This window comes from Sphingomonas sp. PP-CE-1A-559 (genome assembly GCF_004340965.1).
Classification (GTDB): Bacteria; Pseudomonadota; Alphaproteobacteria; order Sphingomonadales; family Sphingomonadaceae; genus Sphingomonas.
The window spans coordinates 111,788-168,578 of record NZ_SLYA01000003.1 but is presented as its reverse complement, the minus strand read 5'-3'; the positions used below and the strand labels follow the sequence as shown (position 1 = coordinate 168,578).

Annotated in this window: 55 protein-coding genes and 2 tRNA genes (2 of these 57 cut by a window edge); 37 read left to right on the top strand and 20 right to left on the bottom strand. The window is 66.4% G+C overall.

Annotation, left to right across the window (positions count from 1 at the left end):
• The 5 genes from C8J42_RS11055 to C8J42_RS11035 form a co-directional block, all read left to right on the top strand.
• Positions 1–959, top strand: the 3' portion of a protein-coding gene (locus C8J42_RS11055; RefSeq protein ID WP_133020105.1) for a sensor histidine kinase. 451 nt of this gene lie to the left of the window's left edge; the window shows 959 of its 1,410 coding nt (coding positions 452–1,410); the start codon falls outside the window, past its left edge; the stop codon is at positions 957–959.
• Between the two features lie 90 nt (positions 960–1,049).
• A complete protein-coding gene (locus tag C8J42_RS11050; RefSeq protein ID WP_133020104.1) occupies positions 1,050–3,467 on the top strand; it encodes an EAL domain-containing protein in 2,418 nt (805 codons plus the stop codon).
• 138 nt (positions 3,468–3,605) lie between these two features.
• Entirely contained in the window at positions 3,606–5,087 is a 1,482-nt protein-coding gene (locus C8J42_RS11045) for a PAS domain-containing protein (protein WP_243644318.1), read from the top strand.
• Positions 5,088–5,101: 14 nt separating this feature from the next.
• Positions 5,102–5,434, top strand: coding sequence for a hypothetical protein (locus C8J42_RS11040; protein WP_133020103.1), 333 nt, complete (start codon positions 5,102–5,104; stop codon positions 5,432–5,434).
• 92 nt (positions 5,435–5,526) lie between these two features.
• Positions 5,527–5,877: a response regulator gene (locus C8J42_RS11035; protein WP_133020102.1), complete on the top strand. Its 351-nt coding sequence runs from the start codon at positions 5,527–5,529 to the stop codon at positions 5,875–5,877.
• A 46-nt stretch (positions 5,878–5,923) separates the two neighbouring features.
• On the opposite strand, the gene C8J42_RS11030 is transcribed toward C8J42_RS11035, so the two are convergent.
• The 7 genes from C8J42_RS11030 to C8J42_RS11000 form a co-directional block, all read right to left on the bottom strand.
• Complete coding sequence (locus C8J42_RS11030; protein ID WP_133020101.1) at positions 5,924–6,229, bottom strand: hypothetical protein; 306 nt, start codon at positions 6,227–6,229, stop codon at positions 5,924–5,926.
• Positions 6,230–6,257: 28 nt separating this feature from the next.
• Positions 6,258–7,142, bottom strand: coding sequence for a type 1 glutamine amidotransferase (locus C8J42_RS11025; protein ID WP_133020100.1), 885 nt, complete (start codon positions 7,140–7,142; stop codon positions 6,258–6,260).
• Between the two features lie 83 nt (positions 7,143–7,225).
• The gene (locus tag C8J42_RS11020; protein ID WP_133020099.1) at positions 7,226–8,302 is read right to left on the bottom strand and encodes a carotenoid 1,2-hydratase; all 1,077 of its coding nucleotides are present in this window, start codon (positions 8,300–8,302) and stop codon (positions 7,226–7,228) included.
• Positions 8,302–10,848, bottom strand: coding sequence for an ABC transporter permease (locus tag C8J42_RS11015; protein WP_133020098.1), 2,547 nt, complete (start codon positions 10,846–10,848; stop codon positions 8,302–8,304). The genes C8J42_RS11020 and C8J42_RS11015 overlap by 1 nt, the downstream gene beginning before the upstream one ends.
• Positions 10,838–11,569, bottom strand: a complete 732-nt coding sequence (locus C8J42_RS11010) for an ABC transporter ATP-binding protein (protein WP_133020097.1) — start codon at positions 11,567–11,569, stop codon at positions 10,838–10,840. The genes C8J42_RS11015 and C8J42_RS11010 overlap by 11 nt, the downstream gene beginning before the upstream one ends.
• A gap of 18 nt (positions 11,570–11,587) precedes the next feature.
• Positions 11,588–13,795 (bottom strand): penicillin acylase family protein, encoded by a 2,208-nt coding sequence (locus tag C8J42_RS11005; RefSeq protein ID WP_133020096.1) that lies wholly within the window; start codon positions 13,793–13,795, stop codon positions 11,588–11,590.
• Between the two features lie 119 nt (positions 13,796–13,914).
• Positions 13,915–13,989, bottom strand: a tRNA-Gly gene (locus C8J42_RS11000).
• Between the two features lie 219 nt (positions 13,990–14,208).
• Between C8J42_RS11000 and C8J42_RS10995 the strand changes: the two genes are divergently transcribed.
• From C8J42_RS10995 to C8J42_RS10970, 6 genes are all read left to right on the top strand, one after another.
• Entirely contained in the window at positions 14,209–14,937 is a 729-nt protein-coding gene (locus C8J42_RS10995) for a hypothetical protein (RefSeq protein WP_243644316.1), read from the top strand.
• Positions 14,906–16,375 (top strand): DNA polymerase Y family protein, encoded by a 1,470-nt coding sequence (locus tag C8J42_RS10990; protein WP_243644395.1) that lies wholly within the window; start codon positions 14,906–14,908, stop codon positions 16,373–16,375. Before C8J42_RS10995 ends, C8J42_RS10990 begins: the two co-directional genes overlap by 32 nt.
• Before the next feature lie 13 nt (positions 16,376–16,388).
• Positions 16,389–19,721, top strand: coding sequence for an error-prone DNA polymerase (locus C8J42_RS10985; RefSeq protein WP_133020094.1), 3,333 nt, complete (start codon positions 16,389–16,391; stop codon positions 19,719–19,721).
• Positions 19,722–20,162: 441 nt separating this feature from the next.
• Positions 20,163–21,059, top strand: coding sequence for a tetratricopeptide repeat protein (locus C8J42_RS10980; RefSeq protein ID WP_133020446.1), 897 nt, complete (start codon positions 20,163–20,165; stop codon positions 21,057–21,059).
• Positions 21,056–21,697: an LON peptidase substrate-binding domain-containing protein gene (locus C8J42_RS10975; protein ID WP_056064511.1), complete on the top strand. Its 642-nt coding sequence runs from the start codon at positions 21,056–21,058 to the stop codon at positions 21,695–21,697. The genes C8J42_RS10980 and C8J42_RS10975 overlap by 4 nt, the downstream gene beginning before the upstream one ends.
• The gene (locus tag C8J42_RS10970) at positions 21,694–21,879 is read left to right on the top strand and encodes a Trm112 family protein (protein WP_279388735.1); all 186 of its coding nucleotides are present in this window, start codon (positions 21,694–21,696) and stop codon (positions 21,877–21,879) included. The genes C8J42_RS10975 and C8J42_RS10970 overlap by 4 nt, the downstream gene beginning before the upstream one ends.
• 10 nt (positions 21,880–21,889) lie before the next feature.
• On the opposite strand, the gene C8J42_RS10965 is transcribed toward C8J42_RS10970, so the two are convergent.
• Entirely contained in the window at positions 21,890–23,056 is a 1,167-nt protein-coding gene (locus C8J42_RS10965) for an alpha-hydroxy-acid oxidizing protein (protein ID WP_133020093.1), read from the bottom strand.
• A 26-nt stretch (positions 23,057–23,082) separates the two neighbouring features.
• The gene (locus C8J42_RS10960) at positions 23,083–23,880 is read right to left on the bottom strand and encodes a class II aldolase/adducin family protein (RefSeq protein WP_133020092.1); all 798 of its coding nucleotides are present in this window, start codon (positions 23,878–23,880) and stop codon (positions 23,083–23,085) included.
• A 95-nt stretch (positions 23,881–23,975) separates the two neighbouring features.
• On the opposite strand from C8J42_RS10960, the gene C8J42_RS10955 reads away from it, so the two are divergent.
• Entirely contained in the window at positions 23,976–24,641 is a 666-nt protein-coding gene (locus C8J42_RS10955; RefSeq protein WP_107954132.1) for a Crp/Fnr family transcriptional regulator, read from the top strand.
• A gap of 41 nt (positions 24,642–24,682) precedes the next feature.
• Positions 24,683–25,474 (top strand): DUF72 domain-containing protein, encoded by a 792-nt coding sequence (locus C8J42_RS10950; protein ID WP_133020091.1) that lies wholly within the window; start codon positions 24,683–24,685, stop codon positions 25,472–25,474.
• Between the two features lie 1,238 nt (positions 25,475–26,712).
• On the opposite strand, the gene C8J42_RS10945 is transcribed toward C8J42_RS10950, so the two are convergent.
• Positions 26,713–28,128, bottom strand: a complete 1,416-nt coding sequence (locus tag C8J42_RS10945; RefSeq protein ID WP_133020090.1) for a sigma-54 dependent transcriptional regulator — start codon at positions 28,126–28,128, stop codon at positions 26,713–26,715.
• 140 nt (positions 28,129–28,268) lie between these two features.
• On the opposite strand from C8J42_RS10945, the gene C8J42_RS10940 reads away from it, so the two are divergent.
• From C8J42_RS10940 to C8J42_RS10905, 8 genes are all read left to right on the top strand, one after another.
• Complete coding sequence (locus C8J42_RS10940) at positions 28,269–28,391, top strand: aa3-type cytochrome c oxidase subunit IV (RefSeq protein WP_082441508.1); 123 nt, start codon at positions 28,269–28,271, stop codon at positions 28,389–28,391.
• Positions 28,392–28,395: 4 nt separating this feature from the next.
• Positions 28,396–29,517, top strand: a complete 1,122-nt coding sequence (locus tag C8J42_RS10935) for an NAD(P) transhydrogenase subunit alpha (protein ID WP_133020089.1) — start codon at positions 28,396–28,398, stop codon at positions 29,515–29,517.
• Between the two features lie 10 nt (positions 29,518–29,527).
• Entirely contained in the window at positions 29,528–29,776 is a 249-nt protein-coding gene (locus C8J42_RS10930) for a type II toxin-antitoxin system HicA family toxin (protein WP_133020088.1), read from the top strand.
• Complete coding sequence (locus C8J42_RS10925) at positions 29,773–29,988, top strand: type II toxin-antitoxin system HicB family antitoxin (protein ID WP_133020087.1); 216 nt, start codon at positions 29,773–29,775, stop codon at positions 29,986–29,988. Before C8J42_RS10930 ends, C8J42_RS10925 begins: the two co-directional genes overlap by 4 nt.
• A 19-nt stretch (positions 29,989–30,007) precedes the next feature.
• Positions 30,008–30,325: an NAD(P) transhydrogenase subunit alpha gene (locus tag C8J42_RS10920; RefSeq protein WP_056064542.1), complete on the top strand. Its 318-nt coding sequence runs from the start codon at positions 30,008–30,010 to the stop codon at positions 30,323–30,325.
• Positions 30,326–30,352: 27 nt separating this feature from the next.
• Positions 30,353–31,840: an NAD(P)(+) transhydrogenase (Re/Si-specific) subunit beta gene (locus C8J42_RS10915; protein WP_133020086.1), complete on the top strand. Its 1,488-nt coding sequence runs from the start codon at positions 30,353–30,355 to the stop codon at positions 31,838–31,840.
• Between the two features lie 101 nt (positions 31,841–31,941).
• Positions 31,942–32,883: a hypothetical protein gene (locus tag C8J42_RS10910; RefSeq protein ID WP_133020085.1), complete on the top strand. Its 942-nt coding sequence runs from the start codon at positions 31,942–31,944 to the stop codon at positions 32,881–32,883.
• 51 nt (positions 32,884–32,934) lie between these two features.
• Positions 32,935–33,010: transfer RNA gene (locus C8J42_RS10905), tRNA-Val, on the top strand.
• A gap of 4 nt (positions 33,011–33,014) precedes the next feature.
• Here C8J42_RS10905 and C8J42_RS10900 read toward each other — a convergent pair.
• Complete coding sequence (locus tag C8J42_RS10900) at positions 33,015–33,575, bottom strand: helix-turn-helix transcriptional regulator (protein ID WP_133020084.1); 561 nt, start codon at positions 33,573–33,575, stop codon at positions 33,015–33,017.
• 99 nt (positions 33,576–33,674) lie between these two features.
• Between C8J42_RS10900 and C8J42_RS10895 the strand changes: the two genes are divergently transcribed.
• The 3 genes from C8J42_RS10895 (at position 33,675) to C8J42_RS10885 (ending at position 35,755) form a co-directional block, all read left to right on the top strand.
• Entirely contained in the window at positions 33,675–34,139 is a 465-nt protein-coding gene (locus C8J42_RS10895; protein ID WP_133020083.1) for a DUF6456 domain-containing protein, read from the top strand.
• A 39-nt stretch (positions 34,140–34,178) separates the two neighbouring features.
• Complete coding sequence (dapF, locus tag C8J42_RS10890) at positions 34,179–35,117, top strand: diaminopimelate epimerase (protein WP_133020082.1); 939 nt, start codon at positions 34,179–34,181, stop codon at positions 35,115–35,117.
• 83 nt (positions 35,118–35,200) lie between these two features.
• Positions 35,201–35,755 (top strand): fasciclin domain-containing protein, encoded by a 555-nt coding sequence (locus C8J42_RS10885; RefSeq protein ID WP_120301488.1) that lies wholly within the window; start codon positions 35,201–35,203, stop codon positions 35,753–35,755.
• 219 nt (positions 35,756–35,974) lie between these two features.
• Here C8J42_RS10885 and C8J42_RS10880 read toward each other — a convergent pair whose 3' ends face one another.
• Complete coding sequence (locus C8J42_RS10880; protein WP_056487457.1) at positions 35,975–37,240, bottom strand: nucleoside transporter C-terminal domain-containing protein; 1,266 nt, start codon at positions 37,238–37,240, stop codon at positions 35,975–35,977.
• A gap of 145 nt (positions 37,241–37,385) precedes the next feature.
• Here C8J42_RS10880 and C8J42_RS10875 point away from each other — a divergent pair, with 145 nt between their 5' ends.
• The 6 genes from C8J42_RS10875 (at position 37,386) to C8J42_RS10850 (ending at position 41,401) form a co-directional block, all read left to right on the top strand.
• The gene (locus C8J42_RS10875) at positions 37,386–38,033 is read left to right on the top strand and encodes a queuosine precursor transporter (RefSeq protein ID WP_120301489.1); all 648 of its coding nucleotides are present in this window, start codon (positions 37,386–37,388) and stop codon (positions 38,031–38,033) included.
• 126 nt (positions 38,034–38,159) lie between these two features.
• Positions 38,160–39,077, top strand: coding sequence for an acetylglutamate kinase (argB, locus tag C8J42_RS10870; RefSeq protein ID WP_056053472.1), 918 nt, complete (start codon positions 38,160–38,162; stop codon positions 39,075–39,077).
• A gap of 224 nt (positions 39,078–39,301) precedes the next feature.
• A complete protein-coding gene (locus C8J42_RS10865; protein WP_056066456.1) occupies positions 39,302–39,604 on the top strand; it encodes a YggT family protein in 303 nt (100 codons plus the stop codon).
• Between the two features lie 35 nt (positions 39,605–39,639).
• The gene (locus C8J42_RS10860) at positions 39,640–39,912 is read left to right on the top strand and encodes a DUF167 domain-containing protein (RefSeq protein WP_243644315.1); all 273 of its coding nucleotides are present in this window, start codon (positions 39,640–39,642) and stop codon (positions 39,910–39,912) included.
• Complete coding sequence (gene folD, locus C8J42_RS10855) at positions 39,909–40,784, top strand: bifunctional methylenetetrahydrofolate dehydrogenase/methenyltetrahydrofolate cyclohydrolase FolD (protein ID WP_120301490.1); 876 nt, start codon at positions 39,909–39,911, stop codon at positions 40,782–40,784. Before C8J42_RS10860 ends, folD begins: the two co-directional genes overlap by 4 nt.
• Positions 40,781–41,401: a MarC family protein gene (locus tag C8J42_RS10850; RefSeq protein WP_056487445.1), complete on the top strand. Its 621-nt coding sequence runs from the start codon at positions 40,781–40,783 to the stop codon at positions 41,399–41,401. Before folD ends, C8J42_RS10850 begins: the two co-directional genes overlap by 4 nt.
• A 94-nt stretch (positions 41,402–41,495) precedes the next feature.
• Here C8J42_RS10850 and C8J42_RS10845 read toward each other — a convergent pair whose 3' ends face one another.
• Positions 41,496–43,295, bottom strand: a complete 1,800-nt coding sequence (locus C8J42_RS10845; RefSeq protein WP_133020081.1) for an AcrB/AcrD/AcrF family protein — start codon at positions 43,293–43,295, stop codon at positions 41,496–41,498.
• Positions 43,296–43,385: 90 nt separating this feature from the next.
• Here C8J42_RS10845 and C8J42_RS10840 point away from each other — a divergent pair, with 90 nt between their 5' ends.
• Together C8J42_RS10840 and C8J42_RS10835 are read left to right on the top strand one after the other, a co-directional pair.
• Positions 43,386–43,811, top strand: coding sequence for a GtrA family protein (locus tag C8J42_RS10840; protein ID WP_175518124.1), 426 nt, complete (start codon positions 43,386–43,388; stop codon positions 43,809–43,811).
• Positions 43,812–43,841: 30 nt separating this feature from the next.
• Complete coding sequence (locus C8J42_RS10835; RefSeq protein WP_133020080.1) at positions 43,842–44,570, top strand: class I SAM-dependent methyltransferase; 729 nt, start codon at positions 43,842–43,844, stop codon at positions 44,568–44,570.
• A gap of 344 nt (positions 44,571–44,914) precedes the next feature.
• Here C8J42_RS10835 and C8J42_RS10830 read toward each other — a convergent pair whose 3' ends face one another.
• The 3 genes from C8J42_RS10830 to C8J42_RS10820 are packed head-to-tail and all read right to left on the bottom strand — an operon-like array spanning position 44,915 to position 48,471.
• Positions 44,915–45,937: a glycosyltransferase family 2 protein gene (locus C8J42_RS10830; RefSeq protein ID WP_133020079.1), complete on the bottom strand. Its 1,023-nt coding sequence runs from the start codon at positions 45,935–45,937 to the stop codon at positions 44,915–44,917.
• A 51-nt stretch (positions 45,938–45,988) separates the two neighbouring features.
• The gene (locus C8J42_RS10825) at positions 45,989–48,094 is read right to left on the bottom strand and encodes a bifunctional (p)ppGpp synthetase/guanosine-3',5'-bis(diphosphate) 3'-pyrophosphohydrolase (RefSeq protein ID WP_133020078.1); all 2,106 of its coding nucleotides are present in this window, start codon (positions 48,092–48,094) and stop codon (positions 45,989–45,991) included.
• 47 nt (positions 48,095–48,141) lie between these two features.
• Positions 48,142–48,471 carry a hypothetical protein gene (locus tag C8J42_RS10820; RefSeq protein ID WP_120301494.1) on the bottom strand — a complete coding sequence of 110 codons (330 nt, stop codon included), beginning with the start codon at positions 48,469–48,471 and terminating at the stop codon, positions 48,142–48,144.
• A 184-nt stretch (positions 48,472–48,655) separates the two neighbouring features.
• Here C8J42_RS10820 and C8J42_RS10815 point away from each other — a divergent pair, with 184 nt between their 5' ends.
• A complete protein-coding gene (locus C8J42_RS10815) occupies positions 48,656–49,078 on the top strand; it encodes a helix-turn-helix domain-containing protein (RefSeq protein ID WP_093399023.1) in 423 nt (140 codons plus the stop codon).
• 199 nt (positions 49,079–49,277) lie between these two features.
• Here the strand turns inward: C8J42_RS10815 and C8J42_RS10810 are convergent, their stop codons facing one another.
• From C8J42_RS10810 to C8J42_RS10800, 3 genes are read right to left on the bottom strand one after another with little or no spacing between them, the layout of a single operon-like run.
• Positions 49,278–49,703 (bottom strand): thioesterase family protein, encoded by a 426-nt coding sequence (locus C8J42_RS10810; RefSeq protein WP_120301495.1) that lies wholly within the window; start codon positions 49,701–49,703, stop codon positions 49,278–49,280.
• A gap of 1 nt (position 49,704) precedes the next feature.
• Positions 49,705–50,481, bottom strand: coding sequence for a sulfite exporter TauE/SafE family protein (locus C8J42_RS10805; RefSeq protein ID WP_120301496.1), 777 nt, complete (start codon positions 50,479–50,481; stop codon positions 49,705–49,707).
• A gap of 11 nt (positions 50,482–50,492) precedes the next feature.
• The gene (locus tag C8J42_RS10800) at positions 50,493–51,701 is read right to left on the bottom strand and encodes an LL-diaminopimelate aminotransferase (protein ID WP_120301497.1); all 1,209 of its coding nucleotides are present in this window, start codon (positions 51,699–51,701) and stop codon (positions 50,493–50,495) included.
• A gap of 316 nt (positions 51,702–52,017) precedes the next feature.
• Between C8J42_RS10800 and phaC the strand changes: the two genes are divergently transcribed.
• The 3 genes from phaC to clpS all read left to right on the top strand — a co-directional run bounded on the left by phaC (position 52,018) and on the right by clpS (position 55,062).
• Complete coding sequence (gene phaC / locus C8J42_RS10795; protein WP_133020077.1) at positions 52,018–53,736, top strand: class I poly(R)-hydroxyalkanoic acid synthase; 1,719 nt, start codon at positions 52,018–52,020, stop codon at positions 53,734–53,736.
• 105 nt (positions 53,737–53,841) lie between these two features.
• The gene (gene phaP, locus C8J42_RS10790) at positions 53,842–54,519 is read left to right on the top strand and encodes a phasin family protein (RefSeq protein ID WP_165895277.1); all 678 of its coding nucleotides are present in this window, start codon (positions 53,842–53,844) and stop codon (positions 54,517–54,519) included.
• Positions 54,520–54,711: 192 nt separating this feature from the next.
• On the top strand, positions 54,712–55,062 hold the full coding sequence (gene clpS, locus C8J42_RS10785) for an ATP-dependent Clp protease adapter ClpS (RefSeq protein ID WP_056066412.1): 351 nt from the start codon (positions 54,712–54,714) through the stop codon (positions 55,060–55,062).
• Between the two features lie 39 nt (positions 55,063–55,101).
• Here the strand turns inward: clpS and C8J42_RS10780 are convergent, their stop codons facing one another.
• Positions 55,102–55,785 carry a Crp/Fnr family transcriptional regulator gene (locus tag C8J42_RS10780; protein ID WP_056488277.1) on the bottom strand — a complete coding sequence of 228 codons (684 nt, stop codon included), beginning with the start codon at positions 55,783–55,785 and terminating at the stop codon, positions 55,102–55,104.
• A gap of 251 nt (positions 55,786–56,036) precedes the next feature.
• On the opposite strand from C8J42_RS10780, the gene murA reads away from it, so the two are divergent.
• Positions 56,037–56,791 carry the 5' portion of a UDP-N-acetylglucosamine 1-carboxyvinyltransferase gene (gene murA, locus C8J42_RS10775; RefSeq protein ID WP_133020076.1) on the top strand. The gene runs 529 nt beyond the window's last position, so only the first 755 of its 1,284 coding nucleotides appear in the window; its start codon is at positions 56,037–56,039; its stop codon lies beyond the right edge, outside the window.

The window sequence follows — 56,791 nt, the reverse complement described above, 5'->3', positions numbered from 1 at the left end:
TCATCCAGATCGCCGAGACGATCGACAACCGCGGCGCGCTCACCCGCCGCCTGATGCTCGCGCTGCTGATCGGCGAATGCGTCCTGGTCGGTGCCGCCGCGCTGCTGCTTCGTCCTGCGCTCGGCTGGAGTCTCCGCCCGCTCGCCCGCCTCCGCGGCGCCGTCGAGGCGCGCGACGAACGCGCGCGTCCTGATTTCTCGCCGCTCGACACCGGCCCGCTCCCGAGCGAACTCCACCCGCTGGCCGGTGCGTTCGACCGGCTCCTGGCGCAGCTCGACACCGCCACCGTCGGTGTCCGCCGCTTTACCGCCGACGCCTCGCACCAGATGCGCACCCCCCTGTCGGTGCTGAAGGTCCAGGTCGCGCTCGCCCGCCGTGGCTCGGGTCCTGAAGGCAGCGTCGCGCTCGACGAGATCGCCGACGCGGTGGTGCGCCTCGAACGCCTGGTGACGCAGCTGCTGGCGTTGGCGCGCGCCGAGGAGGCCGGCGTGTCCGCGCCCCTCGAGGCGGTCGACCTGCGCGAAGTGGCGGTGGCGGTCATCACGCGACAGATCAACCGCGCGATCGAAGCCGGCATCGACCTGACGATCGAGGGTGACCCGGAGGTCAGCCACGTCGTTCCCGGCCACCGCACGCTGATCTTCGAGATCGTGTCGAACCTGATCGACAACGGCATCCGCTATAACCGGCGCGGCGGCACGGTGTCGGTGAGGCTCCAGACGACACCGTCGGAGACGACGATCGCGGTGGTCGACGATGGGCCGGGGATACCGATCGACCAGCGCGAGATGGCGTTCGACCGGTTCGTCCGGCTCGGCGCGACTGGGAGTCCGGAGGGAAGCGGCCTCGGCCTGGCGATCGTGCGGTCGGCGGCGACTCGCCTCAACGCGACCGTGGCGTTCGGCGAGGTGGCCAGTGGCACGAGCGTGATCCTGCGGTTCTTTCACGCGAACGAGTAACCTGCATCAACGCGGCTCAACACGCGGGCAGCGGCGCGTGCCTTTTCGTTAAGGTGTTCGTGTCACTCGGGAAAAAACGACCGAGCGACCATGCTACCCACTCTCTTCAATCTCCATTTCCAGCATTCGGGCTATCTGGTCGTCGTCGCGATCGGCATCTGCCTGACCGCGAGCTGGTCCGTCTCTCTCCTCACGACCGACATGGCCAATGCGGCGCAGCGCGAGCCGTTCGGCTGGCGTCACGGCGCGCTGGCACTGGCCGCCGGACTGGGGGTGTGGGCGACGCACTTCATCGCCATCCTCGCATACCGGCCCGACCTGCTGCTGCGCTACGACCCGTTCGTGACGACGGTGTCGGCGCTGGTCGGGGTCCTGACCGTCGGCGTGCCGATCGTCGCGATCACGCGGTTGCGGTCGCACAACGGGCGGATCGTCGCCGCGGGTGCGGCGGGGGCGGGGATCTGGTGCATGCACGCCGTCGGCATCACCGGCATGACCGACTGTATCCACGTCTTTTCGTGGCCGACCAATGCCGCCGGGCTGATCATGGGGACGCTGCTGCTGTCCTCCTGGCAGATCAACCGTGGCTGGTCGCGCTCGCGGCCTATCGGGTGCCTGGTGTTCGCGCTGTCGATCTGCGTCACGCATTTCCTGTCGCTGTCGGGTGACCTCGTCCTCGGCAGCATCAACGACGTGCCCGGCAGCGTGGTGTCGCCGGGGCTGGTCGCGGCCTGCATGACGTTCGCAGTGTCGGTCACGTGCCTCGGCAGCCTGCTGACCTTCGCGCGGTTCAAGACGACGCGCGAGGAAGAGGCGCAGACGCTGAAGTCGGTGATGGAGAGCATGTCCGACGGGCTGGTGTTCATCGACCGCGAAGGCCGCCTGCGTCATTTCAACCGGCGCTTCCTCGATCTGTTCAACACGCCGGTCGACGCGATCGGCCCTGGGCTGACGATCGACCAGTTCCTCGACGTCATCGCGACATGCCGCGGCTGGGCGGCGGAGAAGCGTACGCTGGTCGGGGGTGCGATGAAGCAGTGGGTGCAGCTCGACGACGACTTCGACCGCGAGTGCGAGATGGAGGATGGCCGCACCTATCAGATGCAGTGCCGGTCGATTCCGCGACAGGGCATCGTGCTGACGTTCAACGACGTCAGCGCCGAACGCCGTGCGCTCGATAACCTCACGCATCTCGCCTATCACGACCCGCTGACCGGCCTGCGCAACCGCCGCGCGCTGCGCGAGGAGAAGGAGGCGCGGATCGGTCTGGGCAAGCCGTTCTCGCTGCTGTTGATCGACCTCGACGATTTCAAGCGGATCAACGATGCGTATGGCCATGCGGTCGGCGATACATTGTTGATCCATGTCGCGGCCGAGCTGACGAGCCTGCTGCCCGACGACAGCTTCGTCGCGCGGATGGGCGGCGACGAGATCGCGATCATCGCCACGCAGCTCGGCGATGCGGCGACCGCGCTGGCCGACACGATCGTCGTCCGGCTTAGCGCGCCGGTGATCATCGACGAACGCCGGCTGCTGCCCGGATGCAGCATCGGCATCGCCGGGTTTGCCAACGACCTGACCCCCGACGAACTGATGAAGCGCGCCGACATGGCGTTGTACGAGGCGAAGCGACGCGGGCGCCGGCGTGCGCAACCCTATGTCTCGGGCCTTGCCGAGCGCCTGGTCGAACGGCAGCACATCACCGACGACCTGTACGAGGCGGTGCAGAATGGCGGTTTCTCGCTGGCGTTCCAGCCGGTGGTGGCGCTGTCGTCGGGCATCACGACGGGATACGAGGCGCTGATCCGCTGGAACCACCCGACGCGCGGCTGGATCTCGCCCGATACCTTCATCCCGATCGCCGAGGATTGCGGCCTGATCGAGGAAATCGGCCGGTGGGTGATCATGGAAGCGTGCCGCCAGCTGGCGGGCTGGTCGTCGCACCTCCACGTCGCGATCAACGTGTCGGCGGGGCAGTTGAAGTCCGACGCGCTGCTGCACCACCTGACGCAGGCGATCCTGGTCCACGGTGTCGCGGCGGAGCGAGTCGAGGTCGAGATCACCGAGACAGCGCTGATCGACGATGCCGCGCGCACGGCGGCGATGCTGGCGCGGATCCGCCGGACCGGGATCAAGGTCGCGCTCGACGATTTCGGCACCGGCCAGTCGTCGCTCGCGCATCTTCGCGATTTCCAGTTCGACCGGATCAAGATCGACCGGAGCTTCGTGATCGAGGCGGGCTCCGACGCGCGGTGCATGGCGGTGCTGCGCGCGACCGTCGCGATCGGCCAGGAACTCGGCGTCCTGACGCATGCGGAGGGGGTGGAGACGCGCGAACAGCTCGAATTGCTGCGCTCGATCGGGTGCGACGCGGTGCAGGGCTATCTGGTCGGGCGACCGGTCGTGCCGTTCACCGATGCGGTCGAAAATCTCGTGCCAGCGGCGGTGGGCATGGGTTCGAGCCCGATCGGCGGAGAGTCGGCCGCCGTCGCACGGATCGCCGCCTGACGGCTTACCGGCAGATACGCGGCGCGATCGCGTCGCGTTCGCACGTTCTCTCGCCACGCACCCCGGCGGTCGAAATGCTTCGGCGCAATGACGGTATGCTATTGTCGACGCGCGAGACTTTAGGTAGCAAATACTTGCTTGGAACAGAGTAAGAACCAGACGTCCTTGCGGGACGAGGATGCCGATCATACGCTGATCCTGGCGGCATTCGGCCGTTCGCTCGACGCGGCGGACCCTTTCGTGGTCGGGTTCAACGAAGCGATCTTGCCTATGGCGATCAGCGATCCGACGCTTCCCGACAACCCGATCATTCACCTGAACGCCGCGTTCGAGCGTCTGACCGGCTATGCCCGCGACGAGGTGGTCGGCCGGAATTGCCGGTTCCTGCAAGGGCCGGAGACGCATCCCGAGGACGTGTCGCGGCTGCGGGATGCGATCGGGCGGTCCGAGCGGATCGAGATCGACCTGCTCAACCACCGCAAGGACGGGACGCCGTTCTGGAACCGGTTGCTGGTGGCGCCGGTGTTCGATCGCAGCCGGCATCTGCGCTATTACGTCGCGTCCCAGCACGACGTGACGCTCGAACGCGAAACGCTCGCGCTGCTGGAGGCCGAGCAGCGCGAACTCGAGGCGTCTGCAGCGGAGACGCAGGTTCGGCTCGCCGACAGCGCCGCGCGGCTGCAATTCGCGTTGAAGGCGGGGCGGCTGGGCGCGTGGACCTTCGATCCCGCAAGCCAGCATCTCGACGCGTCGGACGGCTGCAAGATCGTCTTCGGCTATGATCCGGGCGCGGCGTTCGGGTATCCCGAGTTCCTCGAAACGATCCATCCGGAGGATCGCGCGCGCGTCGTCGAGGCGATCCAGGAGACGATCGCGACGGGATGCGATTACGACATCGAATACCGCATCGTGACGCCGGCGGCCGAGGTTCGCTGGGTCGCGATCCGCGGTGAATTGCTGACGCGCGCGGATGGCACGGCGCTGTCGATGACCGGCTTCTCGACCGACATCACCGAGCGCAAGCGGACCGAGGAACATCGCGCCTTGCTGGCGGGCGAGCTGACGCACCGGGTCAAGAACACGCTCGCGACGGTCAGCGCGATCGTCAACCAGACGTTGCGCGATGCCGCGTCGATGTCCGAGGCGCGCGACACGATCGGTGCGCGGATCGGATCATTGGCGGTCGCGCACGACCTGTTGCTGCGCGACGAGGTCGAGGGCGCGACGATTGCCGATATCGTGACCGGGGTGATGGCGCCGTTCGACGATGGCGGCGGTCGCCTGTTCTCGGTCGAGGGGCCGCATGTCCGGCTCGAGCCGCGCGTGACGCTTGCCTTGTCGATGGCGCTTCACGAACTGGCGACCAACGCCGCCAAATATGGCGCGCTCCACGTCGCGGGCGGGCATGTCACGATCGCCTGGAGCGTCGGCATCGGTGAAGGCGGACGCCGGCTGGCCTTTATGTGGGAGGAGACCGGCGGCCCGGTGGTCACCACGCCGACGCGCACCGGCTTCGGATCGCGGATGATCGAACGCGTGCTCGCACAACATATGCGCGGCACCGCCCGGATCGAGTATCGCGACACCGGCGTCGTCTTCACGATCGACGCGCCGCTCTAGGCTCGCTTGCGTCGATGCCGAAACCGCCCCCGCTGACGACCCCCGACGGACGGTATATCGTGGTGCGCGGACGGCTTTGGCGGACCGCGAACCCCGGCCTGGACGAAGACGACCGCGTGCGACTGGTTGCGGCGTTGATGGACGGGCGGCGAGGCGTGGCCGCGGCGAAGCGGGAGGGCGATAGCGCAGCGGAGGCGGCTGCGCGGGCCGCGGTCGATGCGGCGAAGCACGGTCTGGGCGAGCGCGGGCCGGTCTGGTGGACCGATGGCGCGCCCGATCTCAACCGGCACATGGCGCGCACGACGCGCTATGCGGAGTGGTTTGCGACGGTGGATGACGCCGCGTAACCGAGTAACCTATTTTACCATAAAATATGTCCAAGCCGGACCCCGGGCCGGACCCAGCGCGTTGAGAGGCACTGGTTTTACGGGAAACGCAGATGTGCCACGTGCTTGTGATCGAAGACGACTGGCTGATCGCGGACCATATCATCAGCCTGATCGAGCAGGCTGGCGCCACCTCCTATGATCAGGCCGATTGCGAGACCGATGCGGTCTTCGCCGCGGGCGCGCGCATCCCGGACATGATCGTGTCAGACGTCCGGCTGCGCGAGGGTACTGGTCCATTGGCGGTGCAGCGGATCATCGCGGCACACGGCGACATCCCCGTCATGTTCATTACCGGAACGCCCGAGGCGTGCGTGCCGTGCGATCCGCCAGCCGCGGTGCCCGACAAGCCGATCATCGAATCCGCAGTTATCGAGACGTTTCGTAGACTTGCCCCGCACTGAGCGGCGACGAGGTACGGCGTGGTTAGCGCCGTACCTCGATCGGCTGTCAGCCCTCGATATCGCTCGCGTCGAATTCCTTGAACGCGGCCTTCACCTCGGCGGCGCGGGCATTGTCCGCGATGTCGACCGAGACGACGATCTTGCCTTCAAGGGCGGCATCGTCGCGTGATTCCGGCGTCGGGTCCTTGCCTTCGGTATCCGAACCGGCCTTCTCGTCGCCGACGCTGTTGTCTGCGCCGTCGGTGGTGATGAAGATGTCGGTCCGCTCGATGCCCTGCTCCTGGACCAGGCGCTCGACGGTCATCTCGGCTTCGCGGCGGGTATCGAACTTTGCCTTGAGAGTGGTGGACATTGGTCGCTCCTTGTTGCGGGTCAAAAGGTCAGGCGGGACACAGATCGGGCGATGCGGCGTGTGCGCGATCGCTGGCGTCGATGTCCGCGAGGTGATCGAGGAAGTTGGTCAGTTCGGTGCGGCGGCGCGCCTCGTCGGCGAACTCGCGGTCGACGCCGAGCGCCCATAGCAGCGAGCGGCGATCGGGGTCGTGGTGGAGCGCATCGAGCTGGTCCGCGCGGTGCTCGACGTCGCCGGTCGTCTCCGCGAGCCCGGCTTCGACGATGTCCTCGGCCTGACGGCGCAACGCGACTGCGATCTCGCCGAGCGCGAGTTCGGGGTGATATTGCACGCCCCAGAAAATCCCGCCGTCATGACGGATTTCGGCGGCCTGGATGGTCGTGACGGCGTTGCTCGCGAGCAGCGTTGCGTCATCGGGGAGCGTCTCGACCTCGTCGCCGTGGATCGCGGGGGCGTCCCAGCTGGCCGCGCGGCCGGCGAGCAGCGGGTGATCGCGGCCGGCGTGGGTTGGCGTGATGCGGCGAGCGATCCCGGCCTCCATCCGCTGCGGCATCTTGCGGACTTTCCCTCCGGCGGCGGCGACCGCGAGCTGCAGACCGGCGCAGGATCCGAACGACGGCGTGCCTGATGCGAACACCGATCGCATGAAGGTCAACTGGCGTCGGACCTCCGGGCTGTCGTCATAGACGTGGAGCGGCGATCCGGTGATGAACACCGCGTCGAACAGGCCCAGGGCGTCCGGCGCATAGACCTGCGCATCGTCGTCGGCGGGTGCGACGATCGTGATCTCGGCATCGGGACGGAGCTGACGAAGCGTCGACGCATAGGTTTCGCCCGAGCTTTTGCCGGCGTGGCGACGACGCGCCTCGCGCTCGTCCGCGGTCTCGCTTTCGGCAACCAGAAAATGCGGCAAACCCGGTCCTCTCCCGTTTCGGTTCGAGCGACCTCAACGCGCTGGCACGCGTTTCGTCCGCCGCCGTCGCAAATTTTGCGCGCCTACATTTCCAGCGCGCGCTCGTAGCCTGTGAGTTCGAGATAGCCGCGACCGCCGCGGGTGCGGACCGCGCCCTCCCAATAGACCGGCAGGCCGCTGCGGCGGGCGTCGAGTTCCTGTGCGGCGAACATCGGTACGAGGCGCCAGCGCTGGATGCCGCCGGCGATGCGCACGCTCAGTTCCTGCGAGACCGGGTAGAGCGCGCCGGTCGCCTTGCTGCGCCATGTCGCGAGCGGGCGGAAGGCGACGTCGTTCGGGCCGAACACCGTCATGCTGCCATCGGCGCGACGGAGCGAGCCGCCCGTCCAGACCGTACCGCCGCCCTTGCGCCGGATGCGGAACGCCATCAGCGCGGAGCCGTCGTCGAAATTGAGCCCGGTCCAGTCCCAGCCTTGCGCGGCTGGCGCGAGGTAGTTGGACGACCATTCGCGATCGAGCCATGCCTCGCCGGTCACCGCGATCGTTCCGCCACCCTTGCGGACGCGGCCCGTCACGCGGAGATGCGGCACCGAGTAGTAATAGCTGGCCTCCTCGGGGCGCGGCCCCTTGCGGCTATAGCCTCCGATGCCCTGCGGCAGGGGAGGCTGGGTCGCCTGGAAATCTAGCGCGAGGCCGAAGCCGTCCGCGTTTACGCGCGTCGTCCAGCGGCCATTCCCCGCGCGGCGCAACCGCCAGTCGCGGATCGCGACGTCGGCATCGCCCGTCCGCGCCTGCGCGAGACCGAAGCCTTGGCGTGCCGCCTGCTCGCCGTGGAGTAGCTTGCCGGTGGTCGGATCGGACAGCGCGGCGTGCGCGAACAGGACCTGGCGTGCGGCAAACCGGCTCGGGTTGCGGGGATCGACCGGCGGGCGGGTGCGGAAGAACGTCACTTGGAAGCCGAGATCCTTGCCATCTTCGGTCCGCAGCCAGCCGGTGACGTACCACCATTCGGTGCGAAACGCCGGGTGCGCGCCGTGATCCGCGGGGAAACGCAAGCTGATCCCCGGCCGCACGACCGGATAGGGGGCGGGCGGCGTGGCGGCGGGTGCGGCGACTCCGATCGCGGCGATCCAGCCGAGCAGGGCCCAAGGTCGCAGCATCACCAATCCTCCCGCACCGACTGTACCGCGCTTCTCGACGTCGCGCGCCGCCCCGCGAGCATCGCGGTCGCCGCCGCCGCACCCGTCAGCGCGGTCGCGACGCCGATCAGCGTGCCGAGCGGGATGCGGGTGGTCATCGTCCAGTTGAACGACTGCGGGTTGATGACGTGGATCAGCACTTGCGACAGGACCAGGCCGAGCCCGATCCCCGCGAGCGCGCCGGTGAAACCGACGATCGCGCCCTCGGTGGCGAGCATCCTGGTGAGCTGGCCGCGGGTGAGGCCGAGATGCCGCAACATCCCGAACTCGCGTTCGCGTGCGATCGTCTGCGCCGACATCGTTGCCGCCACGCCCGCCAGCCCGACCAGGATCGCCACCGCCTCTAGCAGATAGGTGACCGCGAAACTGCGATCGAACAGCGTCAGCGCGAGCTTGCGCAGCGTCGCCGGCTGGCCGACCTCGACCTGGGGGCGCAGGTCGGCGGGCAGGCGATCTGTCATCGCGCGCGCGACCTTGGCCGGATCCGCACCGGGCAGAATCGTCGCGGAAATCTCGTCGCGGCGATCGTCGCCGGTCAGGCGCTGGTAGTCGCCCTCGTCGATCAGCACCGCGCCCGCCTGGCGTCCGTAGTCGCGCCATATGCCGGCGACGGTGAACTGCGTGCGGCCGGCGATCGGCAGCGTGATGCGCTCGCCCGCATCCCAGCCGTACAGGCGGTGCGCGGGCTCCGAGACCCAGATCGGCAGCGCATCCTTCGGCACAGGCGGTCCGCGATCGATCAGCACCAGCAATGGATCGCGGCCTCCGCGCTCGGGTCGCGCGATCAGGCTGACGGGTGGGCGATCCGCGGTGATGGTCAGCGGGATCTGGCGGCTGAAGGCGAGGCGGGCGATACCCGGCGTGCCTGCGATACGCGTGCGGGTCGCCGGATCGAACGTCGCGCCGGCGGTGGTGCGCAGATACAGGTCCGCGCCGAGCACCTGGTTGAGCCACTCGTCGACCGCGCCGCGGAAGCTCGTCACCATCGTCGCCATCGCGATCATTAGCGCGGTCGACGCGACGATCCCGCACAATGCGGTCGCCGCCTCGCCGGGCGCGCCGTGAAGATGGCGGACCGCGAGCAAGCCGGGCACGCTGCCCCGCGTCCGCCTTGCCAGCGGGGTCAGCAGCGTGCGGGCGAACCACGGCACGCCCGCGACGCCGCCCGCGAGCATCAGCGCCATCCCTAGGAAACCGAACAGCGGGAGCCCGGCGATCGCAGGCAACAGCGACGCTGCGCCTCCGGCGACGAGTAGCGCGGCGGCGGGCCACCACGCGACCGGGCGCCGCGGATCAAGCACGTCGCCCGCGTTCTTAAGCGCTGCGGCCGGTGCAGCGCGTGCCGCGACGCGCGCCGGCAACGCGCTGCCGAGGATCGCCGCGAGCAGGCCGAGCGCGAAAAATCCGATCGCGGCACCGGGCTGGATCACGACGCGCGCGGTGCTACCGCCGAAATAGCCCGCACCCAGGTCGCCACCGAACCAGTGGAGTGCCGCCCATGCCAGGCCGTATCCTGCCGCCAATCCTGCCGCCGCGCCGACCAGTCCGATCGCGAGCCCCTCGATCACGACTGCGGCGATGATCCCGGCGCGCGGCATGCCGAGCGTCCGGAGCAGCGCGAACGCGCGTTGCCGCCGCACCACTGACAGCGACTGCGCCGAATAGACGAGGAAACCGCCGGTCAGCAGCGCGACCAGCGCCAGCATGTCGAGATTGACGCGGTACGCGCGCGACAAGGCATCGCCTTGCGCATTCTGTGTCTCGGCGGTCGACAATATCGCGTCTGCCGGCAGGATCTCGCGCAAAGCCGGCTCCGCGGTCGCGCGATCCGACAGCGCCAGGTCGAGCCGGTCGATCCGCCCGAGACGCCCGAACCGCCACTGTGCCGCGGCGATATCCATGACGCCGACCGCGGTCGATTCGTCCGTCGCCGGCAGCGTGCCCGCAACCCGCAGCGGCACCGACCGGCCATTGGCGACGACGACTAGCTGAGTTCCGATCTTCGCACCGACCTGGGTCAGCGCCGCGCGTGACAGGAACAGCGCGGACTCGTCGAACGCCGTATCGTTGCCGGTATCGGGACCACGCGGGCGGATGCCGATCAGCGACGGCGTGACCGTGGCGGCACGGATCACGTCGACGCCCAGCAGGGTCAGGCGAGCCTTGCCGATCCGCGCATCGATCCGCAGCACCGGGCTGGCATCGCCGACGCCATCGGCACGCGCGACGCGGGGATAGAGGCGTTCGTCGAAGCCGAGCGGGCTGGTCGCGCGGACCGACAGTTCGGCGGCACCGCTGACGCCGCGCATCGCGCCGTCGAACGACGCCAGCGCCGATCCGTTGACGAGATGCACCGCAAAGCCGAGCGCCACGCCGACCGCGATCGCGACCGCCGTCAACAGGAAGCGGGCAGGGTGGAACCGCCACTCGCCCGCGATCAGCCACCTAAGTCCCAGCCGTCCCGACCAGAGCCCGGACCCGGACGTCAGGCCGATCTCAGGCGCCACGCCGCTCCACCAGTCCCTCGGCGCCCAGCGTCAGCACGCGGTCGGCGATCGCCGCGCTCGCGTCCGAATGCGTCACCATCACGCCCGCCGCGCCATTGCCGCGCACCGCGTCGGCGAACAGCGACAGCACGCGCGCCGCAGTCTCCGGATCGAGGTTGCCGGTCGGCTCGTCCGCGAGGATCAGCGCGGGGCGGTGGACGAGCGCACGGGCGATCGCCACGCGCTGCAACTCGCCCCCCGACAGATCCCGCGCATAGCCGTTGCCGCGACCGTCCAGGCCGACCGCATCGAGCATCTCTTCGGCGCGCGTCGATGCCGCGGCATTATCCGGCGAGACGAGCGCCAGCGGCAGCGCAACGTTCTGGCGCAGCGTCAGATAGGGGAGGATGTGGAAGGCCTGGAACACGAAGCCGATCCGCTCGCGCCGCAACCGGGTCCGCGCGGTCTCGTCGAGCGTGCCGAGGTCGATGCCGTCGATCGCCACGCTGCCGTCGTCCGCCTCGTCCAGCCCGGCGAGGATGTTGAGCAGAGTCGATTTGCCGACCCCCGATTCGCCGATGATCGCGACCAGTTCGCCCGCGCCGACCTCCAGATCCAGATGCCGGAACAACCGCCGCGGCCCCGGTACCGACTTACCGAGCGCACGGACCGCGAGAAGGGGAGGGGCGTCAGGCATGTCCAGTCCGTGCAATAGCTTGGGTGGCGCCGCAAGCACCGACATCGCTGGATATGCGGTAGATCAGTTACCCGGCCGATAGGTTCGTTCGACGTGGCCCGTGAGTTCGTCGGTATGGAAATAGACCGGCCGCAACCGTCCCTCGGCATAGCGCGCTACCTGGTCGGCGAAATGCGGCGATCGGACGTCGCCGCTCTGGCCGCCGGCCATGACCGCCATCGCCTTCACCCGCGGGCCGAACTCGACCACCGCGACGAAGCTGTTGCCGCTGGTGCCGTAATAGCGCTTCGTCCCCGGCCACGGCTTCGCGCCGAACGACGCGAGGCTGCCCCACTGCGCCGAGGTGAACGGCACCGGGGTCGAGGCGCGGCTGTCGTCGAAATGCGGCGCGATCGAATCGTCGAGCCGCTGGAAACGATTGATGTCCTTCCACGGCGTCCGCCAGTCGCCAAAATCCTGCTTGAGGCGGGCGACCGCGGTGCTCAGCGCGGCGAGCTTCGCATCAGGGCCAACGCGCGTGGCGATATAGTCGGGCACGTTCAGCCTCTCCGCCTGCGCGAAGCTGCCGACCTCGCGCCACAATTGGTCGCCCCAGAAGACCGCGAGGCTGGTCGCGGTGGAATCATAGGCCCAGCGGTGGTCCCAGCGCTTGAGCAGCGCGATCGGTGCGGCGAGCGCAGCGCGACGCGGATCGCTGGCGGGAAGCGCGTCCCATGCCGCGACCAGTCCGGGCAGCAGCCGCGCAAAGGCGGGGAGATAGGGATCGAACGCCGCCGTCCGCAGCGTGTCCGGTGTCCAGCCGGTCTTCCCCGTCAGCAACAGGTCGGCATGAACGCCCCGCGCATTGCCGCCGACCTGATCCATATAGCGCGGATAGTCCGCTGCTTTGGGGCTGTCGGGGCCCGCCGCGCTCCACGGCCAGTCGTTGGTGTTGTGCGCCCACCCTATGCGCGGGTTGAGCACGCTCGGCAGGCTGGAGAGCGTATGCAGGCCATGCCAGTCGGTTGCGGGGTCACTGCCATCAACCGGGCGGGTATAGTCGAAGCGATCGTCGCGGACCGGCATGAACTGCGGCATCAGGAACGCGATTTCGCCCTTGCTGTCGGCGAACAGCGTGTCGTTCGACGAATTCGCCTTCAGCGCCGCGACCTTCATGTAGCCCGCGAGATCGGTCGCCTTGGTCCGCAGGTAGCTTTGCTCGAGCGCCGGCACCGGGCGCCACATCAGCGCGGTGGCGATCCATTTGCCGGCCTTGGTGGCGACGATCGGGCCGTGATGCGTGCGGTAGATGGTGAAGCGGCGCTCGGCCATCGTCCCGTCGGGCTGGCGGACTCGCAGCGTAACGATGCGTGCGATGACCGGCCGGCTGGCCGTTCCGTAGCGATAGGCATAGCCGCCGCCACGCCGCGTGATCCGCTCGGCGAACTCGTCGACGTTGTCGACCGTTGCCGAGGTGTGCATCCACCCGGCCTTCGGATTGAAGCCCTGGTAGACGAAGAACTGGCCCCAGGTGCTGGCGCCATACGCGTTCAGCCCCTCGTCGCTGGTCATCTGCGCCTCGGACCGGAAATAGAAGCTGGTGTGCGGATTGATGAGCAGCAGCGCGTGGCCGTTCGCGGTCAGCCGGGGCGCGATGGCGATGCCGTTGGAGCCCGACGGCTCGCGCGGGATCATCCCGAGTTCTTCTGGCGTGGGCGGAGTCGGCTGGCCGTAGAAGGTCTTCAGGTCGCTGAGCGAGATCCGCTCGATATCGCCGCCGATGCTGCCTTCGGTGAAGCTGAGCGCCATCCACGGCTCGAACCGGGTCAGCACGCGGGGCTTTGTCTGCGGGTGCGTCGCGAGATAATAGTTCAGCCCGTCCGCCCAGGCCTGCATCAGCGTGCGCAACCAGGCCGGGCTCGCGGCATAGTCTGCCTTCAGCGTGGTCGGGTCGACGAACAGGCGCTGGCGAAGGTCCGCCCACACCGCGTCCTCGCCCACGTCAGCGCCGGCCGCCTCGGCGGTCTGGCCGAGCGCGGTCAGGTAATTCGCCTCGATGCGCGGGAAATAGTCCTCCGCCTGCGCATAGATCATCCCGAACACCGCATCGGCATCCGACCGACCCTTGATATGCGGGATGCCCCAGTCGTCGCGGGTGATCGTCACGCGCTTGGCCTGCGCCTGCCATCGTTGCATGTCGGTGGGCGCAGTACCTGATGCCGCAGAGGACGGGGCGGCCAGCAGCAAAGCCGACAGGATCAACGGGTGACGCACATGCGGAAGTATTGCCATGCGCGAAGCGTAAGGCGAGCGCATAGGAAATACCATGCGTAGTGACGGTGATGAAGATGGTGGATCGGAAAGCTGAGGCTCTGTCGCCTCGCGCTGGACCGCTGTTTTCCTGAGAAAACTGGAGCGGGCGAAGGGATTCGAACCCTCGACCCCAACCTTGGCAAGGTTGTGCTCTACCCCTGAGCTACGCCCGCTCTGGCGCCTATGTCTCCGGTCTGAAGCGACACGGTGACTGGGTGAGGCGCGCTGTTAGCCCGGTGTTTCCGGGACGGCAAGCGCCTTTTCAACTTTCGCGTGAAATTTGCTGCAAACACGATTCCGCTTGGCGACTCCGGCACTAGAACATTACAAGAACAATTGTGAACGAGTCGCTTGCCTTGATAGCCCGCCTGAAGCGGATTGCCACGACAGGGATGCCGACTCAGGGTGATGGCCGTGCGGACGATGCGTGGCTGACGCAGGGGATGGCGAAGGCGCAACTCCACGAGATTTTCGCGACGGTCGACGATTCGGCGAGTGGCGCGGGGTTCGCGATCGCTTCGGTGTTGGCGGCAAAGGCGGCGCCGGTGATGTGGCTGCGGACCGAGGCGAGCGAGCGACAAGGCGGACGACTGCATGCGACCGGGTTGGTCGAGATGGGGCTCGACGTATCGTCGCTGGTGCTGGGGCTGGTCGAGGACGAGGCGAGCTTGTTGCGGGCCGCCGCCGATGCCGCGCGGTGCCACGGGCTCGGTACCTTGCTGATCGAGTCCTGGGGACGTGCGCCTAAAATCGATCTTACCGCGACGCGGCGGCTGATGCTGGCGGCCGAAGCCTCGGGCGTCACCATCCTGAGCCTGCGCATCGGTGCCGAACCGGTGCCGAGTGCGGCCGCATCGCGCTGGCAGGTCGCCGCGTGTCGATCGCGACCACTGGAGGCCGACGCGCCGGGCAAACCTGCCTTCGATATCGAATTGCTGCGTCGACGCGGAGGCCAGGCCGGGCTTCGCTGGCGCGTGGAGTGGGACCGTGACGCGCATATCTTCGACCAAACCGCCTTCGCCTCTGGTGATTCCGCGGCGCTACCTGGCGCTGGTGTTCCCGTGGCTGCCGATCGAGCGGCTGCGGACGATGCGGCCGCATTTGTTCGTCGGACGGGCTGAGACGCCGATCGCGTTCGTCGAAACGGTCTCTGGTGGGGTGCGACTGAAGGCGCTCGACCGCGAGGCGGTGCGGGCGGGACTCCAGCCGGGGCTAACCCTAGCGGATGCACGAGCGCGGGTGCCCGAACTGGAGGTGTACGAGCATGACGCGCATGCCGATCACGAATGGCTCGAGCGGCTCGCGGACGGGTGCCAGCGGTACACGCCCTCGGTTGCGCTCGACGAACCCGACGGGTTGATCCTGGATATTGCCGGGTGCGTGCACGAGTTCGAGGGCGAGCGCCGCCTTGCCGCCGATCTGGAGGAGCGCTTAGCGCGGCGCGGCCTGCTTGTGCGTCACGCGTTCGGCGACACGCCCGATACGGCGCGAGCGTTGGCGCGGTATGCGGGGGCGCCGGCTCCGGATGAAAAGCGTGCGGTGAAGCGGTTGCCGGTGGCGGCACTGGGACTCGACGAGGATGCGACGACCGCCTTGTCGCGTGCAGGGCTGAAGACGGTCGGCGACGTGATGGCGCGGCCTTTGGCAACGATTGCCGCCCGATTCGGCGAGGAGGCGGCGATGATGATCCGCCGGCTCGACGGGTCGGTGAAGGGGCCGATCGTCGCGCGACGCACTGTGGCCAAGATCGGTGTCGAACGCCGCTTCGCCGAACCGATCGCGCGAACCGAATATGCGCTGGAGATGCTGGCCGAACTCGCCACCGAAGCCGCGGCTCAGCTTGCCGACCGCCACGAAGGCGGCCGACGGTGGGAGGCGCGCCTGTTCCGTGCGGACGGCCTCGTCCAGCGGCTGCGGATCGAGACCGGCCAGCCGACGCGCGACGTGGCGCTGTTGATGCGGTTGTTCCGCGAACGGATCGACAGCCTCGCCGACCCGCTCGATCCGGGGTTCGGCTATGATCTCGTCCGCCTCGATGTTGCGTTAGCGGAGAAGCTCGATGCGTCGCAGTTGAAGCTCGAAGGCGGAGAGGCGCAGAAGGGCGAGGTCGCGCAACTCGTCGACCAGCTTGGCACGCGACTGGGGCGAGCGCGGGTACGCCGGTTCTCGGCACGCGATAGTCATATCCCCGAGCAGGCGGAGCTGATGCTGCCCGCCGCCGAGGCGCCCCCCCCGACGCCTTGGACTGCGCCGGAGACGGGCGAACCGCCGCTCCGCCCAATCTATCTGTTCGATCCGCCGCAACCGATCGAATCGATGATGGCCGAGGTCCCCGACGGCCCGCCGCACCGCTTCCGCTGGCGCCGCACCGTGCATGACGTGGCGCATAGCGAGGGGCCCGAGCGGATCGCCGGCGAATGGTGGCGGCGGCAGGACATCCCGACGCGCGATTACTACCGCATCGAAGACCGCCGCGGCCGCCGCTTCTGGATCTTCCGCCACGGCCTGTATTCCGAGATGGAGGCGCCGCGCTGGTACCTCCACGGCGTCTTCGCGTGAGCGGCGAGGCGCCATGACCGGGTTCGCGGAACTGGTCGCGGCGACCAATTATTCTTTTCTCGATGGCGCCAGCCACCCCAGCGACATCGTCGGTCGCGCGATCGAATTGAAACTGGCGGGTATCGGCATCGCCGATCGCAATACGGTTGCCGGCGTGGTCCGGGCCTATGATGCATTTGAACGCGCAAAACGGGGGCAGCTCGGCGCGAACCTGCCACCGTTCGATTTCAAGCTTGTGGTCGGCGCGCGTCTCGTATTCGCCGACGGTACGCCGGATATCGTCGCTTATCCCGCGACCCGGGCTGGATGGGGACGGCTGACGCGCCTGCTGACGCTAGGCAACCGGCGGGCCGAGAAAGGCGGCTGCATCCTCGGTTTCGACGATCTGATCGCGCATCTCGGCGAAATCCTGTTGATCGTCATGCCCGAGTGCACCGCCCGGCCGGTGGTCGCGCACAAGGATTTCGTGCTTCCCGTCCGCAACGATGCCAGTCTCGAGGCTACGCTTGTCGCGCTCCGTCCGCTGGCGCGGCGATCGGTGTGGCTTGGGGTTACGATGCCGCATGGCGGTCGCGATCGGCGACGCCAGACCCGGCTTGCCCGGATCGCCGTCAAGGCGCGCGTGCCGATCCTGGCGACCAATGACGTGCGTTATGCAGTCGCCGACGATCGCTCGCTTCACGACATCGTCACCTGCATTCGCGAGGGCACGACGATTCAGCGAGCCGGCAAACGGCTCGGTGCCAATGGCGAACGCCATTTGAAGGATGCGGACGAGATCGCACATCTTTACCGCGACCGGCCGCACGCGATCGGCGAGACGGCAAAGCTGCTCGCGCGGATCGACTTCACGCTCGACGAACTCAAATACGAATATCCGCATGAGCCCGTCCCCGTAGGCTGGGAACCTCAAGGATGGCTGGAGCATCTCGCCTGGCAATCCGCGATCGACCAATATGACGGCTATGTGCCGGACAAGCTGCTGGCATCGCTGCGCGACGAGTTCGCGCTGATTCGGCAACAGGAATACGCCTATTACTTCCTGACGGTCCACGACATCGTCCGGTTCGCTCGCAGCGCCGATCCGCCGATCCTGTGCCAAGGGCGCGGATCGGCCGCCAACTCGGTGGTATGCTACGTGCTCGGCGTCACGTCGGTGGATCCGATGAAGCACGACCTGCTGTTCTCGCGCTTCGTCTCGGCCGAACGGAGCGAGCCGCCCGATATCGACGTCGACTTCGAGCATGAGCGGCGCGAAGAAGTGATGCAGTATATCTATGGGCGCTACGGTCGGGAGCGCGCGGCGATCGCAGCGACTGTCATCCATTTTCGGTCGCGTAGTACGGTGCGTGAAGTCGGCAAGGCGCTCGGCTTTACAGAGGACGTCACGCAACGGCTGACCAGCACGGTGTGGGGCAGTTTCTCGAACCGATTCCCGGAACGGCGGTTTGCCGAAACGGGGTTCGACGTTGCCAATCCGGAAATCGCCCGGTTGCAGGACATGGTCGAACGGTTGCTCGAATTCCCGCGCCACTTGTCGCAGCATGTCGGTGGGTTCGTGCTGACGCAGGGCCGGCTCGACGAGATCGTGCCAATTCACAACGGCGCGATGGAAGACCGCACGTTCATCGAATGGGATAAGGACGATATCGATTGCCTTGGCCTGATGAAGGTCGACATCCTCGCGCTCGGGATGCTGACGTGCATCCGCAAGAGCTTCGATCTGATGCGACAGCACGGGCTCGGCGATCATGAACTGAAGACGATCGCCAACGACGAGAATTCCAAGGTTTATGACATGCTGTGCGATGGGGACAGCATCGGTGTGTTCCAGGTCGAGAGCCGCGCGCAGATCAACATGCTGCCCCGCCTGCGACCGCGGAAGCTGTACGATCTGGTGGTGCAGGTCGCGATCGTTCGACCCGGCCCGATCGAGGGCGACATGGTGCATCCGTACCTTCGGCGGCGCGCGAAGAAGGAGGTGGTGGTTTATCCATCGCCATCGCCCAAGCATGGCCGAAGCGACGAACTCGAAGTGCTGCTTGGCGAGACGTACGGCGTGCCGCTGTTCCAGGAACAGGCGATGAAGCTGGCAATCGTCGCGGCGAAGTTCACACCCGATGAGGCCAACGAACTTCGGAAATCCATGGCAACGTTTCGCAAGGTCGGAGGGATGAACAATTTCCAGGCCAAGCTGATCGGCGGCATGGTCGCTCGTGGGTATGAGGCAGAGTTCGCCGAACGCTGTTTCAAGCAGATCGAGGGGTTCGGGTCCTACGGGTTTCCAGAGAGTCATGCGCTGTCGTTCGCGCGGCTGGTGTATGTGTCGTCGTGGATCAAATGCTTTCACCCGGCGGTGTTCTGCTGCGCGTTGCTCAATTCGCAGCCGATGGGGTTTTATGCGCCGGCGCAGTTGGTGCGCGATGCGATCGAGCACGGGGTTACCGTGCTGCCGGTCGATGTGAATGCGAGCGCGTGGGATAACTCGCTTGAAGCCCGAGGTGTGGATTTGCGGCTTGGGTTTCGGCAGGTGGATGGGTTTCGGAAGGATTGGGCCGACGAGATCGTTCGCGTTCGGACTGCGCCGTTTGCTAGTATCGAGGACCTCGCACGGCGGGCGAACCTGCCGCAGCGGGCGATGAACCTGCTGGCCGATGCGGATGCGTTTCGATCGGTGGCTAAGGAGCGGCGCGAGGCTTTGTGGGATGTGCGTCGGACGCCGCCCAAGCAGCTTGCGCTGTTCGCGGCGGCAGAGGTGCCGGAGCTTGGCGCGGAGCCCGATGCGCATCTGCCGGCGATGCCGCTGTCCGAACAAGTCGCGGCGGATTACCAGACGACTCGGTTGTCGTTGAAGGCGCATCCGATGCAGTTCCTCCGCGCTCGCTTTGCCGCCGAGGGGATCCTGTCGAGCGCGCAGGCCAACGCTACCAAGGACGGTCGGCGCGCGAAGGTGGCGGGCGTCGTCCTGGTCCGCCAGCGGCCGGGCAAGGGCAATGCGATTTTCGTGACGATCGAGGATGAGACCGGGATCACCAACGGGCTGATGTGGGCGCGCGATTTCGAGGCGAACCGCCGCGCGGTGATGGCGTCGCGGCTGATGGTGCTGGAGGGCGTGATCCAGCGTAGCGAGGAAGGCGTGACGCACCTGATGACGTCGCGGGTGCAGGATCGCACCGAGATGCTGCGGCTGTTGTCGGAGGATCACGCGCTGGAGCCGCCGCTCGCGCGGGTGGACGAGGTGATCCGGCCGGTCCTGACGCGGAGTCCGGATGCGCGCGCGCATCATCCGCGGGCGACTCATCCTCGGGATGTGCGTGTTCTCCCCAAATCGCGTGACTTTCATTGAGGTTTATCGGCGCTTGTTGGTGTGGTGCCCAACATCGCCGAACGCTCTGTCACCCGGACCGGTTTGGCGCCTACCTCCCTCCGAATGAAGGCACCTCCCCGGCGGAAGCCGGGGTCCAGTTGGGAAACGCTGCTGATAAAGGCTGCGCTTCGTAACTGCGACCTTTCCAACTGGACCCCGGCCTTCGCCGGGGAGGTGGCTTGTCTGAAGATGGAAATGCTGGCCAATTCGGGGGCACCGTCTCGCAAGGTCGTATCTATGCCCATGCGCACCCATGGATGTCGGAACCGCAAGCAAGACAAATGACGCCTCGACGCGCGAGCCGAATACCAAGGCACGTTTGTCGTGCATGCCCATCCATCCTAAAGGTGGCATTCGCCGCGGGCGCGCCCCAGATAGCGCGTCTGGATTACACGGGAGTTGAACTTGGCCACGCTTGGAATGTCCCCCGCGGAGAAGGACGCCGTCGAGGCGTTCCGTCGCGATGTCGTCGAACCGTCGATGACGAGCCTCGTGATCATCGATTTCTGGGCGGAATGGTGCGGGCCGTGCAAGGCGCTGACGCCAACGCTGGAGAAGGTCGCGGCGGATTATGCCGACAAGGGCGTCGTGCTGGCGAAGGTCGATACCGACAAGAACCAGTTCATCGCCGCGCAATTCCAGATCAAGTCGATCCCGACCGTCTATGCGATGTTCCAGGGCCAGCTGGTCGCCGACATGACCAGTGCGCGCACCGAATCGCAGCTGCGGGTGATCCTCGACCAGTTGCTGAAGCAGCTGCCGATCGAAGCCGGCGCAACCGACGCTGCGCCCGACGTCGAGCCGTTGATCGCGATCGGTGAAGAGGCGCTCGCGGCCAATGACGGCGAGCGCGCACTGGGCATCTTCCGCGAGATCGCCGAGATCGCGCCCGAGCATCCGCAGGTCCATGCCGGCTTCGTCCGCGCGCTGGTCGCGACCGGGCAGCTCGACGAGGCGACGGACTGGCTGGCGAACCTCGATCCGGCGATCGCCAAGGATCCGGCGATTACGCGCGCGCAGGCGGCACTTGCACTCGCGCAGTCGGCGCCCCCGGTCGAGGATCTGTCGCCGCTGCTCGCAGCAGTCGAAGCGAACCCGGACGACCTGCAGGCCCGGTTCGCGCTCGCTAACGGCCAGATGGCGGCGAACGACCGTGATGCCGCAGCCGACACGTTTCTCGGTATCATCGCCACCGAGCGCGACTGGAACGAGGGCGCGGCACGGACGCAGTTGCTGAAATTGTTCGAGGTCGTCGGGCTCGAAGACCCGTGGGTGTCTGGACAGCGACGCCGCCTGTCTGCGATCCTGTTCGGATGACCACCGAGTCCGCTCCTCCGCGCGCCACCACGCGACTGTCGATCTTCCCGTTGCCGGGGGCGCTGCTGTTCCCCGGCATGCACCTGCCGCTGCACATGTTCGAGCCGCGCTATCGGGCGATGATCAGCGATGCGATGGCGCGCGATCGGCGGATCGGGATGATCCAGCCGCGGGGCGGACCGCATGACGATGCGGACGCGCTGTACGACATCGGCTGCGTCGGCAAGATCGCCGAAGTCGAGGCGCTCGACGACGGGCGTTATAACGTCGTGCTGGAAGGCATCGCGCTGTTCCGGATCGTCCGCGAGTTGGACGTGACGACCGCATTCCGTCAGGTCGAGGCGGAATTGCTGCCGTTGATCGAGGACGACGCGCTGTCGCTCGGGCGGCGCTCGTCGCTGGAACTGGAGTCGCGTCGTTTCGCCGACATGCAGGGCTATGCGGTGGATTGGGATGCGGTCGGACGGCTCGACGACGAGAGCCTGGTCAACGGCATCGCTCAGATCGCGCCGTTCGATGCGGCGGCGAAGCAGGCGTTGCTCGAGGCGCCGGACATCGAGCAGCGTGCCGAACTGATCATCCAGCTGATGCAGTTCTTCGGCCGCCACGACGGCGACGAATCGGTGACGCTGCAGTGAGCGGGCTCGACCCCTGGCTGCTCGAACGCCTCGTCTGTCCGATGACGCGCACGCCGCTTCGCTATGACGAGGCCGCGCAGGAACTGATTTCGGACGCTGCCGGGCTCGCTTACCCGATCCGCGATGGCGTGCCCGTGATGCTGGTCGAAGAAGCCCGCCGGCTCGACGAGACCGCCGCCTGATCGTCTTGCTTCAGTACCCCGTCCGCGTCGCGCCGGCCTCCCGGACGGCGGCGAGCGTCGGGTAGCCGTTCACCGCCATCAGCAGGTCGGCTTCGGCGAGGATGCATTTCAGCACATGCGCCGCGCCGTTCGCGCCGTCGAGCGCGAGGCCGTAGGTGTAGGGCCGACCGATCCCGACCGCGGTGGCGCCGAGTGCGAGCGCCTTGACGACGTCGCTGCCCGACCGGACGCCCGAATCGAACAGCACCGGCACCTTCCCGCTCGCCGCGACCACCGCTGGCAGCATGTCGATCGCAGCGATCCCGCCATTCGCCTGGCGTCCGCCGTGGTTCGAGCAGTAGATCGCGTCCGCCCCCAGATCGATCGCGCGCCGCGCGTCGTCGGGATGGCAGATCCCCTTCAGAACGATCGGCAGCTTGGTCATCGACCGCAGCCACGGCATGTCGTCCCACGTCAGCACCTTGCCGAACGTCCCGGCCCATTGCCGCACCGCCGCGGGCAAATCCTCGCGCGGGGGCTTGGCAAGCATCGCGCGGAAGACCGGGTCGCTGAAATAATTCTCCAGCACGTGGCCGCGCAGTTGCGGGAAGTTCGCGACGTTCAAGTCGCGCGGGCGCCAGCCGGTCACCCACGTGTCGAGCGTGACGACGATCGCCTTGTATCCGGCCGCTTCGGCGCGGTGGACGAGGCTCTCGGCGAGCGGCTTGTCCTTCGGAGTGTAGAGCTGGAAGAAGCCGGGCGTGTCGCCCATCGCCGCGGCGACGTCTTCGAGCGGATCGTTCGACAGCGTCGACTGGATCAGCGGGACGCCGGTCAGCGCGGCGGCCCGCGCGGCGGCGAGATCGCCGTGGCCGTCCTGCGTGCAGAGGCCGTTGATCCCGACCGGGCTCATGAAGATCGGGCTGGGCAGAGTCATCCCGAACAGGTCGATCGACAGGTCGCGGCGCGTGGCATCGACCATCATCCGCGGGGTCATGCCCCAGTGCCGGAACGCGTCGGCATTCTGGCGCTGCGTGAACTCGTCGCCGCACCCGCCCTGCAGATAGCCGAGCACCGACGGTGGCAAGGCCGCTGCCGCCCGAGCCTCCAGCGATGCGAAATCGACCGGGACCTTCGGGGCGACACCGGCGAGCCCGGCGAAATAGATCTCGTTCTGGTAATCGCCGTAATGCGGCATGCGTCGCCCTCCGAAGCTGGTTGCGATCAGTCCCGATAGCCCGGATTGACGCGGTCGAGCTTGCGCAACAGCGCGGGCCAAGCGAGCCCGTCGGCGAGCATGCGCATGCCTGTCGCGCTCGATTGGCCCTCGACCTTTTCGGCGACGCCCTGGTTCGGGTTGTTCAGATTCTCGCGACCCGCGCTCAGCATCAGGACCTGTGCCTCGCAGGCGCGTTCGAGGAAATACATTCGCAGGAACGCCTGGGGTACCGATTCACCCACCGTCAGCGTGCCGTGGTTGCGCAGGATCATCGCGTTCTTGGTACCGAGATCCTGCACCAGCCGCTCGCGCTCCTCCAGTTCCGTCGCGATGCCCTCGAAGTCGTGATAGGCGACGTCGTGCCCGGCGATCATCGCGGTCTGCGTATGCGGGAGCAGCCCCTCGGCCATCGCCGACACCGCCTGGCCGTGCGGGGTGTGGAGATGCAGCACCGCGACCGCGTCGTGGCGCGCGGCGTGGACCGCCGAGTGGATCACGAAGCCCGCGCGGTTGACCGGGGCAGGGGTGTCCATGACCTTGTTGCCGTCGACGTCGATCTTGACCAGCGACGACGCGGTGATCTCCTCGAACATGTGCGTGTACGGGTTGATCAGGAAATGATGCTCGGGACCGGGTACCCGCGCGGACAGATGCGTGAAGATCAGATCGTCCCAGCCGTACAGCGCGACCAGCCGGTAAGCGGCGGCGAGATCGACGCGCAGCGCCCATTCCTCGGCCGACACCTGGTCCTTGATCGTCGTTGCCGCTGCCGCCGGTTCCATCGCCTTCAATGCCGTTGCCATTATCCGCCTCCTTATGTTTGGCCCCTTGTACGACCGGCCTTCGACAAACTTTGTCTCGATGGTGACAATCTCGAAATTTCGCCTAGCCTTGCGCGATGCACGATCCGGATCACGCGATACTGGCCACCGACAGCTGGTTCGGCGCGATACCGGCGGGCCGTCGCGAGCGCCTGTTGCAGGAGGCGCGAGTCGAGGTGCTGGAGAACGGCGCGCGGATCTACGGCTCGGGCGATCCCCCGAACGGATTGTGGGCGGTGCTGGACGGGCAGGTCCGGTTGAAGGGCTTGTCCGCCAATGGTGCCGAACTGCTCGCGCTGATCGTGCGGCCGGGAACATGGTTCGGGGAATTGTCGACGCTCGACGGGCATCCGAGGCCGCACGACGCGACGGCGTTCGGCACGGCGCGACTGCTTCATGTGCCGGTGGCGGCGTTCGCGCGGGCGGCGGCGGCGGACCCGGAGCTTTACCGCGATCTCGGGCTGCTGGTGTGCGCACATCAGCGCACCGCCTTGCGGTTCATCGCGCAGAGCGTCGGGCAGTCGATCCGCGTGCGACTGGCGCAGGCGCTGATGCGCGCGTCGCAGGCGGGGGATGGTCGGATCACGATCCGTCAGGAGGAGCTCGCCGGCGTCGTCGGTATCGCGCGCCAGACGCTCAACCGGCATCTGAAGCGGTTCGAGCGCGATGGCCTGGTCGCGGTGGCCTATGCGCAGGTCCGTATTCTCGACCTGCCGGGGCTGCGTGGCGTCATCACCGAATAGGGCATCGCCAAGCGCTTCTCCCGCGCGCTACACTCCCGCCCATGACCATCAGAATCGGTATTGGCGGCTGGACCTACGAGCCGTGGCGCGGGACCTTCTATCCGGAGAAATGGCCGCAGAAGCGCGAGCTCGACTATGCCGCCGAGCACGTCACCGCGATCGAGATCAACGGCACCTATTATGGCAGCCAGAAGCCCGCGACGTTCGCATCCTGGGCGAAGGCGGTGCCCGACGGGTTCGTGTTTGCGCTCAAGGCGTCGCGCTATTGCACCAACCGGAAGGTGCTGGCCGAGGCGGGGGAGTCGATCGCCAAGTTCACCGGGCAGGGGATCGTCGAGCTCGGCGACCGGCTCGGGCCGATCCTGTGGCAGTTCATGGCGACCAAGAAATTCGACGCCGACGATTTCGCCGCATTCCTCAAGCTGTTGCCCGCCAAGCAGGACGGGCTCGCGCTGCGCCATGCGATACAGGTTCGTCACGAGAGTTTCGCGGTGCCGGAGTTCGTGGCGATGTGCCGCGACGCCGGCGTCGCGATCGTCTTCGCGCAGTCGGCCGAATATCCCGCGATCGCCGACGTGACCGGCGACTTCGTTTATACGCGACTGGAGGATGCCGAGGAGCGCTTCGTCGCCGGCTACGCGCCGACCGCGCTGGACGAATGGGCGGACAAGGCGAAGACCTGGGCAGCCGGCGGACGACCCGAGGGTTTGCCCTATGTCGAGGACACCGCGCCGGCGAAGACGCCGCGAGAGACGTTCGTGTTCTTCATCAACGGCGCGAAGGTTCGTGCCCCCCATGCGGCGATGGCGCTGATCGATCGGGTGCGGGGTTAAATAACGCGGTCATTCGGATGCTGCTTCGTAGTTGCCCGATCAGCGTCGTTCGACTTCGCTTGCGTCAAAGTTGTCGTTTGATCAGGTTGCGGCGATGAAGATGGCGCGCCCGTGGTGCTTCGCGATTTTGAGCTTGGCCGGGTGTGGGGCGGAGCCGCTCTGTTCCTCCGATGTGACACACGTCGCGCGTGATATCGGGAGCGATCGTTATGCTGTTACGGCGACGCGGAATTGTGGTGCCACGACCGACTATGCGACCATCGTGCGGATCGGTCGCGCGAGCGAGCCACAATCGGCCGCATCGGAGGTTTTTGTCGCAGACAGCAACCATGGGGCGACCGCGGAGGGTTCAGGAGGCGCGATTTGGGTGAAGGTCGTCTGGACGGCACCCGGTCAATTGTCCGTCGCATACGATTCAAGAGCTCGTGTATTCAAGCACGTGTTCGACGCGAAGGGGGCTTCGGTCCGCTACAAAGCAAGTGATCCGTACTTACGGCTCTAAGTGCTGTGGTTGGAAGGTCTTGTAGCTGCTCCAGAGTCAAACCGACCGTTTTCGCCCATTTGCCGACATCAGGCTTCCTCATGCTTGGCTAACAACCTGCCGTTCGCTTTTGCTCACGATACGGAGAGTGTCCGTACGGGGCCCTCTCGCTGCCATCCTCTCGACGTTCGAACATAGCGAGCGTCGAACTCACCGCCGCAAAGTCCCGTGCAACGGTAAGCGAAGTGAACGATAGCAGATTGTCGGTCAGCGCTGATCTCCGGAATTTGGATCGTGTAGATGCTAGCCGGACGCGTGGTTGTTCCCACCAAGGGGACATGGACTGCCGCACGCTTTCGCGCATCGCTGTCTGCCAGCAGATAACCCGTAGGCAATATATCCTTTAGCTTAGGACACATCCCCAACAGATCATGGTGGTTCGAGTTGGGCCCTTCATAGTAGACGTCGGAACTACCGCCCAAGTCGGCTGGGGGCAAATCGCGAAGTGCGGCACGCGCAACTTCGCAAATCTGCTGCGTCCTCGCCGTGTTTGGCACCTCCGCTACGATCATAGAAACTACCATCAAGGCCAGCATGGTCACCCTCTAGAATATAGAACCTATGCTCGTTCGGTCACGTTTCTCACGCAAGCTCAAATCGTGCGCAAACGCTATCGCCTAGCTTTCGCGCAACCCTTGACGGCTGCAAACACGCTGGGAACCACCAGTTCGCTAACCTCTCCAATCCAGCCGCTACATCACGCCGCGTTGTCGATCCCGAGTTCGCCGAGCTTGCGGTAGAGCGTCGAGCGGCCGATGCCGAGGCGGCGGGCGACTTCGGTCATGCGGCCGCGGTAGTGGCCGATCGCGAGGCGGATGACGTCGGCTTCGATCTCCTCGAGCGCGCGGAGGTTGCCGTCGGGGCGGAACAGCGTGACGCCGCCGCCGCCGACCGCCGCCGGCGCGGATGGCCGCTCGCGCGTGCCGAGCGCGGCGATCTCCGGGAAATCCTCTTCGGTCAGCGCGGTGTCCTCGCACAGCACGGCGGCGCGGAAGAGCGCGTTCTGCAACTGGCGGACGTTGCCGGGCCAGTCGTACTGGACCAGCAGGGCGAGCGCGGAATCGGTGATGCCGAGCGGTCGCAACCCCGGCTGCTCGGCGATCCGCGCGAGCAGGTGGCGGGCGAGCGCGGGAATGTCGCCGGTGCGTTCGCGCAACGGCGGGATCGTCACCTGGACGGCGTTGAGACGGTAATACAGGTCTTCGCGGAAGCGCCCGGCCTCGACCTCGTCCAGCAGTTTGGTATTGGTCGCAGCGATCACGCGGACGTCGACTTCGCGCGGGTGGCGGGCACCGATCGGGAGGACTTCGCCGGTTTGCAGGACGTGCAACAGCTTCGCCTGCGCTTCGAGCGGCATCTCGCCGACCTCGTCGAGGAACAGCGTGCCGCCGTCGGCCTCGTGGAACCGGCCGATCTTGCGCTCGAACGCGCCGGTGAACGCGCCCTTCTCGTGCCCGAACACTTCCGATTCGATCAGGTTCGCGGGGATCGCACCGCAATTGACGCTGATCATCGGTTTCTTCGCGCGCGGGGAGGCGGCATGGATCGCCTCGGCGATGACGTCCTTGCCGACGCCGATCTCACCTTCGAGCAGGATCGCGACGCGGGCGCGGGCAGCCTTCGCGGCGATCGCGAGGGCGGCGCGGAAATCGGGGGAAGAGCCGACGATCTCGTCGAAGGCGAGCAGGGCGGGGATTTTCTCGGTCAGCGGGCGGAGCTCGCCTGACGATTTGCCGACCACGGCCGAGTCCAGCGCTGCGAGCAGGCGATCGGGGGCGAGCGGCTTGACCAGGAAATCGGTGGCGCCGGCGCGCATCGCGCTGACCGCGTGCGCGACCGATCCGTTCGCCGTGATGACCAGGATCGGCAGCGCCGGACGCCGCTCGCGCAGGGTCGCGATCAGGGTGGTCGCATCCTCGTCGGGCGCCCAGTGATCGATCACGATCGCATCGAGCTGCATGCCGTCCTGCGTGCCGAGCGTGGCGATCGCGGTCTCGTCGTCCGCCGCGAAGACCGCGCGCCAGCCGCCTCGCGCGGCGAGGGCAGCCACCAGCCGCCGCTGCGTGGGCTCGTCGTCGATCAGCAATAATAGGCGCTGGCCATTGCGCGTCATGGCGAATCCTGTCCCGTTCCGGCACGTGCAATAGCTAGCGCAAGTAAAGAGCGACTTAAATGTCCTGCTTGGCGATCCTGGATACGCGCGATAAGGTCTCGGCCATAGAGGATGGCACTGACAGGATTGGGGCACGAACCATGGCCGGCAACGGGGACATGAAGGCGCACGTCGCGACCTATTCGAGCGTGACGGGAATGATGAAGTGGGGCGCGGTCGGGTGTGCGCTGGTCGTCGCGCTCGTGATCTGGCTGATCTCGTAACGCCATGAAGATCGCCGTCCTGAAAGAGCAAGCGGACGGCGAGCGGCGGGTTTCCGCGACGCCGGAAACGGTCAAGAAATTCATTGCGCTGGGGGCTACGCTGGCCGTGGAAGTTGGCGCGGGTGAGGCCGCCTCGATCGCCGATGCCGCGTATTCGGATGCGGGCGCGTCGATAGGCGACCGTGCGGCGACGCTGGCGGGGGCGGATATCGTGCTCGGCGTGCAGGGGCCTGATCCTATTTCGCTAGACGGCGTGACGCCGGGGGCGTGGATCGTCGCCAGCCTCAATCCCTTTGCGGAGCGTGCGCGGGTCGAGGCCTATGCCGCGGCGGGCTACGAAGCGCTGGCGATGGAGTTCATGCCGCGCATCACGCGCGCGCAGTCGATGGACATCCTGTCGTCGCAGTCCAACCTGTCGGGCTACAAGGCGGTGCTCGACGCGGCGGCCGAATATGGGCGCGCGTTTCCGATGATGATGACCGCGGCGGGGACGATCTCGGCGGCCAAGGCGTTCGTGATGGGCGTCGGTGTGGCGGGGCTCCAGGCGATCGCGACCGCGCGGCGGCTCGGGGCGCAGGTGTCGGCGACCGACGTGCGCGCCGCGACTCGCGAGCAGATCCAGTCTCTGGGCGCGAAGCCGATCTTCGTCGAGAACGTGGCGGGGATCGAAGGCGAGGGGACGGGTGGGTATGCCGGCGAGATGTCGCCCGAATACCAGGCGGCGCAGGCGGAGCTCGTGTCGGGGCATATCGCCAAGCAGGATATCGTGATCACGACTGCGCTGATCCCGGGACGTGCCGCACCGCGGCTGATTTCGGCGGCGCAGGTCGCGAGCATGAAGCCTGGCTCTGTGATCGTCGATCTTGCGGTCGAGCAGGGCGGCAACGTCGAGGGCTCGGTCGCGGGTGAAGTCGTCGTGGTGAACGGCGTGAAGATCGTCGGCCATCGCAACGTGCCGTCGCGGTTGGCGGCGGACGCGAGCGCGCTGTTCTCGCGCAACCTCTACAACTTCCTCAACGCCTTCTGGGACAAGGAGGCGGGGCGACCCGTGCTCGATGCCGAGATCGGCGATGCGATCCGGCTGACGCAGGGCGGCAAGATCGTGAACCCAAGGCTGCTGACATGATCCGGGGAGCGTGACCCGTGGCGATCGGCTTCTTGAATCGATGCGGGCCAATCCGCGGGACTGGCGGATCCAGGATGTCGCCGCCGCGTGTTCGGAAGTGGGGATATCTTGCAGCCCGCCTCGCAACGGCTCACACTACAAGGTGAAGCATGCAAGCCAGATCGAAATCCTGACGATCCCAGCGCACCGGCCGATCAAGCCGGTCTATATTCGCGATCTCGTCAGGTTCATCGATGCGGTGCGGAGAACGGAACGATGAACCCGCAAGATTATGAGGTCGTGATTCGGCCGCTGTCGCCTTCAGATGGCGGGGGATATTTTGCGGTTGTCCCGGCACTCCCTGGGTGCAAGTCCGACGGCGATACGCCGCAGGACGCTCTGGCCAATGCCTATGATGCGATCGCCTGCTGGATCGAAGCCGCCGAAGACATGGGACGCGCCATCCCCGCAGCCGCGCGCGCGGCAGCCTGAGAGAATCGGAGACCGAACAATGGACTTTATCGCAATCCTGTCGATCTTCGTGCTGGCGTGTTTCGTCGGGTATTTTGTCGTCTGGGCGGTCACGCCCGCGCTGCACACGCCGTTAATGGCGGTGACCAATGCGATCTCCTCGGTGATCATCGTTGGCGCGCTGATTGCTGCGGCTGCGGCAGGCATCGGCGCCGGATCGGGCGTGGCCAAGGCGCTCGGGTTGCTGGCGGTGGTGCTGGCGAGCATTAACATCTTCGGCGGCTTCGCGGTCACCGCGCGGATGCTGGCGATGTACAAGAAAAAGGAACGGCCGGTCGCGCCTGCTGCGAGCAAGTGAGCGATACGGACGTGATGGGGACGCGCGATGCATGAACTGACGGTCAGCCCTTGGGCATCGCTCGCCTATCTGGTCGCGGGGGTGTGCTTCATCCTCGCGCTGCGTGGGCTGTCGAGCCCGGCGTCAAGCCAGCGCGGCAATCGGTTCGGCATCATCGGCATGACGATCGCGGTCGTGACCACGCTGGTGACACATGTGCCGTTGCGTTCGGAAGCATGGCCTCCTGGCAATCCGCACGATTGGATGATCGACTGGACCACCGTCGTCGAAATCCTTGCCGCGATCGGCGTCGGTGCTGCAATCGGTCTCGTGACAGCACGCCGGATCGCGATGACCGCGATGCCGCAGCTCGTTGCCGCGTTCCACAGCCTCGTCGGCCTCGCCGCGGTGTTGGTCGGCGTCGCCGCGTACCTCAACCCGCAGGCGTTCGGCATTTCCGACCTCGTCATCCCGCTGATCGGCCAACCCTTCGCGGTCATCCACCCCGTCAGCCGAATCGAACTCGGCCTCGGCGTGGCGATCGGTGCGATCACCTTCTCGGGCTCGGTCATCGCGTTCCTGAAGCTCAACGGTAACATGGGCGGCAAGCCGATCATGCTGCCTGGGCGCCACGTCATCAACCTTGCGCTGCTCGCCGCCATCCTAGGGCTGATCGCGTATTTCGTCACCGACCAGTCGGCGTGGATCTTCTGGACCGTCGTGATCCTGAGCTTCGTCATCGGCTTCCTGCTGATCATCCCGATCGGCGGCGCGGACATGCCGGTGGTGGTCAGCATGCTCAATTCCTACTCGGGCTGGGCGGCCGCCGCGATGGGCTTCACGCTGCACAACAGCGCGATGATCATCACCGGCGCGCTGGTCGGCAGCTCGGGCGCGATCCTCAGCTATATCATGTGCCGCGCGATGAACCGCAGCTTCATCAGCGTCATCGCCGGCGGCTTCGGCCAGTCCTCGGACGCGGGCGGTCCCGCGGCGGTCAGCGATCGACCGTGGAAGCGCGGCTCGGCGGAGGACGCCGCGTTCCTGATGAGCCAGGCCGAGCAAGTCATCATCGTTCCCGGCTACGGCATGGCGGTCGCGCAGGCGCAGCACGTCCTTCGCGAAATGGGCGACAAGCTGAAGGCGGAGGGGGTGCGCGTGAAATACGCGATCCACCCTGTCGCGGGACGCATGCCGGGGCACATGAACGTGCTGCTGGCAGAGGCGAACGTGCCGTATGATGATGTGTTCGAGCTGGAGGACATCAACAGCGAGTTCGCGCAGACGGACGTCGCGTTCGTGATCGGCGCGAACGACGTGACCAATCCCGCCGCGAAGACCGACAAGACGTCGCCGATCTACGGCATGCCCGTGCTCGACGTCGAGAAGGCCAAGACCGTGCTGTTCATCAAGCGATCGATGGGCGGCGTCGGCTATGCTGGTGTCGATAACGAGCTGTTCTACCGCGACAATACGATGATGCTGCTGGCCGACGCGAAGAAAATGGTCGAGGATATCGTCAAGGCGCTCGACTGAGTTGTTCGCGTGGGGTTCCCAACTGCAACGGAACTCGATCCAGTTCGGGTGTAACTCCTCGCATAACGCAGGTTAGTCTCCGCAATACAGCGGAGACCTTGATGACCCGACCGGACGGCCTGCCCGACGCGGCGAATTACGACACGGGGATCGACGCGGTCCTCATCGGCGGGCCCGGCGCGCCGGACCGGCTGACCGTTGCCCTCGCCGCGCTGAACGGTCGGATCGTTGCCCGACTCGATTGGCCGGCAGGCTTTGGTGATCATGCGACGCCGCAGGTGATCGTCGTCGAGACGGCCGGCGTCGACCCCGCGATACTAGCCGAACGCCTGCCAGGAATCGTCCATCAGGCGGCCTCGATGCAGGCGGGACTGGTGGTCGCCCTGGGCGTCGACGAGATCGACGTCGTCGCGGCGGCGACGCTGGGTGGCGGCACACGGTTGCTGGTCGATCCCACCGTCGGCGATTGCGCGGCTGCGATCGTGGTCGCTGCCGAGGCGGCGCGTATCCCGGCGGGTGTGTTCGATTTCCACCGCGAGACCGACGGCACCCGGCTCGAGCGACTGAACACGGAGGTCGCGCGGATCGCCGAGGCGCTCGCCAAACTGACGCGAGCCGAGATCGAGGGCGACGCACCCGCCGCGCCGATCGTCGGCGACCGCACCAATCGCTACGGCGCGCCGCCCGCCTTGGTCGAGCCGAGCGCGGCTGACGTCCGTCGGGCGATCCGCGCGCGCCGATTGCGCGACCAGTTCTTCGGCGCGACATTGTTCGAGGATCCCGGCTGGGACATGCTGCTCGATCTCTACGCCGCCGAGTTGGAGCGGGGCCGCGTCTCGGTGTCGAGCCTGTGCATCGCCGCCGCGGTCGCACCGACGACTGCGCTGCGCTGGATCGCGCGCATGACCGACACCGGATTGTTCGAACGCCGCCCCGACCTGCTCGACCGACGCCGCGCCTTCATGGTGCTCTCCGATCGCGCGAGCGAGGCGATGCGCGGGTATATCGTGGCCACCAGGGGCGCCGACCTCCGCATTCCGTGATTTTAGCTTGCCCCGGCCGCCTGGCTTTGGCATCGGACGTCCACCCGAGAGGGGCGATTAGCTCAGTTGGTAGAGCGTCTCGTTTACACCGAGAATGTCGGCGGTTCGAGCCCGTCATCGCCCACCACCTTCTATAGCTCGCGGACTAGTCGCACCGCGACTGCGATCCAGGCGGGGTCGGCGATGGTCAGCGACTGGGTGCCGGTGTCCGGCGGAAGGACGGTAACGCCGCCGTCGCATCCGGTGAGCCGGCCGAACGCGAACCTTCCTGCCGGTTGCGGGACGAGGACGTCGCGGTTTAGGGCGGTTGCGAAATCTTCGGGTTTCAACATCGACGTCCAGATCACGTCGCCCGCGCGGTAATCGCCGGTGCCGTTCGCGACGGTGATTGCGATTTGGCCGGGTGCGACCTGAGGCGGTGGTACGGTCGTGGTTCGGCGGGGGGCGTGGGCCCCGCGGCCGTCGAGTATTGCGACGACTGGGAGGTCGGTGCGGTCCGGCAATGTCACGAGATCGCTCGCCTCTACGCCCAGTGCCGCGGCTATCCGGTTGAGCCAGCCGATCGAGACGGTGCGCGTGCCGGTCTCCAGCCGACCGATCGTCTGCGCGGTGGTGGGTGGATCGCAACGCCTGGCGACGTCCTCCAGCGTCAGCCCCTTGGCTCGCCGGACTTCGCGAATGGCGGTGATCATTGAAATGCGATCATCGAACGGCTCCAAACCAGATGGGTTAATTCTCTGTCCTGCAACGGTGAAGCTATGGCAACCGCCAAGCGCAACGGGAGATGGCGGATGCGCGAACTGGTAGAGCGGACGGTCGATTCGGAGGGTGTTCCACAACCGGTCGGCGTGCGTCGCGGCCGTACCGTGACCGTGAACCTGGCGGAGTCGCCGCTCGGGTGGTTGCGATCGCGCGCGTTGATCGACGTGAGACAGTTCGAGGCGGGTGAGCGGTTGCGCGCGGATTACGAACGCGCGTCGATCGCGCCGAGCGTGACGATGCGCTGGGTCGAGCGGGTCGATGGCGGTGGTGGTGACGGACTCGACCCGACGTCGGCGCAGATCGCGGCGAAGCGTCGGTTCGACGCGGCGCTGGCGGCGGCGGGGCCGGGGCTAGCGGATATCCTTTGGCGCGTGGTCTGTGCAGGGGATGGGCTCCCGGCGGCCGAGAAGGCGTTGCAATGGCCGGCGCGGGCGGGGCGAGTCGTGCTGACGCTCGCGCTCGATCGTTTGGCCACGCATTACGGGATTGGTTAGGCGCTCGCATTGGTGCGCGGGCGTGACTAAGTGGCGGGCATGCGCTTCGACCTCATCAAATGCCACGGCTCCGGTAACGACTTTCCGCTGATCGACGCACGTGCGTCGATGCTCGGCGATGCGGCTTGGGCAGCCGTCGCGCGGGCGCTGGCGGATCGCGATGGACCTGTGGGTGGCGACGGACTCCTGCTGCTGACGACCGGCGACGCGACCCACGCGTTCGGGATGCGGATGTTCAATTCGGACGGCAGCGAGTCTGAGACGTGCCTGAACGGCCTGCGTTGCGTCGCGCGCGCCGGGTTCGCGGCTACGGGCTCCGAATCCGCGTCCGCGCTGCTGAAGACGAGCGACGCGGCCGTCGAGCGCGATGCCGATATTGCCGAGGGCGTCTTCACCATTCGCGAGATCGCGGGCCCTGCGTCTCTGGATGCCGCGGCGTGGCCGATCCATGTCGGGACCGATCGCATCGTCGATGCGCCGATCGCGCGCTTGCCGACGGACCGCGCCTTCACGGCGGTGGCGATGCCCAACCCCCATCTCGTGACGTTCGTGGATGCCGTCGACGAAGCCGAACTCGTCCGCGTTGGCGAGGCGTGCGAGGCGGCACCTGACTGGCTGCCGAATCGCGCGAACGTCAGTTTCGTAGAGGTGCGTGGCCATGACCTGTTCGTGCGGACGTTCGAGCGCGGCGTCGGGCTGACCGACAGCTGCGGCAGTGCGATGGCGGCGTCGACCTATGCCGCCTGTCTGACCGGGCGGATCGCGTACGACACGCAGACCACCGTCTTCAACAAGGGCGGTCTGGTCCGTGCCGGGGCGAGCGAGGCGGCGATGGTGACGCTGTCGGGCAATGCGACGTTCGAGTGGACGGGCACGGTCGAGGTCGATCTCGACACGGCGACCGCAAGCGAGCTGGCCGTCACGCGGCGGCATGACGACGAGATCGCGGCCTGGGCGGGGCTTCTCGCGGCGATCTGAACGCCGGCTGCGTCCTTATCCCGGCGGGCGCGTATCTCCCCGCAGTGGCGCCGCACACCGGCTCCGCACGCAGGAGAGAAGCCATGAACCACTTCATTCGTACCGCGATCGTCGCGGCCGCCGTTGCCGTCAGCGGCAGCGCCATCGTTGCCGCGCAAACCAACCCGATGGTCGGCGGCGCCGCGATGTATCCGACCAAGACGATCGTCGAGAACGCCGTCAATTCGAAGGATCACACGACGCTGGTCGCCGCGGTCAAGGCCGCCGGCCTGGTCGAGACGCTGTCGGGCCCGGGTCCGTTCACCGTGTTCGCGCCGACCAACGCCGCGTTCAAGAAGCTGCCGGCCGGCACCGTCGACACGCTGCTCAAGCCCGAGAACAAGGCGCAGCTCGCCAGCGTCCTGACCTATCACGTCGTCCCCGGCACGATCACCGCCGCCGACATCGCCGCCAAGGCGAAGGCGAACGGCGGCACCGCGACCTACACGACCGTGCAGGGCGAGCCGCTGATGTTCAAGAAGGTCGGCACCGGCTGGGGCATCATGGACGGCAAGGGCCACAAGGGTAAGATCACGATCGCGAACGTCATGCAGTCGAACGGCGTGATCCACGTCGTCGACACGGTGATGCTGCCGTAATCGGCGTTTCCGCGAGATAGCTTCCGCGTTCCACAACGCGGCAGTGGCGTCGGGCCCGTTGCCGAGCGGTGACGGGCCCGATTGCGTTTCGGGGCCTTGTAGTTTCGGCCCGTCATCTCGACCCGCGTCATCCTGACGAACGTCAGGACCCAGGGTAACAAGCGCTGCCCCTCGTGGCTCTGGGTCCTGACTTTCGTCAGGATGGCGGATGGGCGGGATTCAGCCGATCAGCAGGCCCGCGAGCGCGGCCGACATTAAGTTCGCAAGACTCCCCGCCGCCAGCGCGCGCAGGCCAAGCTTGGCGATCATCGGCCGCTGGTTCGGCGCGAGGCTGCCCGTCACCGCCATCTGGATCGCGATCGACGAGAAGTTCGCGAACCCACACAGCGAGAAGGTGATGACCGCGATCGTCCGCGGGCTCAGCCCCTGCTGCGTACCGAGCGAGATGTAGGCGACGAATTCGTTCAGCACGATCTTCTGCCCGAACAGCCCACCGGCGATTCCCGCCTCGCTCCACGGCACGTTCAGCAGGAACATGATCGGCGCGAAGACATAGCCGAGCAGCCCCTGGAAGCTCAGCCCCGGCAGCCCGATCATGTTGCCAAGCCCGCCGAGTAATCCGTTCGCCAGCGCCACCAGCGCGACGAACGCCAGCACCATCGCGCCGACCGCGACGGCCAAGCGCACGCCGGTCTGCGCACCCTGGGCGGCGGCCATGATCAGATTGGCGGGCTTTTCCTCGTCATGCGTGGCTTGCGGCATCGGTTCGCCCGCCGACGATTCGCCGGGCAGATCGCCGAGCGCGAGTTCGCCTTCTGGTGGCGTGACGCGGTCGGGCATGATGATCTTCGCCATCAGGATGCCGCCCGGCGCCGCCATGAAGCTCGCGGCGAGCAGGTAATCGATGCGGATGCCCATCGACGCATACGCCGCGAGGATCGTACCCGCGACGCCCGCCATGCCGCTGGTCATCACGGTAAAGAGCTGCGCCGGGGTGAGCCCCGCCAGATAGGGGCGGATGACGAGCGGCGATTCGCTCTGGCCGACGAAGATGTTCGCTGCGGCGCACAGCGATTCGACCTTCGAGACGCCGATGACCTTCTCGATCCCGCCGCCGACCCAGCGCACCACGAACTGCATGATGCCGAGATAATAGAGGATCGAGACGAGACTGGCGAAGAAGATGATCACCGGCAACGCGGCGATCGCGAAGCTCTGGCCGCCGATCTCGGGCGTCGCCATCTTGCCGAACAGGAACTCGGTGCCCTTCTGCGAATAGCCGAGCAAATTGGCGACGCCGCCGGACATCTCGCCGAGCACGACCTTGCCGAAGCTAGAGTACAGTACGAGGACCGCGATCCCGGCCTGCAACGCGAACGCGGCGCCGACGATGCGCAGGCGGATCGCACGGCGGTCGCTCGACAACAGCACGGCAATGCCCAGGATGACGGCGATGCCCGCCAAACCGATGAAGAGTCTTTCCATGGACGCCCTGCGTTTTCTTGCGATGACACGCGCCGCCCCCCGGCTGCGCAAGCGACCGACATGACACGCGAGCGCCGCGCTCGCCAGTTATTTGAAGCGCGCTAGTCATTTGACGGCGCGCGCGTTTTCGCTAGCGTCCCGCGCGATGGATAAGTTGCCCCCCGCGTTCCCGCGTTCGCTCTTCGTTTTCTCGGTCCTGTACGGCGGCATGGTGTGCATCGCCGGCGTGTTGGGGGTGAAGCAGGTCGCGCTCGGCCCGCTCGCGGTCGAGGCGGGGATCTTCGGCTTCCTGCTGCTGGTGGTGCTGAGCAGCGCAATCGCCGAGCTGCACGGCCAGAAGACCGCGACGTTCCTGGTGCGCCTCGGGTTCATCCCTTTGCTCGTGTCGGCGGCGCTGATCCACCTGGTGCTGGCGCTGCCGCACGATCCGGGGATGTACCCGCCCGCGGTCGACGCGTTCCCGGTCGTGGTCGGCCAGAGCTCGCGGATGATGATCGCGGGGCTGATCTCGTACGGGATTTCGCAGACGCTCAACGTGCTGATCTTCTCCAAGTTGTCGGGTCAGGTCGGCAGCGGTGACGGCAAGCTGGTGTGGCTGCGCGGGATGATCGCGAGCATCATCTCGCAGATCATCGACACGATTTTGTTCATCACCATCTCGTTCCTCGGCGAGCGGCCGATCGTCGCGTTGATGGAAGGGCAGATGCTGACCAAGGTCGTGCTGTCGATCGTGCTGGTACCGTTCATGATCACGTTCTTCGTGAAACTGGGACGGCGGTTGGACCGGGCATAATGTTAGATTTTTCCGTTCGTGCCGAGTAGAGACCGAGCCTGTCGAGGGCTCGTATCGAGGTACAGGTCTCTCGATACGCCATCTCGACAAGTGCTCGATGGCTACTCGAGACGAACGGAAGTTTAGTTGACCGATCACACGCCCGATCCCGCCCTGCTCGCCAAGGCGGAAACGCTCACCGAGGCGCTGCCGTACCTGCAGCGCTATGCCGGCAAGACGTTCGTCGTGAAATACGGCGGCCACGCGATGGGCGACCCCGAGTTGCAGCGTGATTTTGCCGAGGACATGGTGCTACTCAAGGCAGTCGGCATCAACCCGGTCGTCGTCCACGGCGGCGGGCCACAGATCGGCGCAATGTTGAAGCGCCTCGGCGTCGAATCGCGCTTCGTCGACGGCCTGCGCGTCACCGATGCCGAGACCGCGCAGATCGCCGAGATGGTCCTCGCCGGCTCGATCAACAAGGAAATCGTCGGCTGGATCGGCCAGGCGGGCGGTCGCGCGGTCGGCATCTCGGGCAAGGACGCCGGCCTCGTCCTCGCGCAGAAAGTCGGCCACGGCCGCGAGCCCGACAAGCTCCAGGGGATCGAGCGGCATGTCGACCTGGGCTTCGTCGGCGAGCCGATCGCGGTCGACCGGACGATCCTCGACACGCTGATCGCCGCCGACATCATCCCGGTGATCGCGCCGATCGGTATCGGTGCGGACGGCCACACCTACAACATCAACGCCGACACGATGGCGGGCGCGATCGCCGCCGCGATGGGCGCGGCGCGCTTCTTTCTGCTCACGGATATCGTCGGCGTGCTCGACAAGGAGGGCGAGCTGCTCACCGATCTCGATCCTGCGCGGATCGCCGAACTGCGCGCGGACGGCACGGTGACCGGTGGCATGATCCCGAAGCTCGACACCTGCGTCGCGGCGGTCGAATCGGGCGTCGATGCCGCGGTCATCATCGACGGCCGCGTGCCGCACGCGATGCTGCTGGAGATCTTCACCAAGCAGGGCGCGGGCACGCTGGTCAGCGCCAACGGGCGCTCGCGGTAACGGGCGCCAAGGTCCCCCCACTCCCGTCATCCTGACGAAAGTCAGGATCCAGAGCCACACAGGGTAGCCTTCGTGGCTCTGGATCCTTGGTCAAGCCCAGGATGACGGAGACTTGAGGGCAAGGGTGCTGCTCAAATCGTCGCGCGCAGGCCAGCGACACCACGGGGCTTCTCGTTCTCCCCCCGCCACCTTATATCGGCAACACACCAGCGGAGACCTACGCCTTGATCGCCCTTCTTCAGATCGTCCAGTTGCTGCTCACCGTCATCTGGTGGATCATCGTCGTGCAGGCGATTCTGTCGTGGCTGATCGCGTTCAACGTCATCAATACGCACAGCGATTTCGTCCGCACCGTGTGGACCGCGCTGCAGCGGATGACCGAGCCGATGTATCGTCCGATCCGCCGCGTGCTGCCGGACTTCGGCGCGCTGGACTTGTCGCCGCTGGTCGTGCTGCTGATCCTCTACATTCTCAGCAACATCGTCATCCCGAACATCGCGCAGAACTATCTCGTCGCGACCTATTGACTGAGAAGGCGGCTTGGCGTGCGCTGGCTGATGGCTTGGCGATCGCCGTCCGGGTAACACCGCGTGGTGGCCGGGATGCGCTGACCGCCGGGACCGAAGAGCATTTCGTCGCGAGGTTGGCGGCGGCGCCGGTAGATGGTGCCGCAAATGCTGGGTTGGTGACGCTTGTTGCCAAGACCTTCGGCGTACCCAAGCGCGCCGTGACGATCGTCGCCGGCGAAACCGCCCGCCTGAAGCGTCTGCACATTGCCGGCGACGCCACTACGCTGGCGGAAATCGCGTCCGCGCTCTATGGGCCGCGGGCATGAGCGCGACCATCATCGACGGCAAGGCCTTCGCCGCCGGCCTCCGGGCCCGTATCGCAGACGGCGTCACCGCCTTTCGCGCCGAGGCAGGCCGTGCGCCTGGCCTTGCGGTGGTGCTGGTCGGTGAGGATCCTGCCTCGAACGTCTATGTCCGATCAAAGGGCAGGGCCACGCGCGAAGCCGGGATGGAGAGCATCGAGCACCGGCTCCCTGTCGACGTGGCGGAAGAAGAGCTGCTCGCGTTGGTCGCGACGCTCAACGCCGACCCGACGATCGACGGCATCCTCGTCCAATTGCCCCTGCCGAAGCATATCGACGAGCAGGCGGTCATCTCAGCGATCGACCCGGACAAGGACGTCGATGGGTTCCATCCGATCAACGCGGGGCGGCTCGCGACTGGCCTGCCCGGCTTCGTCCCCTGCACGCCGCTCGGGTGCGTCATGCTATTGAAGAGCGTAATGCCGAGCTTGAGCGGGCTCGAAGCCGTCGTTGTTGGTCGCTCCAACATCGTCGGCAAGCCGATGGCGCAATTACTCCTCCGCGAAAGCTGCACCGTCACCGTCGTCCATAGCCGCACGCAGGACGTCCCCGCGCATATCCGCCGCGCGGACATCGTCGTCGCCGCGGTCGGCATCCCACAGATGATCAAGGGCGACTGGCTCAAGCCCGGTGCGACCGTCATCGACGTCGGTATCAACCGGACCGATGCCGGCCTCGTCGGCGACGTCGATTTCGCGAGCGCGGTCGAGGTTGCCGGTGCGATCACGCCGGTGCCGGGGGGCGTCGGGCCGATGACCATCGCCTGCCTACTGCGCAACACCTTGGTCTCCGCTGGCCGACGCGAAGGCGTTGCAATCGATGAGGCAAGCCTGTGATCGAACTCTACATCTCGTCGCTGATCACGTTCTTCGTCGTCATCGATCCGCCCGGCTGCGCGCCGATCTATGCCGGGCTGTCGGCGGGCGCGTCGACGCTGCAGAAGCGTGCGATGGCGATGCGCGCTGTTGGCGTCGCGGCGGCGATTTTGTTCGTGTTCGCGCTGTTCGGCGAGGCGTTGTTGAAGGGCCTCGGCATCAGTCTCGCCAGCTTCCGCATTGCCGGCGGCATCATGCTGTTCTTGATCGCGCTCGAAATGGTGTTCGAAAAGCGCACCGAACGCCGCGAGGACCGTGCCGCCAAGGTGGCGAGCGATCCCGAGGTGGAGGACGTCTCGATCTTCCCGATGGCGATGCCTATGATCGCGGGGCCCGGCTCGATCGCGTCGGTGATGCTGTTGATGAGCCGCAACAGCGGGATCGAGCGCTCGCTGGTCGTGCTGGGTGCGATGGTGACGATCCTACTGCTGACGCTGGTTGCGTTGCTCGCGGCGGGGCCGATCATGCGGATCCTCGGCGCGAAGATCGAGGCGGTGATCACGCGCCTGCTCGGCGTGCTGCTCGCCGCGCTCGCGGTGCAGTTCGTGCTCGACGGCCTGTCGGTAGTGCTGCGCTAATCCGTTCTCCTGCGAACGCAGGAGCCCAGGATTACAGACGTTGCCTTTCGTTACCCTGGGCTCCTGCGTTCGCAGGAGAACCGGGGGGTGGTGGTCAGTCGACCTTGAACAACCGCAGCGGCGACTTCGCCGGCAGCGGCAGAGGGGTCAGCCAGGTCGGCACCTCGTTCTTCGCCAGTTCGGCATAGAACCCCTTCGGACTGCGCGCCTTATAGTTAGTCGATTCCGCCGCGTTCGGACACAGCAGCAGCATCGTCGCGCCGTGGCGCTTGATGATCGCGTGCGCCTCTTCGGCAGACCGCCCGAACGCGCGCTGCACGTCGAGGATCGCGTCGCCGTTGCGATGATAAGGCCCTGCAATCGCGTCGTGATGCGTGATCGTGATCAGCCGCGGCCCCATGTCGACGAAGGTGAAGATCGTTTGCGCGGGGTATTTGTTCAGCGCGAGCAGCACGGTCGTGCGCAGGCAGTCGCCGGTCGCCATGTTGACGCGCTTTTCATACGGCTTCGGCCGGTCGATCGGCAGGTATTTCAGCACCATCCCGGCGAACATGCCCGAGACGATCAGGAACGCCGCTGCGGTCCCCAGCACGCGCACCGCGATCGATCGGTTGCCGAGCAATCGGGGGATGATCAGCCAGGCTAGCGCGGTCGCTCCCGGGATCGCCAGCATCTGCGCGGCGGGTCCGGCGCGGACCTGCCACAACAGCATCGCGCAGGCGAACGCGGTGAACAGCGCGACCGCTGCCCAGCCGACTGCGCTTGGATCGCGACGCGCGCGCCACGCTGCGATCACCGCCCCGATCAAACCGATGATCGGTAGCGTAGCGAGCGCGAACCCGACGCGAAAACTATGCTTGTAGATCGGCTTGGCCTCGCGGACATTGTCCAACCAGTTGCGCTGCAGCTCGGGCGAAATCCCCTCGGGCCGCCCTAGGCACTGCGGAAACACCAGCGCGAAACCTGCGACGATCGCCGCACCTGCGACCACCGCCAGTGCCAGCCGAGCGCCCCGCGACGCCGGACCGAACCGCGCGAGCAGGAACAGCAGCATTCCCGCCGCGATCATCACGCTCAGCCACACGGGCGTCAACGCATCGCACCGCATCGCCTGGTTGGCGTTCGACGCGAACAGCGCGAAGCCGAGCGTGCTACCGCCACCCAATGTCAGCGCATAGATCGACAGCCGCTCGGCCTCCGACCGGTCCCACACCCAGCGCAGGGCGATGATCGCCCCCGCCATCGCCGCATAGGGCAAGAGTTCGAGCCCGATCGACAGCGACACCGCGCTCGCGATCCCGACCATCGCGCCACCACGTCGGCCGTTGGTATCGCACAGGCCCGCTACCGTGAGGCTCAACATCGCCAGTTGCCAGCCGTGGTGATCGATCCGCTCGGGCATGAACATCAGCATCGTGGCCGTAGCACCGACCATGAACACGACCGCCAGCGGCCACGCATACGGGCTGATAAGCCGGCGCACGGTCGCGCCGATGCCCAGCATCGCGATCGACAGCGGCAGCAACGGCGCGATCCCGCACGCCAGCCGCTCCGCCCAGCTGTTGCCCATGAACAGCCGGAAGAACAGGATCAGCCCGGCGATCGGCAGGTCGACGATGCGGCTCCAGTGGATGTCGAACCCGACCGGCGGGTTCATCCGGTAGTTGCGCAGATCGTACCAGCCCTGGCCGTCGAGCAGCGCGCGGACCTGCATCAGCCGCATGTTGTCGTCGGTATCGCCGAGCGACAGCCAGCGGATCTGGCCCCAGCGATCGAAGATCGACCACGCCGCCACCGCCACCCAGGCAAGCAGCGTCAACGCGATCCAATGCCGGTCGAGTTCGTCCAGCAACGTCCGTTCTTCGGACGGCTTCGGCGAGGGCCCCTGATCCAAAACGCTTTCCTCCTGCCCGCACGCACACTAGATGCGCGGGCTTGTCTTCGAGGCCGCTCTATCGCGGTCAGGGTAAAGAACAAGGCGGGCATGCAGGCGATTTGGCGACAGATGGAGCAGATGCGGGCGAGCGGCGTGCTCGGCCAGCTCGTGCGCTTCGGCATCGCCGGCGGGATTTCCAGCGTCGTCTATTCGCTCGTCTACCTGCCGCTGACTGCGTACGTCTTTCCGCCGCGCCAGGCGGTGGCCGCGGTGCCGTTCGCCTTCGCCGTCGCCGTCGTGGTCGGATTCTTCCTGCACAGCCGCTGGAGCTTCAAGGGGCACGCGAAGGAACCGGGGGCGGGGCGGCATGTGAAGTTCGTGATCGTCCAGGGCTCGGGGCTCGCGCTCAATGCGGTCATCACCTGGATCGGTACCGCGCTGCTCCATCTGCATCCTTGGATCCCGCTGATCCCCGCCGTCTTTCTTGCCGCGATCGTGACGTTCGTGCTCAACCGTTTCTGGGTTTTCAACTGACATGAACTTCAACCGCAGGGCCGACATTTAATGGACCGCATCGTCTACGACCGGATGGCCGCCCACGATTCCACCCACTGGTGGTACCGCGCCCGCCGCGACATTCTGGCCGATTACCTGACCCGCTACGGCGCATTGCCGAAGGATGCGAAGATCCTCGAGATCGGCTGCGGCACCGGGCACAACCTGCCGATGCTCGCCGCGTTCGGCAGCATCGACGCGATCGAGATCGACCCGGCCGCGCGTGAGATCGCCAGTGAGCGGCTCGGCAAACCGGTCGGCGCGGCACCGTTGCCCGAACTGCCCGGCGTGCCGCGCGGTCATTACGACTTGATCGCGGTGCTCGACGTGGTCGAGCATATCGAGGACGACGTCGCCGCGCTGAAGGCGATGGCGGATTGCCTCGCACCCGGCGGCAAGATCCTGATCGCGGTGCCGGCGCACCAGTGGATGTGGAGCGCGCACGACACCGTGAACCACCATCACCGCCGCTATTCGAAGGCCACGCTCAAGGCAGCGATCGAGACGGCGGGCCTGAAGCCGGAAAAGCTCGGCTATTTCAACTCGCTGCTCTTCCCGCTGGCGGCGGCGGCCAGGATCGCCGGCCGCCTCTCCGGCCGCGACGACAGCGACGACTCCCCGCCCCCCAAGCTGGTGAACGCGCTGTTCGAGAAGATCTTCCGCTTGGAGCGGCACATGGTCGGTCGCCTGCCGATGACCCCGGGGGTTTCGATCGTGACGCTGGCGGTGCCGCGGTAACGAACAAGGGACCTGCGCGTCCTACTTCCGTTCGTCCCGAGTAGCCGTCGAGTAGTGGCGAAGCCACGTATCGAGATGGCGTATCGAGGGATAAGTTGGCGCGCGGGCCCCATACCTCGATACGAGCCCTCGATACGCTCCTTACGGAGCTACTCGGTCTCTACTCGGCACGAACGGGGTAGGGGCGCGGCGCACGTCCTGAACTTGTAAGCAACCTCCAACCCGGCGAAGGCCGGGGCCCAGTTGGAGAACGTTGCTGACGTCGGGCGCGCTTCGTCACTGCGACCTTGCCAACTGGGCCCCGGCCTTCGCCGGGGTGGTGTTGTGATCGGCAGGCGCGTTCGTTATTCGGGGTGGAAGGGAAGGGAGCCGTCAGGCAACCGCACCACTTCGACCGGCTCCGCACGGAACCCCAAGGTCGCCTTGCCCTGGATCGGCCCCGCAACGTCGGCGACGATATACAATGGCCGCCGCTTGGACTCGACGTACAGCCGCCCGAGATACTCGCCGATCATCCCCAGCACGAACATCTGCACCGCGCCGAGAAACACCGTCACCAGCATCGTCGAGGTCCAGCCCTGCACCGCGCTGCCCGAGAGCCAGCCGATCGCGATGTAGACGAACAGCAACAACGACACGCCGGTCAGCGCGAGCCCGGCGTGGCTGGCGAACCGTAACGGGGCGGTGGAGAAGCCGGTGACGGCGTCGAACGCAAGTCGGATCATCTTGGCGAGGGGGTAGTTCGTCTCGCCAGCGAGCCGCTCGGCGCGATCATACGGGAAGGGGACCTGCTTGAAGCCGATCCAGGCGACCATGCCGCGGATGAAGCGGGCCTGTTCGGGCAGCGACAGGAACGCGTCCAAAGCACGCCGGCTCATCAGGCGGAAGTCGCCGGTGTCGAGCGGGATCGGCGTTTCGGTCATCCGGGTCAGCAGGCGGTAGAACGCAGCGGCGGTGGCTTTCTTGAACACCGTTTCGCCTGCGCGCTGGCGGCGTACCGCGTAGACGACGTCGGCCTGACTCGCCGCCATCGCCGCGCGCATGTCGGACAGAAGTTCGGGTGGGTCCTGGAGGTCGGCGTCGATGATTAGAATCTGCTCGCCCACGCACAGGTCGAGGCCGGCGGTGAGGGCCAACTGGTGACCGTGGTTGCGCGAAAGGTTGATCGCGACCAGCCGCGCGTCGGCGGCGGCGAGGCGCTGCATCACGGGCCAGCTGTCGTCTCGCGAGCCGTCGTTGATCAGGACGATCTCGTAATCGTCGCCGACCGCGACCTTCGCCGCGCCGGAAATGCGCGCGTGCAGGATGTCGAGGCACGCCGCCTCGTTATAGCAGGGGACGACAATCGATAACGCTGGACGGTTCATCCGCGCCGTTTAGCGTCAATGGGAGTTGTAGGCAGCAATAATCATCAAACTCTACACCCGCTCCACGGTATGCACCGCATCCGCCGCGCGCAGCCCCGCCATCAGCCGCATCAACTGCTGCACGTCGTGCACCTCGACGTCGATCTCGTTCGTGTGGAAGCTCTTGTCGCGCGTATCGAGCCGCAGGTTGATGATGTTCGCCTTGTGCCCGCCGATGATCGTCGAGACGATGCCGAGCGAACCCGGCTCGTTCTTCACCATCACCGATATGCGTGCGACCGCACCCTCGGTTTCGTCGCCCCAGGCCACGTCGACCCAGTCGGTCTCGTTTTCCGATCGCTCGGCGAGTTCGGCGAGGACCTTGCAGTCGATCGCGTGGACCTCGATCCCCGCATCGGGCCGGCGCAACCCGACGATGCGATCGCCCGGTACCGGATGGCAGCACGTTGCCAAATCGTAGGCGACGCCGGGGGTGAGGCCCTTGATCGAGATCGCGCTCGATTGCGGGGCAAGCGCATGCGTCACGTCCGCGCCCGCCGAGCCGGGCATCAGCGCCTCCATCACCGCGGCATCGGACAGCGTCCGTCGCGCGATTGCCACCATCAGCGACGAATCGTCGGGCAGCTTCAGCCGCTTCAGCGCGTGGCTGAGCGCGTCGGTGCCGATCTGCGCGGGCAGGCGGGTGACGATATCCTCGTACAGGGTTTGGCCGAGCGCGATCTGCTCGACGCGCTCCTTCTGACGCAGGTGCCGGCGGATCGCGGCGAGCGCCTTGCCAGTGGTCGCGACGTTAAGCCATTGCGGCTGCGGCGACTGGCCCTTCGAGCGCAGGATCTGCACTTGGTCGCCATTCTCGATCACCGTCGACAGCGGCACGACGCGGCCATTGACCTTCGCGCCGACCGCCTGGTCGCCGAGATCGGTGTGCACCGCGTACGCAAAATCGATCGAGGTCGCGCCCTTGGGCAGCTGGATCAGCTCGCCCTTCGGCGTGAACGCGAAGATGCGATCGGTGTACATCGCCATCCGCGTGTGTTCGAGCAGCTCTTCCGGACTCTCGGCGGTGTCGAGGATCTCGACGAGGTCGCGAATCCAGCTGACCTGCCGGTCGCTGCCGTTGATCTGCTGCTTGTAGGCCCAATGCGCCGCCAGCCCGAATTCGGCCTGTGCGTGCATGTCGGCGGTGCGGATCTGGATCTCGATCCGCGCGCTGTCGGCGTGGATCACCGAGGTATGCAGCGAGCGATAGCCGTTGCGCTTGGGCGTCGAGATGTAATCCTTGAACCGGCCCGGCACCATCGGCCAGCGCTGGTGGATGATCCCGAGCACCCGGTAGCAATCCTCCTCGGTCGGCACGATCGCGCGGAACGCCATGACGTCGGAGAGCTGTTCGAAGCTGATGTGGCGTTCGGACATCTTTCGGAAGATCGAATAGGGATGCTTCTCGCGCCCCGAGATCTCCGCCTCGACCCCGGCGCGCGACAGCACCAGCTTCAGGCCGGAGGCGATCTTGGCGATGCGGTCGCCGTCGCCCTGCTTGAGCTGTTCGAGGCGGCGGTTGATCGATTCGGAGGCTTCGGGCTCGAGCTGTTCGAACGCCAGCGACTGCATCTCGCGCATGAACTCGTACATGCCGATCCGCTCGGCGAGCGGCGCGTAGATGTCCATCGTCTCCTTGGCGATGCGACGGCGCTTCTCGGGCTTGGCGATGTGGTGCAGCGTCCGCATGTTGTGCAGGCGGTCGGCGAGCTTCACCAGCAGCACGCGGATGTCGTCGGACATCGCGAGGAGGAATTTGCGCAAATTCTCGGCAGCGCGTTCGTTCTCGGTCTGCGCTTCGATCTTGCTGAGCTTCGTCACGCCGTCGACCAGACGCGCGACCGAGGCGCCGAATAGTCGCTCGATCTCCTCGGGCGTGGCGACCGTGTCCTCGATCGTGTCGTGGAGGATCGCGGTGGCGATCGTCTCGGCATCGAGATGGAGGTCGGTCAGGATTCCGGCCACCTCGATCGGGTGGCTGAAATACGGGTCGCCGGACGCGCGCTTCTGGCTCCCATGCGCCTGCATGGAGAAGACATAGGCGCGGTTCAGCATCGCCTCGTCGGCGTCGGGATCGTAGTCGAGGACGCGATCGACCAGTTCATATTGGCGCAGCACGGACCGTAGATGGGGCCGGGCCGCGCCCTTTTGCAACAAAATCCTCGTTATTTCGCGTGGTTGTTGCACGCGGCCAGCGCTTCGGCGTCATAGGCCTTGCCCGCGACCGTGAAACTGGCGAGCGGCCCGACGCGCTTGGCGACCGCGGCGCAGAGGATCACGTCGCGCTGGGGCGCCTTGCTGGAGACGAATGCCGCATTCTCCCAGCGCCACGGCGTGCCGTTGGTGATCAGCCGGGTGGAAGTGGGCGCGGCGGTAGGGACGGCTACATAATAATTGATGGGGGTCTGGGCCGATGCCGGTGTCGCGACCAGTGCGGCGAACCCCGTCGTCAGGGCGGGAACGGCGGTCAGAAGGGCGCGGGTGATGACGGACATCGGTAGACTCCTAAAAGGTTTCTAATCGAGACCTATTCCGATTAGTTTCGAGTTGCAACTTAAATCGGAGGAGCATTTCGCTTCGGCTCTTTATGCGGTACCGTTGCTGTCCAATAAGGAAGACGCCGTGGGAAAATTGCGCGAACCCTTGCTCGAATGCAGCCTGCCCGCCGCGCTGGAGGCGATGGGCGAGCGCTGGTCGTTCCTCATTCTGCGCGCGTCGTTCAACGGCCTGCATCATTTCGAGGAGTTCCAGTCGGAACTGGGGATTGCGCGCAATATCCTGGCGAACCGGCTGGCGCGGCTGGTCGAGCATGGGATCCTGGAGCGGCAGCCTATCCCGGAGGATCGACGGAAGATCGCCTACGGGCTGACCGACAAGGGCTTCGCGCTGCTGCCGACGATGATCGCGCTCCGGCAATGGGGCGAGCGATGGGAGACGTGCGTGCCGGCGTTTCCGATCCTGGTGGACGAACGCGATCGGCGGCCGTTGCAGCCGGTGTCGGTGCGGTCGCATGACGGGCGCGTGCTGGGGAAGGGGGACTTGATCTGGGCGCTGCCTGGGGAAGTTGCCGGGGATGGGGTGGAGGCTGAGGCGGCGGAGTAAAGTCCCGTCATGCCGGGCTCGTTCCGGCATCCACCTGTCCGCAGACCAGCGACTTGAGAGGATGCAGCAACGTGGACCCCGGAACAAGTCCGGGGTGACGGATCAGGTCGTTAGCCCCGCCCGTACTTCCTTGTTCTCCCGCGAAGGCGGGAGCCCAGTCTGGACCCCCGCCTTCGCGGGGGAACATGCTTTCTTCGTGCTATTGGGTCGGTAGCGCTTCCAGCACCGTACGGATCACGTCCGGCAGCGGGACTGGGCGACCGGTCTCTAGGTCGACGTGCACGCTGACCATGGTGATGACGGTGTGCAGATCCCCCGTCTCCGCATGCGCGAGCTCGAACCGCTTCGTCAGGCTGGTCGTGCCAAGCTTGTCGATCCGGACGAATGCCTCGATCGTATCGCCGAGACGGAACGGCTTTAGGTAGTCGATCTCGGTCCGACGCACGTTGAACTCGGTGGTCGGCCAGACATCCGGCAGCGCCTCCGCGATCCCGGTCCATTCCCAGAATTCGGTAACCGCGACGTCGGCATATTCGAGATAGCGCGAGTTGAAGACGATGCGCTGGCCGTCGATCTCGGCATAGCGCACGCGGAACCTGGTCGAGAAGGCGAAGCCCGGCCTCACGTCAGAAAATCAGCTTCACGCCGACCAGCGCCAGCACGGTCGCGAGCACCGGGACCAGCACGCGGTCCGAGACGCGCGTCGCGATCAGACTGCCGATGATGATGCCGGGGATCGAGCCGATCAGCAGCGACACGAGCAGGTCGACGTCGACCGAGCCGAGAATCCAGTGGCCGATCCCGCCGAGCAGAGTCAGCGGCACCGCGTGAGCGATGTCGGAGCCGACCAGCCGGTTGATCGGCAGCGTCGGGTACAGGATCAGCAGCGCAGTCATGCCCAGCGCGCCGGCGCCGACCGAGGTCAGCGAGACGAGCACGCCGAGGACCGCGCCGAGCAGGATCGTGAGCATCGCCTGGCGCTCGCCGCCGACCGTGCCGATGCGCGGGGTCAGCCACGCGACGATCTTACCGCGGAAGAAGGTCGCGACTGCCGAGAGGATGAGCGTCACGCCGAGCACGACGGTGATCGCGTGGCCGGTGTCGGACGATTTCTCGCCAAGATGGTTGAGCACGAGCAACGTCGCGATCGCCGCGGGGACGCTGCCGGTCGCGAGCCGGCGCACGACCTGCCAATCGACCGTGCCGCGCCAGCCGTGGACCGTCGTGCCGACCGTCTTAGTCGCCGAGGCATAGAGCAGGTCGGTGCCGACCGCGGTGGCGGGGTGAAAGCCGAAGACGAGCACCAGAAGCGGCGTCATCAGCGACCCGCCACCGACACCCGTCAGCCCGACGATGAGGCCGACGAGCACGCCGGCCACCGAATATAACGGATTGATATCCACGCTGGCGAAGGTCAGCCAGCGCCACGCGCGGGCGTGTTGACGCCCATCGACTGAAGATATTTCTTCACGTTGCGCGCCGCCTGGCGGAGCCGCTGTTCGTTCTCGACCATCGCGATCCTCACATAGCCCTCGCCGTTTTCGCCGTAGCCAACCCCTGGGGCCACCGCGACGTGCGCGTGAGTCAGCAATTGTTTGGTGAACTCAAGGCTACCTAAGTGCGCGAGCGCGGGTGGCAGTGGTGCCCATGCGAACATGCTCGCGCGGGGGCTCGGGATATCCCAGCCGGCCCGGCCGAAGCTCTCGACCAGCACGTCGCGACGCTTGTGATAGAGCTGGCGGTTGCGCTCGACGATGTCCTGCGGGCCGTTGAGCGCGGCGCAGGCGGCGGCCTGGATCGGCGTGAACGCGCCGTAATCGAGGTACGACTTCACGCGCGTCATCGCCGCGATCAGCGTCTTGTTGCCGACCCCGAAGCCCATCCGCCAACCGGCCATCGAATAGGTCTTGCTGAGCGAGGTGAACTCGATCGCGACGTCCTTCGCGCCCGGCACTTGGAGGATCGAGGGGGTCGGCTTGCCGTCGAAATACAGCTCCGAATAAGCGAGGTCGGAGATCACCCACAGCTTGTGCTTCTTCGCAAACGCAACGACGCGCTCGTAGAAGGCGAGGTCGACGACCTCGGCGGTCGGGTTCGATGGATAGCCCATGACCAGCACCGACGGCGCGGGGACAGTGAACGCCATCGCGCGCTCGAGGCTTTCGAAATACGCTTCGTCGGGCGTGGTCGGCACCGCGCGGATCGTCGCGCCGGCGATGATGAAGCCGAAGGTGTGGATCGGATAGGACGGGTTGGGCGCGAGCACGACGTCGCCGGGCGCGGTGATCGCGGTGGCCAGGCTGGCGAGGCCTTCCTTCGAGCCCATCGTAACGACGACCTCGGTCTCAGGATCGACGTCGACGCCGAAGCGGCGGCGGTAATAGTTCGCCTGCGCTTTCCTCAGGCCGGGGATGCCCTTCGACTGCGAATAGCCGTGCGCGCTAGGCTTGCGCGCGACTTCGACGAGCTTCTCGATGACGTGCTCGGGGGGCGGCAGGTCGGGGTTGCCCATGCCGAGATCGATGATGTCCTCCCCGCCCGCGCGCGCCGCCGCCCGCATCGCGTTCACTTCGGCGATGACATAGGGTGGCAAGCGTTTGATGCGGTAGAAGTCTTCGGACATGATCAGCCTCTAGCTGGAGGAGCGGGTGCTGTACCGCAGGTGAGCGGGGGCGTCATCCGCCTCATTCGTCAAGGGGGGCGAAAGCTGGGGTATTCAGTCTATCCTCGCCCGCCAGGGGGAGGTGGCACCGAAGGTGACGGAGGGGGCGGTAAGGGCAACCGCTGTTCCGTGTCCTCCCCCTCCGTCTGGCAGGGGCCAGCCACCTCCCCCTAGCGGGGGAGGATTGTCGAGTTTCCTGCGACCACCAATCGTCGACGTGACCATGCTTCCGCCGAGCCGGCGTCTGCGTTAAGCTCCCGAAAAAGCAGAGGATGCCATGGCCGATACTCCTCCCGACGCCTCCACGCCGACCCTCCCCGATCTCCAGCATTGGACGTGGGTGATGGGGCGTGCGCAGCAGATGATGGTGGAGCAGGGGCTCGCCGCGATGCAGGCCAAGCCCGAGAGGATTCCTGCGATTCCGGGCTTTACCGACCCCGCCACGCTGGAGCGCGCGCGCGATTTCTGGACCGAGAGCCTGACGCTGTGGCAGCGGTTTCTCGATCCGGCCAAGGCACCCGAGGCCGCGCCGGTGACCGACAAGCGCTTCAAGGCGCCGCAGTGGCGTGAGCCGGTGTTCGACCTGATCCGGCAGAGTTACGAACTGATCGGCGACCACATGCTGCGCGGCGTCGAGGCGGTCGACGGGCTCGACCCCAAGCAGAAGGAACAGCTGCGGTTCGCGACCAAGGGGTTCGTCGATGCGATGAGCCCGACCAATTTCGCGCTGACCAACCCGCAGGTGATCGAGAAGACGATCGAGACGCGGGGTGAGAATCTGCTGAAGGGTCTGCAGAATATGATGGCGGATCTTGCCCGCGGGCAGGTGACGCATACGCCGGACGGCGCGTTCGAACTCGGCCGCAACCTGGCGATGACGCCGGGCAAGGTGGTGAAACGTACGCCGCTCTACGAGCTGATCCAGTACAGTCCGACCACCGAGAGCGTGCTGGCGACGCCGCTCGTCATCTTTCCGCCGTGGATCAACCGGTTCTACATCCTCGACCTGACCCCGGAGAAGAGCTTCATTCGCTGGGCCGTGGAGCAGGGCATCACCGTGTTCATGGTGTCGTGGAAGTCGGCCGATGCGAGCATGAAGGACGTGGTCTGGGACGACTATGTCGGGGCGCAGGTCGAGGCGATCGATACGGTTCGCGCCGTGCTCGACGTTCCGGCGGTGCATACGATCGGCTATTGCGTGGCGGGGACGACGCTGGCCGCGACGCTCGCGTTGCTGGCGGCGCGTGACGAGGCGGCGAAAGTGGCCAGCGCGACGTTCTTCACCGCGCAGGTCGATTTCGCGCAGGCGGGCGAGTTGCAGCATTTCATCGATGACGAGCAGTTGAAGATGGTCGCGTCGCTGTCGCCCGAGGGGTTCCTCGACGGGCGCTACATGGCGACGACGTTCAACCTGCTACGCGGGCGCGACCTGATCTGGAACTACGTCACGCAGAATTACCTGCTGGGGCAGGATTACGTGCCGTTCGACCTGCTCCACTGGAACGGCGATACGACCAACCTGCCGGCGAAATGGCATCTGAGCTATCTGACCGACCTGTATCGCGACAATCTGCTGGTGACGGGGACGATGACGGTGGACGGTACGCCGATCGACCTGACCAAGGTCTCCACGCCGAGCTATGTCCAGGCGGGGCGCGAGGATCATATCGCGCCGGCCGAAAGCGTCTGGAAACTCACGCACTTGTTCGGCGGGCCGCTGAAGTTCGTGCTGGCAGGGTCGGGGCATATCGCGGGCGTGGTCAACCCGCCGGCTGCCGGGAAGTATCAATACTGGACCAATCCGGGGGCGCACTCGACGCTTGAGGACTTCGTTGCCGGCGCGACCGAGACGAAGGGTAGCTGGTGGCCGGACTGGGTCGAATGGTTGCGCGCGCTGGGTGCCGAGACGGTGGCCGCGGACGGTGCGCGGCTGCCGGGAGGGGGGGCTCTGAAGGCGCTCGGCCAGGCACCCGGCGAGTATGTGAAAAGCCGATAGCGCTACCTTACGTTCCCGTCATGGTGCAGTGCACAATTTTATTGTGCGGCGCGAGAATTGGTGTATGAAGACCGCGACATAACTCCGAAGAGAGGTGCGTGGATGGTGGATATCGTGAAACGGACGGCCAAGGCCGGTTCGAAGCCTGCCGCCATCGCGAAGGCTCCTCGGACCGTCGCCAAGCCGGCGAAACCGGCATTCGAGCCGATCGCCAAGACGCCGGCACCTCAACCTCTCGCGGCTGCTTTTGTATCGCCGCACACGGACATTCCCGCCCCGATTCAGGCCGTTGCGCCAACGGGGATCCCTGCCAGCGAAACAAAGGACGCCATAATGGACACGATCCAGAGCATCACCGAGAAGACCAAGGCCCTCTTCAGCGGCGCGAACACTGCCGAATTCAACGAGCAGGCCAAGGGCGCGATGGAGAAGTCGGCGAAGATGGCGGAAGATTTCGTCGCATTCGGCAAGGGCAACGTCGAGGCGCTCGTCGAGTCGTCGAAGATCGCCGCGAAGAACGTCGAGGCGCTCGGCCAGGAAGCTGCCGACTACGCCAAGACCTCGTTCGAGAGCGCGACCGAAGCCGCCAAGACGCTCGCCGCCGCCAAGTCGCCAACCGAGTTCATGAAGCTCCAGGGCGATTATGCGCGCACCGCGTTCGACACGATGATCGCCGAGGGCTCGCGCTCGACCGAGCGGATGCTGAAGATGTTCGGCGAGTTCGCACAGCCGATCTCGAACCGCGTTGCGGTCGCGACCGACAAGATGAAGATCTCGGCCTAAGTCGACAGCGCGCCACCTTCGGGCAGTGCGTTACGAAAGGGGCGGCCGTCACGCGACGGTCGCCCCTTTTGCGTTTGCGGTTTTCGCGCGACGTGTGCCGGCGCCCCCTTGCCCTTGCCCCCCGGCATGCCATATTTTGGCAGCATGCTTTTGACCCCTGAAATGACGACTCCCCAGCGGACGGGCGAGCAGATGGCCGAGCGCCGCGACGATAATGGCGAGGACGGCCATGATGGCACCGGGGGCGGTACCGGCGCCGGCATCGCGACCAAGACGCGCGCGAAGACCAAACAGCCGACGCCGTACCGCGTGCTGATGCTCAACGACGACTATACGCCGATGGAATTCGTCGTGCTGTGTCTCCAGCGCTTCTTCCGCATGGACATGGAGGCCGCGACTCGCGTGATGCTGCATGTTCACCAGAAGGGCGTCGGGGTGTGTGGTACGTTCAGCTACGAGGTGGCGGAGACCAAGGTGTCGCAGGTGATGGATTTCGCCAAGCAGAACCAGCACCCGCTACAGTGCACGCTGGAGAAGGCTTGACCTGATCTCTCCTACCCTCTGACGGGGTAGGATCGAGGTTCACCGCGCTGGCGGCAACCAGCGCAGGTCGAGCCCTTCGAAGCGGTCGATGTAGTTCGCCGCCTGCGCCAGTTGCACCTCGTTGAGCAGCGTGACGCGGCCCATCTCGCGGCGGATCAGGCCGTCCTCTTCGAGCTGGCGCAGCATGCGGTTGACGTGGACCGCCGTGAGGCCGGTGGCGTCGCCGATCTCCTCCTGCGTCAGACCGAGCGTGAAGCTGTTGCCCATAGCGCGATCGCGCATCCGGAGGCGGTTACGCATCTCAAGTAGCAACGCCGCGATCCGCGCCTTAGCCGAGGTCCGGCCGAGCGCGGCGAGCCGGTCGGTCAGCGCGACCTTCTCCATCTGGTTCATGACCATGATGAGCGCCGACAGCCGTGGATGATCGGTGACCAGCCCGGTCATCGCCGAGCGATCGAATGAGCACACCGTGCAGTCGGTCAGCGCGACCACCGTCTCGGGCGAATCGCGGTAGACCAGCGCGGAGACCGCCAGCATGTCGCCGGCATAGAGAAAGCGGAGAATCTGGCGGCTGCCGTCGTCGAGCAGCACATAACTCATCGCCATGCCGCGCTGCAGGATGAAGAGTTCGGCCTGCGGATCATTCTCGCGCACGAGGACGGCACCGCGACGCAAGTCTCGCGGGCGCTCCTCCAACCGCGCTAACGCAGCCTTCTCGTTCATCGACAGGTCGATGAGATCGCCGACGCGGTCGGCGAAGCAGCTGTCCGGCACTCTGTAATGGTCCCCAATGTTCGAGAACCACAGAGCAAAGCTAGGATTTCCGCGCATTAAAGTCGATCAAGCGGGGTGTGTTAGCGCTTCGGATGGCGCGCCCGGTCCCGACGCGGGACTCGACCCCCGGCCAGCATCCGCCTGTCGCCCGATCGATGCGCGGCCCTTGCGCAGAACGCCAGCCGCGATAGACACCCGGGATGGACCGTATTCTCATTCGCGGCGGCAATCGCCTGTCCGGGCGCTTGCCCATCTCCGGCGCGAAGAACGCCGCGCTCACGCTGATGCCGTGCGCGTTGCTGACCGAAGAGCCGCTGACGCTGCGCAACCTGCCGCGGCTGGCGGATGTCGACGGCTTCGGCCACCTGCTCAACCAACTGGGCGCGTCGACTGCGATCCAGGGCACGCGACCCGAGGATTTCGGTCGCGTCATGACGATCCGCGCGGGCAATCTGACCTCGACCGAGGCGCCGTACGACATCGTCCGGAAGATGCGTGCATCGATCCTGGTGCTCGGGCCGCTGCTTGGGCGCGGTGGCGAGGCGACGGTGTCGCTGCCGGGCGGCTGTGCGATCGGCAATCGCCCGATCGACCTCCACCTGCGCGCACTTGAGGCGATCGGTGCCGAGCTCGAGATGGCGGCGGGTTATGTGAAGGCGATCGCGCCGGGCGGACGTCTGCCGGGCGGACGTTATCGCTTCCCGATCGTGTCGGTCGGCGCGACCGAGAACGTGGTGATGGCGGCGGTGCTGGCCAAGGGAACGTCGGTGATCGAGAACGCCGCGCGCGAGCCGGAGATCGTCGACCTGTGCAACTGCCTAGTCGCGATGGGCGCGTCGATCGACGGGATCGGCACCGAGACGCTGACGATCGAAGGCCGCGATCGGCTGCACGGCGCGACCTATGCGGTGATGCCCGACCGGATCGAGGCGGGCAGCTATGCGTGCGCGGCGGC

Coding starts and splice junctions, on each gene's coding strand:
- C8J42_RS11050 (WP_133020104.1), top strand. CDS start 1,050: ATGCTACCCACTCTCTTCAATCTCCATTTCCAGCATTCGGGCTATCTG.
- C8J42_RS11040 (WP_133020103.1), top strand. CDS start 5,102: ATGCCGAAACCGCCCCCGCTGACGACCCCCGACGGACGGTATATCGTG.
- C8J42_RS11035 (WP_133020102.1), top strand. CDS start 5,527: ATGTGCCACGTGCTTGTGATCGAAGACGACTGGCTGATCGCGGACCAT.
- C8J42_RS11030 (WP_133020101.1), bottom strand. CDS start 6,229: ATGTCCACCACTCTCAAGGCAAAGTTCGATACCCGCCGCGAAGCCGAG.
- C8J42_RS11020 (WP_133020099.1), bottom strand. CDS start 8,302: ATGCTGCGACCTTGGGCCCTGCTCGGCTGGATCGCCGCGATCGGAGTC.
- C8J42_RS11010 (WP_133020097.1), bottom strand. CDS start 11,569: ATGTCGGTGCTTGCGGCGCCACCCAAGCTATTGCACGGACTGGACATG.
- C8J42_RS11005 (WP_133020096.1), bottom strand. CDS start 13,795: ATGGCAATACTTCCGCATGTGCGTCACCCGTTGATCCTGTCGGCTTTG.
- C8J42_RS10995 (WP_243644316.1), top strand. CDS start 14,209: ATGCCGACTCAGGGTGATGGCCGTGCGGACGATGCGTGGCTGACGCAG.
- C8J42_RS10990 (WP_243644395.1), top strand. CDS start 14,906: ATGCGGCCGCATTTGTTCGTCGGACGGGCTGAGACGCCGATCGCGTTC.
- C8J42_RS10985 (WP_133020094.1), top strand. CDS start 16,389: ATGACCGGGTTCGCGGAACTGGTCGCGGCGACCAATTATTCTTTTCTC.
- C8J42_RS10980 (WP_133020446.1), top strand. CDS start 20,163: ATGTCCCCCGCGGAGAAGGACGCCGTCGAGGCGTTCCGTCGCGATGTC.
- C8J42_RS10975 (WP_056064511.1), top strand. CDS start 21,056: ATGACCACCGAGTCCGCTCCTCCGCGCGCCACCACGCGACTGTCGATC.
- C8J42_RS10965 (WP_133020093.1), bottom strand. CDS start 23,056: ATGCCGCATTACGGCGATTACCAGAACGAGATCTATTTCGCCGGGCTC.
- C8J42_RS10960 (WP_133020092.1), bottom strand. CDS start 23,880: ATGGCAACGGCATTGAAGGCGATGGAACCGGCGGCAGCGGCAACGACG.
- C8J42_RS10955 (WP_107954132.1), top strand. CDS start 23,976: ATGCACGATCCGGATCACGCGATACTGGCCACCGACAGCTGGTTCGGC.
- C8J42_RS10950 (WP_133020091.1), top strand. CDS start 24,683: ATGACCATCAGAATCGGTATTGGCGGCTGGACCTACGAGCCGTGGCGC.
- C8J42_RS10945 (WP_133020090.1), bottom strand. CDS start 28,128: ATGACGCGCAATGGCCAGCGCCTATTATTGCTGATCGACGACGAGCCC.
- C8J42_RS10940 (WP_082441508.1), top strand. CDS start 28,269: ATGGCCGGCAACGGGGACATGAAGGCGCACGTCGCGACCTATTCGAGC.
- C8J42_RS10935 (WP_133020089.1), top strand. CDS start 28,396: ATGAAGATCGCCGTCCTGAAAGAGCAAGCGGACGGCGAGCGGCGGGTT.
- C8J42_RS10925 (WP_133020087.1), top strand. CDS start 29,773: ATGAACCCGCAAGATTATGAGGTCGTGATTCGGCCGCTGTCGCCTTCA.
- C8J42_RS10920 (WP_056064542.1), top strand. CDS start 30,008: ATGGACTTTATCGCAATCCTGTCGATCTTCGTGCTGGCGTGTTTCGTC.
- C8J42_RS10915 (WP_133020086.1), top strand. CDS start 30,353: ATGCATGAACTGACGGTCAGCCCTTGGGCATCGCTCGCCTATCTGGTC.
- C8J42_RS10910 (WP_133020085.1), top strand. CDS start 31,942: ATGACCCGACCGGACGGCCTGCCCGACGCGGCGAATTACGACACGGGG.
- C8J42_RS10900 (WP_133020084.1), bottom strand. CDS start 33,575: ATGATCACCGCCATTCGCGAAGTCCGGCGAGCCAAGGGGCTGACGCTG.
- C8J42_RS10895 (WP_133020083.1), top strand. CDS start 33,675: ATGCGCGAACTGGTAGAGCGGACGGTCGATTCGGAGGGTGTTCCACAA.
- dapF (WP_133020082.1), top strand. CDS start 34,179: ATGCGCTTCGACCTCATCAAATGCCACGGCTCCGGTAACGACTTTCCG.
- C8J42_RS10885 (WP_120301488.1), top strand. CDS start 35,201: ATGAACCACTTCATTCGTACCGCGATCGTCGCGGCCGCCGTTGCCGTC.
- C8J42_RS10880 (WP_056487457.1), bottom strand. CDS start 37,240: ATGGAAAGACTCTTCATCGGTTTGGCGGGCATCGCCGTCATCCTGGGC.
- C8J42_RS10875 (WP_120301489.1), top strand. CDS start 37,386: ATGGATAAGTTGCCCCCCGCGTTCCCGCGTTCGCTCTTCGTTTTCTCG.
- folD (WP_120301490.1), top strand. CDS start 39,909: ATGAGCGCGACCATCATCGACGGCAAGGCCTTCGCCGCCGGCCTCCGG.
- C8J42_RS10840 (WP_175518124.1), top strand. CDS start 43,386: ATGCAGGCGATTTGGCGACAGATGGAGCAGATGCGGGCGAGCGGCGTG.
- C8J42_RS10835 (WP_133020080.1), top strand. CDS start 43,842: ATGGACCGCATCGTCTACGACCGGATGGCCGCCCACGATTCCACCCAC.
- C8J42_RS10830 (WP_133020079.1), bottom strand. CDS start 45,937: ATGAACCGTCCAGCGTTATCGATTGTCGTCCCCTGCTATAACGAGGCG.
- C8J42_RS10820 (WP_120301494.1), bottom strand. CDS start 48,471: ATGTCCGTCATCACCCGCGCCCTTCTGACCGCCGTTCCCGCCCTGACG.
- C8J42_RS10815 (WP_093399023.1), top strand. CDS start 48,656: ATGGGCGAGCGCTGGTCGTTCCTCATTCTGCGCGCGTCGTTCAACGGC.
- C8J42_RS10800 (WP_120301497.1), bottom strand. CDS start 51,701: ATGTCCGAAGACTTCTACCGCATCAAACGCTTGCCACCCTATGTCATC.
- phaC (WP_133020077.1), top strand. CDS start 52,018: ATGGCCGATACTCCTCCCGACGCCTCCACGCCGACCCTCCCCGATCTC.
- clpS (WP_056066412.1), top strand. CDS start 54,712: ATGGCCGAGCGCCGCGACGATAATGGCGAGGACGGCCATGATGGCACC.
- C8J42_RS10780 (WP_056488277.1), bottom strand. CDS start 55,785: ATGAACGAGAAGGCTGCGTTAGCGCGGTTGGAGGAGCGCCCGCGAGAC.